Genomic DNA, 57,671 nt, shown 5'->3' with positions numbered 1-57,671 from the left:
GCTTAGCGTACAGTCATCTGAATTGTAGGTAACCTGATCATCGATAATGTAAATCATTAAGAAATCACTGAATTTGCGCTCATTTCCGACAGTATAATTCAGCTGTTCTCAAGAAGCACGAATGAGTCCTGAATCAGCAGCGCATAGAGGTGACGTTTAACTGGCATTAAAATGCGACAGGCATGATGATCTGCAGCCTGACGCATCGTTCTCGTGATTAATTCCGGCTTTCAGGGCTGATTCTCTGCGGCAAACGCCGGGTAATTAGCCTGCGTGATGGTCTTGTAGGGGATCCAGTTCAACGGGTCGACTTTCTGTTTATCCAGCAACGCCTTAACAACCTTAACCGCTCCCGTCGCCTGCCCCTTAGCATCCTGGAAAATTGTCAGCGTCATCATTCCATTTTTAACAAACTGCTGACCGTCGGGCGTACCATCAATTCCGGCGACCAGAATGTGACTGTTTTTCGCCTGACTCAGCGCCATGATCGCGCCGATGGCCATTTCATCATTATTTGCGGCAATCGCATCAATGGGCCGCTGATTAAGCAGCCATCCCGACACCACGTCTACCGCTTCATTGCGCTGCCAGCGTGCGGTCTGTTTTTCAATCACCGCCATCTGTTTATATTTAGCGATCACGGCTTCAACAGCGCGTGTCCGTTCACGCGCTTCTTCGTTCGATAATGCCCCCATTAAAATGGCGACATTGCCACGGTAGTTCATCTGTTTTGCCAGCGCCTCCATCTGCATCTCACCTCCCAGAGCAGAATCCGAACCGACATAGGCCATATTGGCCGGCAGTTTCACTTCCGGCTTGCGGTTAACAAACACCAGCGGAATGCCTGCGGCTTCTGCCGCTTTCACCATCGGCAGTACGCCCTGCGTATCGACCGGATTAAGAATAATTGCATCCACGCCCTGATTGATAAAATCCTCAACCTGCTGAACCTGAAGCGCAACATCACCTTTGGCATCGACAAACTGCCCCTCCATATTCAGCGCCTTTATCTCACCCACCATCTGAGTTCGCAGAATTGAGACGAAGTTAAGGTCGAAATTCGCCAGTGCAATCCCGATCTTCGGTGTTTTCGCCCAGGCAGTAACGCTAATCAGCAGGCTGAGCAACAGTGCTAACATTCTGGTTTTCATCGTGTATTCCTGTAGGGTAATTTTTATTGAGTAACCCGCCGGGCAACAGGCAAATACCCGGTGGAATCGCTTATAACGTAAAATGATCGCGGAACTGCGCCAGCGCGGTTTCGCTGTCACCTGCGGCCCAGCCCTCCAGCGCAATAACGCCGCTGTAGCCCATGTGATTCAGCGCACGGGCGATGGCACGATAGTTAATTTCTCCGGTGCCCGGCTGCATCCGGCCCGGCACATCGGCTACCTGAATCTCCCCGATGGCGTCACCACAGCGGCGGATAAGCGCGATCAGATTTCCCTCTCCAATCTGCGCATGATAGAGGTCAAGGTTCATCTTCAGAGCCGGGCTGCTGACCGCTTCGACCAGAGCCAGCGTATCGGCAGCTCGCGCAAAGGGCGTACCCGGATGATCCACCGCCAGATTGAGGTTTTCGAGGGTAAAAACCCGTCCGGCCTGTTCGCCCAGTGCAGCCACACGGCGCAGGGTGTCGGCCGCTTTAAGCCACATCTCGCCGGTCACCACCTCAACCGGACGAACCGCCTGGCCGCTGGCATCCAGTCCGGTGCCGTGCAGATTCAGGCGCGGGCAGTTCAGACGTTCTGCAACCGCCAGTGAGGTTTCTGCGCTTTGCAGTAGCTGCGCAATCTCATCATCATCAGTCAGGTTCCCGCTGAGGTAGCCTGTCATGGAGGTAAAACGCGCGCCTGTTGCCACCAGCGCGTCGATATCTTTATTAGCCCAGTTCCAGATCTCCACCCCAAATCCCAGCGCATGGATCTTTTCCACGCGCGCGATAATGGGCAGATCGAGAAACACCATCTCGGCACAGACTGACAGCTGATAACCGGCCATTAGCGTGCTCCCAGCAGAATGGGTTTACGTTGTCTGACTGATTCAATGCAGGCCAGCGCAATTTCCAGCGCGTTGCGCGCATCGGTGCCGGTCGCACGCGGTTTATCACCGTGCAGAATTGCGCGCGCAAACTCTGTCATTTCAGCGACATATGCCTCGCGCAGCAGATCGGTATCCAGTCGGGAGGTCGCTATTGCAATACCGTCGGCGTGATAGCGTACGCAGTTATCCTGATTAATATTGCCTGTCTGCAGCATGCCTTTACTGCCAAACACTTCACCGCGGACGTCATAGCCGTAAACGGCCTGGAAGCTGGCTTCCGCCGTGGCTATCGCTCCGTTATCAAAGCGAATTGTCACCACCGAGGTATCAAGTAACCCTTTATCTTTAAAATCAGGCCGTACCAGCGCATCAGCCAGCGCATAGACTTCGACAGGTCGCGCCCCCGGATTAAAGTGCAGCAGAGTGTCAAAATCATGGATCAGGGTTTCAAGAAAGATGGTCCATTGCGGGATCGGGGCCGGATCGCGCAGGCCTGGATCGCGGGTCACAGAGCGGCTTAACTGGGTGGTGCCATTGTTGCCCGCCCTGATCGCTTCAATGGCTGCGGCGAAGCCCGTACTGAACCGACGATTGAACCCGACCTGCAACACGACGCCCGCGTCCTCAGCGGCAGCGATAGCCCGAGCGGCTTCCTGCAGCGTCACCGCCATCGGTTTTTCGCAGAAAATATGTTTGCCCGCTTGCGCGGTGGCGATCACCAGTTCAGCATGCGTGCGGGCGGGTGTAGCAATAGCAACCGCATCTATTTCACTATCATTAAGCAACGCCTGGATATCGGTATAGGCTTTCTGCACTCCCAGCCGATCCGCCAGTTGCTGCGCTGCGCCAGGCTGCAGATCGGCAACGGCTGTCAGCCGGGCGCCGGGCACCCGCAGCGCAAGGTTTTCTGCATGAAAACTCCCCATGCGGCCAGCGCCAATCAATCCCACTCGTACCGTTTTAAGTCTCATAACTGCTCCTGTCATTTATTGTCAGCCCGTCAGAGCTGGGTAGGGTTCGGAGTTCGCCTGCACTTCAGCAGCAAAACGACCGGATTCTGAACGCATCATTGGCTCAGCATGTTCCGGCAAAATGCGCCATCCATTTTGCCGGTTCGTCAGTGCCGAATGTTTCGTTCAGGACTCAGTGACGCCGGACAACCTCGGGATGTCAGAGCCGGAGATCACGCCGTTCCGTGAGGCCGTAAGTCAGATAAACAGCAGTAACTTCAGATTTTTTTCACGCATAACCGCTTAACTTTCAGGTTGTTTTTAACCGGTGAGCGTTATCAACAGCGTTGCAAAGCGGATGCCAGTTTTTAAGCAGGTGTTTCTGTGAACGCGCTCGCAGAAGCCTCTTCATAACTGAAAGTAAAATGTACATGTCAACTTAACATGTCATTAAAATGTACATTTCATCGACGTCGGGAGAGTGAGATGCAATCGCTGCATGATTTATTGCCAAATAAAGAAGAGAGCGACGCCATATTCAGCCTGCCGGACGGCAGTGACGCGGCACAGTGGGAAACACAGCTGGTGCGCGGCTGGCAGACGTTTATCCAGGGTGAAAAGCCACACTGGATCCGCCGCAGTATTCTGCAATCCTGGGCACGCTCCCGCGAGCATCACATCGATCCGACGCACTTCTGTTACACCCCGGTCGATCCGTCAGAGCTGGCCGCTATCCTGAGTCATAACAGCGAGCTGATTGCCGTGGCTCATAGCGTGATGGAGAATCTGCTGGCCTATAATCCCGATGGACATATTAATCTGACCGATGCTCAGGGCATTGTGCTGAGCTTCTGCGGCAGCGACCTGACGCCGGTTGGCAGCGTTTTGCGTGAGGAAATCCTGGGCACGAACTGCACCGCGCGCTGCCTGCGCGAGCAGCGGCTGGTATACGTGCTGAGTGGGGAAAACTGGAAAATCGCACTGCGTAAACGTAACCGGCAGTGTGCCGCAGCGCCCATCCGGGATGCCAGCGGTCAGATGACTGGCGTGCTGACGCTGACCGCCACTCCTGATAATTTCAATGCTCATACGCTGGGAACGGTACAGGCCGCCGCAGAGGCGATCGGCCAGCAGCTGACGCTGCGCCGCCTGCTGGCCGAGCAGCAGTCGATACTGGAAAACCTGAATGAAGGCGTGGTGGTCTGTGACCGTGAGGGACGTATCAAAACGCTGAATCGCTATGCTCGTCAGATCTTTGCCGGTCTTGATGCCGGTAACGCTTCGATTGACCAACTTCTGCAACCCCAGTCTGGTTCGCTGCTTACCCTGCCCTGCTGCAATGACCGTGAGATGGTTTTCCGCCCTGATGGCAGGCACAGCGTCTCCTGTCTGGTCTCGCTGATGCCGGCCCCGGACGGCGGGCGTATCCTCTCGCTTCGGGAAAACCAGCGTATTCGCGCCATTACGCGACGGGTTCTCGGCGTCAGCGCCAGTTATACCTTTGATATGATACGCGGTCAGGCCCCCACGCTTCAGCAGGCACTTCAGGATGCCCGCGCCAGCAGTCGCAGTGACAGTACCGTTCTGCTGACCGGTGAAAGCGGAACCGGCAAAGAACTGTTTGCTCAGGCGATCCACAACGCCAGTAGCCGGGCACATGAGTCCTTTGTGGCCGTCAACTGCGGCGCGCTGCCGCGAGATCTGGTACAGAGCGAGCTGTTCGGCTACGTCGATGGTGCCTTTACCGGTTCACGGCGCGGTGGGTCGGCGGGCAAGTTTGAACTGGCCGACGCGGGCACACTGTTTCTGGACGAGATTGGCGAGATGCCGCTGGAGGCGCAGACCAGCCTGCTACGCGTGCTGCAGGAGAGTGAAGTACTGCGCATCGGGGCGGCGCATCCGGTAAAAGTGGATGTCCGTATTATCGCGGCGACCCACTGCGATCTGCAAAGTGCAGTCGAACAGGGTGCCTTCCGGCGTGACCTGTTCTATCGCCTGAATGTCATTTCGCTGACCATCCCCGCCCTGCGTGAACGCCAAAGCGATATTCCCGATCTGGTGAATACCTTTATCCGCACGCTGTGTCAGCGGCTGAATAAATTGCCTCCGCAGGTCAGTCCTGAAGCAATGAACGCTCTTGAGGCCTGGCACTGGCCTGGCAACGTGCGTGAGCTGGAAAATCTGGTGGAGCGAATCGTCAATCTTTGCCAGAGCCACATTATCGACCTCGCCGATTTGCCGCCTGCGATGGTGACCCGCAGTGATGCTGAAAACCATACGCCTGCCAGCAGTCTGCTGCAGGATAATGAGCGAGCCTGCATCCTGCAGACACTGCGCGCTCAGGGCGGAAATATGCGCCAGTCCGCTAAGCTACTGGGTATTTCACGTACGGCGCTCTATAACAAGCTTAATCAATGGAACATCGCCATCGACACGCTGCGTCAGTAAATTAATCTTAAAACGCAGTAACTGGCCTGGCGGCCTGCAAAAATAATTCTTACGCGGCAATTCATAGCTTTTCGCCGCAGCAGGACTTAAAATGTGACCACCCATAACAGTGGTCACTGAATTTATCACCCACCTTCAATTTGTCAGGCTATCACAATGACCCAATCCGTAACGGACAGTGGAACGCGCGGCCCTGCTGATCACAATGTGCGTGACCAGATTGTCGAGGCTGCCATGCAGCACTTTGCGCATTACGGCTACGAAAAAACCACCGTCTCCGATCTCGCCCGGGCTATCGGCTTTTCCAAAGCCTATATCTACAAGTTTTTTGAATCGAAACAGGCGATTGGCGAAGTCATTTGTTCAAACCGGCTGGCGATGATCATGGCGCGTGCTGAAACCGCGATCGCCGATGCTCCAGGTGCATCAGAACAACTGCGGCGGCTGTTTCAGACGCTTTCCGCCACCAGTACTGAGCTATTTTTTCACGAACGTAAACTCTATGACATTGCCGCTGTCGCGTCGCGCGACCGCTGGCCCTCTGCCATGGCTTACGAAAAGCGGATTCTGAATCTGATTCAGCAAATCCTTCGCAGGGGTCGTGAAATGGGTGAGTTTGAGCGTAAAACTCCGGCTGACGACGCGGCAGAAGCTATCTATCGGGTAATCAGACCCTATGTCAGCCCTGTGCTACTGCAGTACAGCCTCGATGAGGCTGAGGCCGCTTCCACGCAACTGGCCGCACTGGTATTACGCAGTCTTGCCCCCTGAATGAAGTGACTATTGACTTAATTAGTCACAAAGGCAAAGATAACGGCCTGTCTGATTCTCGCTCAGGATCCTGATGCTGCTAAGCTTATCTTTGTCTGTTCACTTTCATACCTGCATTCGCACATCGCACCCTTCTACTAAGGGTCTCGCTAATCGCGCTTCAGGCGCGCATCAACTTTCTGTGGCAGTACTGTATTCGCTGTCCGGACTGACTACGGGAGCAACCGCATGAGTCATTTAACCTCATCACAACGCATCGTCATCACCGGCGCGGGTATCGTCTCGCCGCTGGGTTGTGGCGTTGAAACTGTCTGGCAGCGATTAACGGCGGGTGAATCGGGTATTCGCGTTCTGCCCGATACGCTCACCTCAGGAACCGGTATTTCAGTGGGGGGCAGCGTGCCTGGTATTGAAGACGACCCGCTGGCCGGATATGACCCGGAGTCGTTCATTGCGCCAAAAGAGCGAAAAAAGATGTCGCGGTTTATTGAGTTTGCGCTGCTGGCAGCGGAAGAAGCGCTGAAGCAGGCAGGCTGGCATCCTGAAGATGCGTCTGCGCGTGAACGCACGGCTACGATCATTGCTTCTGGCGTTGGCGGCTTTGGTGCGATTGCCGACGCAGTGCGCACGACCGACGCGCGTGGTCCGCGCAGGCTCTCACCTTTTACTGCTCCCTCGTTTCTGGCGAACATGGCAGCCGGTCATATCTCAATTAAACACGGTTTCACCGGCCCGCTCGGCGCGCCTGTTACTGCCTGTGCAGCAGGCGTACAGGCTATTGGTGACGCCGCAAGATTAATCAGAAGTGGTGAAGCGGATATTGCGATTTGTGGCGGCACCGAAGCGGCGCTGGATCGCGTGACGCTGGGCTGTTTCGCAGCCGCGCGCGCACTATGCGCAGGATATGAAGATGAGCCGCACCATGCCTCACGTCCGTTTGATCGGGACAGAAGCGGCTTTGTCATGGCCGAAGGTGCCGGCCTGCTGGTCATTGAGTCGCTGGCCCATGCAGAGGCACGCGGAGCGACGCCGCTGGCGGAGATTGTCGGCTACGGCACCAGCGCCGATGCTTACCATCTTACGGCGGGTCCGGAGGATGGCAGTGGCGCTGCGCGGGCGATGAGGTTAGCTCTGCGACAGGCGGGTATCAGCCCGGATGACGTTCAGCATATCAATGCTCATGCAACCTCGACTCAGGTCGGCGATCACGGTGAGCTGTCCGCTATTCGCGCCGTTTTTGGCGATGATTCGCCGGTCGCGATCTCATCAACCAAATCCGCCACCGGCCATCTGCTGGGTGCGGCGGGTGGCGTTGAGGCGATATTCACACTGCTGGCCCTGCGCCATCAGCTTATTCCGCCAACACTGAACCTTTATCATCCCGATGAAGCAGCAGGCAGTATTGACCTGGTGGCGCTTAAAGCCCGACCTGCCGCGCTGAACTATGCCATGTCGAACGGATTTGGTTTTGGCGGCGTCAATGCCAGTATTCTGCTACGTAAGTGGTAATGTCGGCATTTTGACGACTCAATCGGCGCTGCCGGATATACTGGCAGCGTCGCTGATCACATCACCATCCAGCCTATACAGCGCATTCTGTTATTTCCTGTGTGCCACCAGTCTTCAGCCCTTCAGCATCAGCTTTATAAATCTGTACCTTTCCTGACAAAATTGCCGGCGCCTGGCCGTCTGCCCTTTTTTTTCAGCACTACAATTAGTTGGATGAAAACAACTTCAGAGAACGTTGATGAAAATTGCAGCTTTTGATATTGGTGGTACCTCTTTAAAAATGGGTGTGATTGACGATCAGGGAAAGATTCTGACCAGCGATAGCGCTGATATTTCCCATAACGCACGCGATAAAATACTTGATGAAATCCTGGCCTGGCTGGAGAAAAATCCCGGTTGTGCTGGTATTGCCGTCAGCACACCTGGTTATATTGATGCAGACGCCGGTTACATTGCCATGGGCGGCACCATACGTGACTTTGACCAGTTTCATCTGAGCCAGTGGCTGACAGAAAAAACGTCCCTGCCTGCTACCGTCGAAAACGATGCACACTGTGCGCTACTGGCGGAAAAGTGGCTGGGAAAAGCAAAAAAGCTCAACGATTTCCTGATGCTGACGATAGGCACCGGGTTAGGCGGAGCGGCCTTTTGCAATGGCGCACTGATTCGGGGTGGACGCAACCGGGCGGGCGAGTTTGGTTGCCTGCTGACGTCGCGTCCCACCAGCGGCAATATAGAACGCCACACCATGAGCCAGAGCTGTACCATGACGGCGCTGCGGGAGAATTACAGCCAGCTTATTGAAAAGCCTGCCGACGATGTCAGTGGTAAAGATGTTTTTGACGCATACGATCGTAATGAAGACGCCGCGCAGCAGGTGGTAAATAAATTTTATGCGGATCTTGCGGCCTGCTTATATAACCTGTTCAGCGTGTTCGACCCGCAGAGGGTATTTATTGGTGGAGGAATTACTGAGCGCGAACCCTTCCTCAAGGAACTGGGAGAGCAGCTGGCAAAATATGATCCTGATATCCGCATAGATGCCGCAACCTACGGTAACGACTCCGGCATGCTGGGCGCAACCTGGAATTACCTGCAGCGCCAGCCTGCGGGCAATAAGACCTGAGAGCTTTACTTTCCCTGAAGTGAAAAGTTGTCATCAGGTCTTATCCGCAGAGGCTTAATGCTGGATGTTAGCCAGATCGTCTGAGGAAAGACCTGTCATTTCCATAATGGTTTTACGTTCAAGGCCGCGCTGTAACATAACGCGAGCGATTTCCAGCGTGGCTTCGCGCTTACCTTCACTGCGGCCTTTCTCCATTCCCCGCTGTTCGCCCAGCTCAATACCTTCAGCGCGACCTATTTCAATACCTTTTTGCTCAAGCTGCTGTGCGATAGTCATCAGTGCATCTCCGTGTTGCGGCACCCTCTGTGCCAGTTCGCGAACAAAAGCTTCGTGATCAGCTGATTCAGCTGCCTGCATTAAATAGTGTATCAGCGCCAATACCTGGGGTGAAGAAAGATAATCGGCCATCAGTAAGGTACTCAGACGGTCAATGATCGACGCCATATCACGTTGATGAATATGCTTCTGCATCAGTGCGGCCATGCTACGGTGCTTCATGATTTCGTCATCAGGAATAACCGTGACGTCCACCAGCGGAAAAGCACTTCCATAGAATTGTTCTGCCACAGCCGGAACATCAAATTCGTCGAACCAGCGGGTCGAATAAGGATAGGGCGAGCGCTTACCTGTGTAGAACAATACAGGTATCACCAGAGGCAGCTTTTTATGACCCGCTGCAAGATGCTGTTGCATAGCCGCAATCGCGTAACGCATCAGGCGAAACGCCATATGTCTGTCAGGTGTAGATTGATGTTCAATCAGAACGTGTATATAGCCGTCCCCGGCTGAGGTTTTAAGACTGTACAGAACGTCACTAAAATATTGCCGCAAATCGTCTTCGACAAAGGAGCCGGATTCAAGCTTAAGTGTGCCGAGATCGCAGATTTTACGCAGTTCTTCAGGAAGATGCAGCTGCATAAAATCTCTGGCAACATCCGGATTTGCCAGAAACTGTCGGAATGTCGCATCATGAGGTACAGGGCTCTTTTTCTTTCTCATCGGTTTACTTTCTATAAGGTTCACATACTGATAGGTGAGGGAAAAATAGTTTATCCAGGCCGGATGCCAATATTATCGCTGTGTTATCTGTGAATTAAAATGCACTACATTCATACTGCGTTAACTGTAATATTTAAAAGTAAAATTAATGCATTCAAAATAAGTTACCTCTTGATAAAAACAAGTTAAATACTTATAAAACAGCAATATATATGCAGACAAACTGACAGAATTATGATCTTTCCATATCCACCAACAATATTTAAACAGGAGCAAATAAGAGGTAATAAATTATAAAAAACAATTATTATCTAATTTAACTGTTTTTTCAGCATAACTCACCGATAATAAATCAGCTCAGTTAATATTTATAAACCACGCCTGTTAATTAGCAGCATCACTTTCACTAGCAATGTATTCTTATTTCCTGCCAGCCGCTATATCAGCATTGCTTTATTCGGTAACCGGGTTAATTAATGACTTAAGCCCTGCTGTGGATATTAATGATGTCCCTATCCCCGTACTGGCGCATCAAACAGACTCAGCACCACGACGAGAAGGGTATAAACCAGCAGATAGAACAGAATCAGCGCAGCCAGCAACCGTCGATGGCTACGCATCTCACTTTTCTTCATGGTGCCATTCAGAAGGTGTAGCTCAATGCCAGCGTGGCCGAGGTGCCATTGTGCCGGGCGACGATGGGGCTATCTGAAGCATGCTGATCCAGCCAGGTGTAATCGCCGATCACGCTGGCAGCCCAGGCGGACGTGAACTGATGACTCCATGTCAGGCTGGTGTCTGTGCCATAAAATCCCCCCGCGGCGTTATAGCGTTCAAACCTGCTATGTGCACTCTGTCCGCTGCTCACGCCATACCAGGTATTCATATAACGCGCATCGCCAGCCAGACCTGCCACCTGCAATGCCACCGTATCGTCCTGGGTCTGCCAGGGGATCAGGGTTATAGACGTCCGGTATTGCACGCCCTGACTATTACTTAATGGCAGCGTCGCTTTACCCTCAACCACAAACCACGGGGTAACCGACCAGCCTGCTGCCAGCGCGGTGTTAACCGTTGCGTCTATATTCCCCATGCCTCTGAGCCGGTCATCACCATCGCGCCACGATGAGTTACGGTCAGAGCGACCCAGCCCATAACCCAGTGTATGTTCCAGATACAGCCCGTTATCCGCCTGCAGGTCATAACCAATGCCTTTTTGCGAGTCGAAAAAGAATGCTCCGTCACGCGCCTGAATAACCGGCATCAGCTGCCAGTGCTGCTTATCTGCGCCGCTATAACGCGGTGCATTAATGCCCGCAATGCCCAGCGTCAGGCTGGGCGGTGGCGTGGCACTCTCATCAGCCATAGCAGTAGCGGCACTCAACCCCAGCGAAAAACAGACCATGTGAAGCGTTATTTTTCCGGTTATCATCACGTTTCCTCATTATCACATCAGGTGCGGAGCTGAGGGATTCAGTGCCGCGTCACTGGCCGGAGTATGCGAGGCGAGTGTCAATGAACGACCAGGGATTTATGAAGAAACAGTCAAGGTGATCCGAAAATGCAGTCAAAACGTGTACTGATTATTGAAGATGACGCGGATGCGGCGGGTGTACTTGAGGCCTACCTGAAACGTGAAAACTATGAGGTCATGATTGCCGGTGACGGACCCGGCGGGCTGGAAACTGCAGGACGCTGGCAGCCCGATCTGATCCTGCTGGATATCATGCTGCCAGGCATGAACGGCACCGAAGTGCTGGCTGCGCTGCGGCGGCGTGACGATACCCCGGTAATCATGGTGACGGCGATGGGTGACGCGCCGGACCGCATTGGCGCACTGCGCTATGGCGCTGATGACTACGTGGTCAAACCCTACCATCCGGGCGAAGTCGTGGCGCGCGTTCAGGCCGTGCTGCGCCGCAGCCAGAGTCACGCGCCCGCCGCAGAATCGCTGCGCTGGGCGGGTCTGGTGGTTGATCCATTGGCACTTACCGCAGTGGTTGATAGTGACAGTGATGCACCGCGCCGTCTGGATCTGACGCCTACCGAATTTTCTCTGCTGGTCACGCTGATGCGTGCCCCGACGCGGCCTTTTACCCGCCTGTTTTTGCTGGAGCACTGCCTGCCGGAAAGCGATGCTCTGGAGCGTGTCGTCGATACCCACGTCTATAACCTGCGCCGTAAACTGGAGGCTGCAGGCATCTCTGACGTCTTACCGGCAGTACGCAGCGTCGGTTACCGGTTCAGACAGCCATGAAGAACGATACGCACACTTCACTGTGGCGCTGGATCTGCATCCGGGTGCTGTTTCTGGCCATCGGCAGCGTGATCCTGATCGCCGCCTGTATGTGGCTACGCTTTGCGGTGCAGGCGTTCTGGGTCTACTACCGGATGCCGCCCGCGCTGCTTGATGAGTTCACACAGCTGCGCCATCATCCTGCCAGCGATCCAGCGCGCTTTCATCAGATTGTCGATCAGTGGTGGGGGATCAAATTTTCCGATCCTTCGCTGGCATCATCTGACTGGCTGACCGTGCTGGTTCTGGTGGTGGTCACCATCCCGTTTATGGTGATGATGGCGCTGCGTTTCGCCCGTCCGCTGTCGGCGCAGTTCAGCCAGCTGGCGACGGCGGCGCGTGCGGTGTCGAAAGGCGAATTTGGCCGGACGGCGACGGTAGTAAAAGAAGCGCCGCAGGAGCTGGTGCGCTTTACCGAAGATTTTAACCAGATGACGCAGCAACTGGCGCGTTACGATCGCGAGTTGCGCACCTCGCATGTGGCGATGGCACACGAACTTCGCTCGCCACTGACGGCGGCAATGGGCCGCCTGCAGGGCATTCTGGATGGCGTCTTCCCTGCGGAGCCGCAGCAGCTGGCGATGATCATGAAGCAACTGACACAGCTGAGTCGCCTGACCGATGAACTGCACCTGCTGTCACTGGCAGATGCCGGGCAGCTAACCCTCAACCGCGAGCGATTTAATCTCTCTGAATTACTGCGCGAGCGTTCAGGCTGGCTGCTGCCACAGGCAGAACAGTTGGGTGTCGTCATCAGCATAATGGCACCCGGCGATCTGCTGCTCTGCGCCGATACCTTTCGCCTGGGTCAGGTCATAACCATCCTCTGTGAAAATGCGCTGCGCTACGCCGCCGACGGTGGTGCGATGTTGATCACCGCCAGCCAGAACGATAAGGCGACCACGCTGACTTTCCGTGATTACGGTCAGGGCGTAGAGCCAGACTTCCTGCCGCAGCTGTTTGACCGCTTTACCCGGGCTGACTCCTCACGCGCCCGCCACTCCGGCGGCAGCGGGCTGGGGCTGTCGATCGCCAAAGCGATTATCGAGGCGCACGGCGGGTCACTTAATGCCACGTTGCCTGCCGAGGGTGGTCTGCTGATTGGGATAACGCTACCGGCGGGATAAATTGTTCTGGCTTGACCATTTCTTGATGGTTCATGGAACGTTTCTGGACACATGCCGGGTTCAATGAGCACAACTCATTACAGGAACCCGGTTATGACAGACTTCTTATCGGATGCTGCCCGCCAGGTGTGGCGTCATCTCTTCAGTGTACATATCTTCGCGCCGTTCGTGTTCGTGCTGCTCGGCGTATTCATCATGACCGGCTGCCGGGACAACAATGCAGCCCCGCCAGCCGCCCCACTCCGCCCGGTCAAAACGGTGATTGCCCCGCCGCTCAGCAGCGACGCGTCACGCGTGCTGACCGGTGAAATTCGCGCCCATGAAGAGGTTGCGCTGGCCTTCAGGCTGGATGGCCGGGTGGTGAGCCGCGCGGTTGAGCTGGGCGATCGCGTCACCGCCGGGCAACCCCTGGCCGCGCTGGAAAACGATCAGTCACGTAATCAGCTGAGCAGCGCGCAAGCCGATCTCGACAGCGCCCGCGCCGCCGAACGGGTCGCAGCGCTTAACCTGCATCGGATGCGGCTGCTGATGCCCGGTGGGGCCATCGCCCGCAGCCAGCTGGACAGTGCACAGGCGGACTGGCAGAGCGCACAGTCCCGCCGTCTCAGCAGCGAAGCGGCACTGAAAAATACCCAGGATAATCTCAGCTGGACCCAGCTGACTGCGCCCGCAGCAGGCCGGATCACCGCCCTCCCGGTTCAGCCCGGCCAGGTGGTCAGCGCCGGACAGACTGTGATGACGCTGGCAGCCGGTGATGCACGCGATGCGGTGTTTGACCTGACCACGCCTGCGCTGCTGCGTCCTGATGACCGGACTCCGCTGAAGGTGACGCTGCTCGCCGACCCGGACATCCAGGCCAGTGGCACGATACGTGACATCAGCCCACAGGCCGATTCACAGACCCGTACCTGGCGGCTGCGCATCTCAATGAATCAGCCACCCGAGGCGATGGCACTGGGTGCCACCGTCACCGTCACGCTTCCGGATGCGCAACCGCCGGTTATCGCCCTGCCCGCCAGCGCCCTGACCCGGTTTGCAGACAAGCCCGCGCTGCTGGTGGTTGATGCGGCATCACGCCTGCAGCTTCGTCCGGTGGTGCTGGCCCGCTTCAGCGCACAGCAAATCTTTGTCTCTGCCGGGATCCGGCCAGGCGAGCGCGTGGTTACCGCCGGTGTCGGCACCCTGCAGCCCGGTGAAAAAGTGTCGCTGGCACAGGAGGGCTCATGAAAAAAATTACTGGCTTTAATCTTTCCGGCTGGGCGCTGGCGCATCAGCAGCTGGTCATCTTTTTCATGCTGCTGGTGATGGCGGCGGGTGTGCTGAGTTATGAACGTCTGTCACGTAATGAAGACCCGGCGTTCACCATCAAAACCGCCGTGATCTCTGCCCGGTGGCCCGGCGCTGACGTAAACACCACCGTACAACTGCTGACGGACGTGCTGGAACAGAAGGTGCAGGAGATCCCGTCGCTGGATGCGGTTGAGAGCGAGACCCGCGCCGGAGAGACGGTCATTTATGTCAACCTGCGCGATGACACGCCGCCCTCTCAGGTAGCCGGTATCTGGTATCAGCTGCGGAAAAAAATGCATGATGTGACGTCTTCCCTGCCGCAGGGCGTGCAGGGTCCGGCGGTTAACGACGAGTTTGATGACACATTCGGCACAATTTACGGCTTCACGGCGGATGGCTTTACCGCCAGAGAGCTGCGCGATCGGGTTGATAACCTGCGCCGCAGCCTGGCCAGTCTGCCTGACATTGGCAAAACCAGTCTGCTGGGTGTGCAGGAGCAGCAGGTGGTTATTGCCTTTTCCCCACGCAAGCTGAACGGCATGGGGCTCGATTTACAGCAGGTCAGCGACGCCATCAAAGCGCAGAACGATGTGGTGCCCGCTGGCAGCCTGCGTACCGACCGCGAAAATATCGCGCTTCGGGTCAGCGGCACCCTGACCTCGGTCGAAAGCCTGCAGGCGATTACCCTGCATATCGGTGAGCGTTTCATCCCACTGACCGATCTGGCGACCATCAGCCTGCAATCTGCTGAACCGCCGGCACCCACCTTTCGGGTTAACGGCGTGCCGGCTATCGGGCTGGCAATCTCCATGGCTGCCAGCGGCAACATGCTCGATTTCGGTAAACAGCTTAACCAGCGCATGCAGATACTGGCCGGTCAGCTACCGCACGGCATCACCATGACCCGCGTGGCCGACCAGTCTTCCGTGGTAAAACAAGCGGTCAGCGGCTTTGTGCGGATACTGGGCGAAGCGGTTGTCATCGTGTTAGCCGTCTCCTTTGTTTCGCTGGGACTGCGTGCCGGTCTGGTGGTGGCGGCGGCTATTCCGCTGGTACTGGCGATGACCTTTACCGGCATGTTGCTGGCGGGCATCGGACTGCAGCGCATCTCACTGGGCGCGCTGATTATTGCGCTCGGGCTGCTGGTGGATGACGCCATGATCACCGTCGAGGCGATGGTCGCACGGCTCGAAGCGGGCGACAGTAAGTGGCAGGCCGCGACGTATGCATTCAGAACCACCGCCTTTCCGATGCTGACCGGTACGCTGGTGATGATCGCCGGGTTCATCCCAGTCGGATTCGCCGCCTCCAGTGCAGGGGAGTATTGCTACTCACTGTTTGTGGTGATTACGCTGGCGCTGCTCTGCTCATGGGTGGTTGCGGTCATCTTCTCGCCGCTCACCGGCTGCTGGCTGCTGTCAGCGAAGCGCATCAAAGCCCACCAGCCGCCGGGCTTACTGACGCGCGGCTATCATGGGCTGCTGGAGGTCATTCTGCGCCACCGGCTGATGACGATTGGCGCAGCGCTGACGGTGCTGCTGGTCAGCCTGTACGCCACCACCTTTATGCAGGGTGAATTTTTCCCGGCGTCAGACCGCCCTGAACTGCTGGTCAGCCTGACGCTGCCCGCCAGCGCATCCCAGGCGGAAACCACGCGCCGTACCGCACAGCTGGAACAGATGCTGCGCAACGATCGGGATGTGGCGAACTTCACCAGTTACGTCGGCTCTGGCGCAATACGCTTCTATCTGCCGATGGATGTGTTGCTGGATAATGAAAATATCGCACAGCTGGTGGTGGTGGCGAAGAATCTGGCGGTACGCGATCGGCTGCGCAGAAGGCTGGAGAAAAAACTGGCCGCAGATTTCAGTGATATCACGACGCGGGTCTCGCCGCTGGAGCTGGGTCCGCCGGTGGGCTGGCCGCTGAAATATCGTATCACCGGCCCGGACAATGGCCGGGTGCGGCAGGCTGCCGGTGAGCTGGCAGCGCTGCTCGCCCGTTCTCCGCTGACCCGCGAGGTCAATCTCACCGCCGGGGAGCCGGAGCGGGTTATGACGCTGGCCGTAAACCAGACCGCTGCCCGCGCCGCCGGACTGTCGTCCGACACCATCGCCTCTGCGCTGAACACCCTGATGACCGGCAGCGTGGTGACTACTCTGCGCGATCGCAACCGGATGATTGACGTGGTGCTACGCAGCAATGACGCCGAGCGTCAAAACACGGAGACGCTGGAAGGATTGATGATCACCAACGCCAGCGGACAGAAAATTCCGCTGCGCCAGGTAGCGACCCTGAACTGGGGTGTGGATGATCCGGTGATCTGGCGCCGTCAGCGGCTATCTTACATCACCGTACAGACCGACATTGCCCCCGGTCAGCGCGCTGAGCAGGTCTCGCAACAGCTCGCGCCGGATGTCGCCGCCCTGCGCGCCTCACTGCCAGCCGGGTACGGTATTGAAGAAGGTGGCGTAGCGGCGGAATCGGACAAAGGCAACGGTTCGGTATTTGCCCTGCTGCCAGTGACGCTCTGCGCCATGCTGGTCCTGCTGATGATTCAGCTGCAACGCTTCTCCGGCATGCTGCTGGCGCTGAGCATGGCGCCGTTTGGCCTGCCCGGCATCGTATCCGCGATGCTGCCGGCGGGCACACCGCTGGGGTTTGTGGCGCTGCTGGGGATTATTGCGCTGGCGGGGATCATCATCCGCAACGCGGTGATTATGATCAGTGAAGTGGATGCGAACAGTCGCGCCGGACTGCCTGCCGGTGACGCTATCCGGCAGGCCGCCCATCATCGTGCGCGTCCCATCCTGCTGACCGCCTGTGCCGCGATACTTGGCATGACCCCTATCGCTCATCAGGTCTTCTGGGGGCCGATGGCGCTGGCGATTATTGGCGGTCTGGTGAGCGGCACGCTGGTGACGCTCACGGTGCTGCCCGCCGCGTTAAGTCTGCTGATGCAGCGACGTTCAGGTTAAAGCAGTTCGTATTAAAACGCCCGGTGATCCCGTGCTGAGAACAGCGGGATCGCCGGATGCGTTCAGTTCATCACCTCGACCAGAATCAACGGGCACTTTCTGACTTTGCAGGCCTGACTGTAGGCCAGCGAGCAGACCGAACAGAGGTCGCGCACGTCAGACTGGTACTCATACTCCATGAAATAGCGGAACTGGCCGCCCGCCGAATCTGTTCTCCAGAATCGCTGCGGCTCCAGAATTTCATCCAGTTGCCTGAATGTCAGGGCTGACGGGTTGTGATACCCGACTCTTACGCGGTATGTAGTCATGCAGTGATTATTGGCATCCCGGCCCCGCCGCCGCCAGTTGGTTGTTGTTTTCAGTTCAATAGCTGGCGCTTATCAACCCGCTTCGCCTGGCGTCGCAGGTGGTTCGGCCAGCAGCGCCAGCAGATGCAGCACCGCTTTTGATGGATGATGCCGACGCCAGGCAAACGCCACATCAGTAAACAGGGTGTTGTTTTCGATATCGCAGAAGCTGACCTCCGGGTTATCGACGCAGCGCAGCGACTCGGGCACCAGCGCAATCCCGCAGCCCGCCGCGACCATACCCAGTGATGTGGTGATCTGTGGCGCCTGCTGGAAGGTGTGGCGTGAAAAGCCCGCCCGCAGACAGGCCGTAACAATCAGCTCATAGAGACTGGGCGAAACGTCGCGCGGGAAGATTATCAGGGTTTCATCCGCCAGCGCGGACAACGCGACTGTCGGCGTGCCGCTGAGGGGATGGCAGCGCGGCAGCGCAATCAGCATCTTTTCGGTGGAGATCACGCGCAGATTAAACGCCTTGCTGCTTTCGCACGGCAGCCGGATAAAGGCTGCATCCAGTAACCCCTCCTGCAGATCCTGCATCAGTAACGACATGTTCTCTTCACGCGTCAGCAGCTCCATCGCCGGATAGCGTTCTGTAAACTGACGGATCAGGGTGAAGATGCGTGGATTAAACGCCACCGAGCTGGCAAACCCCAGCGACAGCTGGCCACTGATCCCGCGGGCAATACCGCGCGCGTTCTCCAGTGCCTGATCGGCCAGTTGGACAATTTGCCGGGCATCGGCCAGAAACGCTTCCCCCGCTTCAGTAAGTTCCACGCCGCGCGTCAGCCGCTTCAGCAGCGGTGTGCCAATCTCCTGCTCCAGCCGCAGTATCTGCTGGCTCAGCGGCGGCTGAGAAATCCCAAGAATTTCAGCGGCCCGGGTGAAGTGAAGCGTCTCGGCTACGGCAACAAAATAACGCAGGTGGCGCAGTTCCATATCAAAAACGTCTCAAAGTTAACAGGTTTCGCTATTGGACCCACCGACTGAATCGGTTCACCATTAGGTTAACACGGCTTAACGGTTAATCGATGAGGCATGAAATGAGCAATTGTGTAACTGATTGTTCCTGTGAGGATCAACTAAAACATACTGTCTTAACGCTTTCCCAGGATGCACCAGAAAGCGTTATCTATCAGACCTCTTTAATGAGTGCGCTGCTGAGCGGCGTCTACGACGGCAACGTCCGCATTGCCGACCTGCTGCGCAAAGGGGATTTCGGCCTGGGCACATTTAACCGGCTGGATGGCGAGATGATTGCGTTCGACAGCAAGGTCTATCAGCTGCACTCAGATGGCAGCGCGCATCCGGCTGATCCGGCACAGAAAACCCCGTTTGCGGTGATGACCTTTTTCAGGCCGCAGCACCTGTTTGCGTTTGACCGGCCCATGTCGCGCGAGGATATCCATCGGGTGATCGACAGCGAAATCACCTCCGATAACCAGTTCTGCGCGCTGCGCATCAGCGGTCGTTTCAGCCGCGTCGATACCCGCACCGTGCCATGTCAGTGCCGTCCCTACCGCTCCATGCCGGAAGTGCTGGGCGATCAGCCGACCTTTTCCTTCAGCCAGCGCGCGGGCGAGCTGATTGGCTTCCGCACGCCGCAGTATATGCAGGGCATTAACGTAGCGGGCTATCACGAACACTTTATTACCGACGACCGCGAAGGCGGCGGCCACATTCTCGATTATGCGCTGGAACAGGGCACCCTGACCTTTGGTGCCATCAGCAAGCTGGTCGTGGATTTACCGCAGGACAGTGACTTTCTCAATGCCGACCTGAACCCCGCCAATCTTGACGCCGCGATCCGTGCGGTAGAAAGCTAATCAGAGGAATGACGATGAAAACTCCAACCGATACCACACTCTGGACCTGCGGCGCTGACCTGGTGGTCGCACAGCTTGAGGCGCAGGGCGTGCAACATGTTTTTGGCATCCCTGGCGCAAAGATCGACAAGGTTTTTGACTCCCTGTTGGATTCCTCCATTCAGACCATCCCGGTTCGTCATGAAGCCAACGCCGCCTTTATGGCCGCCGCAGTGGGCCGGCTGACCGGCAATGCCGGTGTGGCACTGGTTACGTCCGGGCCGGGCTGCTCTAACCTGATCACCGGCATGGCCACCGCCACCAGCGAAGGCGATCCGGTGGTCGCCATCGGCGGCCAGGTGAAACGCTCGGACAGCGCCAAACAGGTTCACCAGAGCATGGATACCGTGTCCATGTTTCGCCCGGTCACCAAATATGCGGTTGAAGTGACCGATCCTTCTGCGCTCTCTGAATGCCTGTCGAATGCGTTTCGTCACGCCGAGCATGGCCGCGGCGGCGGCGCCTTTATCAGCCTGCCGCAGGATATTGTCGATCAGCCGGTGACCGGCAAGGCACTGAGCAGCAAGGGCCGTCCGGTGCTGGGTGCCGCGCCAGACGCGATGATCGACACGGTCAGCCAGGCAATTGCCGGGGCGAAAAATCCGGTCATCCTGCTGGGATTAATGGCGAGCCAGCCGGAAAACAGCGAAGCGATTCACGATCTGCTGAGCCGCAGTCATATTCCGGTCACCAGCACCTATCAGGCGGCGGGCGCGATCAGGCAGGATCACTTCTCACGCTTCGCCGGTCGCGTCGGACTGTTTAACAACCAGGCAGGTGACCGGCTGCTGCAACAGGCTGACCTTATCATCACCATCGGTTACAGCCCGGTAGAATATGAACCGGCGATGTGGAACAGCGGTAACGCCACCCTGATTCACATCGACGTGATTCCGGCAGAGACCGACAACCGCTACCTGCCGGACGCCGAGCTGGTGGGCGATATCGCCGCCACGGTGCGAAAACTGGCAGCACGCATTACCGCGCCGCTGCAGCTGACAGCGGAAGCCGCCTGCATTCTTGAAGATCGTCAGCAGCAGCGCAAACTGCTGGCGATGCAGGGTGCCAGCCTCAATCAGTTTGCCCTGCATCCGCTGCGCATCGTGCGCGCCATGCAGGACATCATTAACAGCGACGTCAGCCTCACCGTCGATATGGGCAGCTTTCACATCTGGATCGCCCGTTATCTTTACAGCTTCCGTGCCCGCCAGATCATGATCTCCAACGGTCAGCAGACCATGGGCGTGGCGCTGCCGTGGGCGATTGGTGCCTGGCTGGTCGATCCGCAGCGCAAAGTGGTATCGGTTTCAGGAGATGGTGGCTTCCTGCAGTCCAGCATGGAGCTGGAAACGGCCGTCCGGTTAAAAGCCAATATCCTGCACATCGTCTGGGTCGATAACGCCTACAACATGGTGGCAATGCAGGAAGAGAAAAAATATCACCGCGTCTCAGGTGTCAATTTTGGCCCGGTCGATTTCAAAGCCTACGCCGAAGCATTTGGCGCTGCGGGCTTTGCGGTGACCAGCGCGGCAGAGCTGGAGCCGACGCTGCGTAAAGCGATGGATGTTCAGGGTCCTGCCGTGGTGGCTGTGCCGGTCGATTACGCCGACAACCCGCTGCTGATGGGTCAGCTGCATCTGAGCCAGCTTCTTTAATTTCGTAAAAAGGAAATCAGGATGAAAAACAGAGTGGCATTGGTAACCGGCGCAGGCCAGGGCATTGGTGAAGCGATCGCCCTGCGTCTGGCAAAAGATGGACTGGCGGTGGCCGTCGCCGATTTCAATCAGGAGACCGCCCGTCAGGTCGCGGAGAAGATTAACCAGCAGGGTGGCAAAGCGATTGCCCTGAAAGTCGATGTCTCACAGCGCGATCAGGTGATGGATGCCGTAGAAGAGGCGCGTCGCACGCTGGGTGGTTTTGACGTCATCGTCAACAACGCCGGTATTGCACCCTCCACGCCGATTGCTGAGATCACCGAAGCGGTGGTCGACAAGGTCTATAACGTTAATGTCAAAGGGGTCATCTGGGGCATGCAGGCCGCAATTAAAGCGTTCGCTGCAGAAGGCCACGGCGGAAAAATCATCAACGCCTGTTCACAGGCGGGTCACGTCGGCAATCCGGAGCTGGCGGTCTACAGCTCCAGTAAGTTTGCCGTGCGCGGCCTGACGCAGACCGCCGCGCGCGATCTGGCACCCGCCGGTATCACGGTCAACGCCTTCTGCCCGGGCATTGTCAGAACCCCTATGTGGGAAGAGATCGATCGGCAAATCTCTGAAGCCGCCGGAAAACCCGCCGGTTACGGCACCGAAGAGTTTGCAAAACGTATTACGCTGGGACGGCTTTCCGAGCCGGAGGATGTGGCCGCCTGCGTCGCTTACCTCGCCAGTCCAGACTCCGATTATATGACCGGTCAGTCGCTGTTGATTGACGGCGGCATGGTGTTTAACTGATCTACCCTCGCCTGCTGCATCTCTGCGCAGCAGGTTTCTTTCCTGACCTGGCCAACCGTTAATTTATTTTATCTGAAAAGCGGTTACCCATCAGCCGGTTGCCCTTCTGACCCCGTCTTTGCTCAGTTTTTGTCGCCGCAGAGATTAAAGCTGCTTATCACCCTGCCGATAAAACAGAGACTCCTCTCCCTGTTCGAAGCGACCATGTTAACGATCAACCATAACGAAACCGCCGCCATTACGAACAAATTGCGGTACGGTACTGACTCCGTTCTGGGACGAACGGTTGAACGGCTATCATCAGGGATGCGGATTAACAGTGCCAAAGACGATGCGGCAGGTCAGGCGATTGCCAACCGTATGACGGCCAATGTCAACGCCGACGCGGTAGTGGCACGCGGCCTTAATGACGCCATCAGCTATTCCCAGACCGCCAGTGGCGGCCTGGGCACCATCGTCGATCTGCTGATCCAGGCGCGTACGCTGTCGGTGCAGGCCGCTAACGGCACGCTGTCAGACGCGGATCGGCAGAGCGTCAATGGTGCATATCAGCAGATACTGGCCGGCATCAATGAAGTCGCGGATCACACCGAGATTTTCGGGCGTTATCCGCTGGCAACGGATAATCCCGATCTGCCGCCGGCGAAACTGGGTAACGTTGACCCTATCAACGTTAAGTTCCCGGTGCCGGGCAAGAGTTACTCGTTTACCTCGGGTGTGATCCCGCTGGCCTATATCCCGGCAGGCTCAACATCGATAAGCATTACCATCGACTCACTGGGTCAGGATGACGATCTCCAGTTGTTTACCCGCGACGGTAAACATCTGGCGGGAACACCGCTGGACGGCAGTGCACCTGATTACACCTGGACCAGCAAAGGCATTACGGATGCAGCGACCGCAGATTCGCGCCTGCTGACCAGTAAAAACGGTTTTGCTACTGGCGCAACTTATGACAGCTCTCAGCTGCTGGAAGGCGGCACGAGCTGGGCGCTGGCGGGCAGTAACAGCAGCAGCTACAACGGGATGACCATCACCTACAGCGGTGACGGCGACCGTTATGAAGATGCCGCCAGCGGCGATTTCAACAACGGCACCAATACCGGCACCCGGCTGGAGCGCATCTCGCTGGACACCGTTAGCGAAGATTTGATTGTCGTAGTGGTGGGCAACGGCTCCTTCACCGGTAGTCTGACCTGGGGAAACCTGCCGGAACCCAAAGGCGTGCCTGCAACGCCGCCACATGAGAGTCGTCCTCTCGAAGTGATCACCAGCGCCGATTATGGCCAGCCGATCCAGTCGGATAGCATCCCCGCTACGCCGTCAGATACTAAAACGCTGGGACTGAACAACACCACTCTGCTGACCAGTGATGACATCTCCACCACCATGAAGGCGCTGGATAAAGCGCTGGAGAAGATCAGCGGCTATCAGTCGCTCTATGGCGCAAAGATAAATCGTTACGAGTCAAACCGTAATGTGTTGTCGCAGCAGGGCGTGGATACCTCTGCGGCTCGCAGCCGTATTCAGGATGCAGACTATGCTGAAGAAGCGAGTCAGCTGGCGCGTAGCCAGATTATCCAGCAGGGACAGACAGCCGTGAGCAAGATGGCCAATAAAACCCCTGAGATGATCATCCAGCTGCTCGGCAGCTAATACCTTACCGGCTAAGCCGCCTGGCTTAGCCCTTACTCCTTTTGTCCTGCTCACCAATCTCTTTGTGCCTGAGGCCTGCTGTGGTCCGAAATGCCGGGTTAGGCTTTCGCGCCTGTTGATCTCAGTCACACAAACTCGTTTAAGATTCGTTTAAAGATGATCGCGATCACCCTTTTTTGTTAAAGAAATGCTAAATCCTGACAACTATTTACTATCATCCTGCAGGGCAGAGTTAAATAAAACAACAGGTTAATCGTTACCACGCTAACTAATACCTGAATTTTCCTGGCTTCATGTAACTTTTTCATTACTTTTACGCCAATGTGAGGGCTGCTATTTTGCTGACGATACTGGGTTTTTCCATGGTTGTTTGCTTCATGTATCTGATCATGACCAAACGCATGTCAGCCTTAATTGCGCTGATCCTGATACCAACTATATTTGCGCTGATTGGCGGATTTTACGCCGGACTGGGTGCCATGATGCTGGATGGCGTCAAAAAGCTGGCTCCGACCGGTGTGATGCTGACCTTCTCCATTCTCTATTTTGGTCTGATGATCGATGCCGGGCTGTTTGACCCGCTGGTACGCTTTATTCTGCGGCTGGTGCGTGGCGATCCCCTGAAAGTGCTGGTCGGCACCGCGGTGCTGACGCTGCTGGTTTCGCTGGATGGTGACAGCTCTACCACTTACATGATCGCTATCGCCGCGTTCCTGCCGCTCTACCATCGGCTGGGCATGAACGTGCTGATGATGACCTGTCTGGTCAACCTCGCCAGCGGCATCATGAACCTCTCACCCTGGGGTGGCCCGACGGCACGAGCCGCCGCAGCACTGCGCATTGATGCGCTCGACATCTTTATTCCGATGCTGCCCGCGATGCTGCTCGCCTGCATCAGCCTGGTCGCGATGGCGGTGCTGTTTGGCCTGCGAGAGCGTAAACGGTTAGGTGTGATGACCATGAAAGATCACCATCTCGACAACATCGAGCTGGGTCTGGGCGATGCCGAAGAGTGCGCTGCCAACCGCCGTCCGAAGATGTTCTGGCCTAACTTTATCCTGACCACCGTGCTGCTGGTGCTGCTGGTAATTGGTTTAATGCCGATTCAGATCCTGTTTATGCTGGCGTTTGCCATTGCGGTGATGCTCAACTACCCCACGCTGGAAGAGCAGAAAGCGCGTATCAGCTCGCATGCCGGTAACGTGCTGGCGGTGACCGCGCTGATTTTTGCCGCCGGTATTTTCACCGGTATTCTCTCCGGCACCGGCATGGTGGATGCCATGGCGAAGAGTCTGCTGGCCGTGATCCCAACCAGCTTCGGACCTTACCTGGCGGTGTTTACCGCGCTGGTCAGCCTGCCGTTCACCTTCTTTATGTCGAATGATGCGTTTTACTTCGGCATTCTGCCGGTTATCGCGCAGACGGCGGCCAGCTACGGCATTACCGCAGAAGAGATTGCCCGTGCTTCCATCGTCGGTCAGCCGTTCCACCTGCTGAGCCCGCTGGTGCCGTCAGTCTACCTGCTGGTGGGCCTGGCGAAAGTCGATATCGGCGACCACCAGCGCTTTGCCATCAAGTGGGGCATTCTGGTCAGTCTGGTATTAATGGCGGGCGGTCTGCTGACCGGTGCTTTCCCGCTGTTCCACAGTTAATTCTCTGCTTTCTGGCGGATAACCGGCTTTTTTGCCCGGTTATCCGCTTCACCGCTCCGCCTGTTGTTGCAACCCACTCTACACTCTATAGCCAGGCTGATGTGCTGCGCGCCAGACAGGCCGTAGTCTCTCAGAGATTTTGCCGATGACCCTATGGAGGCCCGATGAAAATTCACCACCTTAACTGTGGCTGTATGTGCCCGCTGGGCGGCGCGTTCTATGATGGATTCAGTAAAGGCCTGAAGGCGCACCTGGTCTGTCACTGCCTGCTGATTGAGACAGACCACGACGGGCTGGTGCTGGTCGATACCGGCTTTGGTCGTCAGGATATCCATACGCCCGGCAGTCGTCTCTCGGGCTTTTTCCGCGCCTTAAACAATATTCAGCGGCGTGACGATCTCACCGCCTTGTCACAGGTGAAGGCGCTGGGCTTTCGGGCTGACGATGTGCGGCATATTATTCTGACCCATCTCGATTTTGATCATGCTGGCGGACTGACCGATTTTCCGCAGGCGCGCATCCATCTGTTGCAGCAGGAGGTCGATACCGCCCACCAGCGTCATAGCTGGCTGTCGCGTGAGCGCTATCGTCCTGGACAATGGGGCGGGATCGGCAGCTGGGAAACCTATCAGCCGCAGGGGGAAACATGGTTTGGTTTTGAGGCGGTAAATCGCCTGCGGGATTTACCACCGGAGATTCTGCTGGTGCCGCTGGCGGGCCATACGCCGGGGCACGCGGGCATTGCGATTCAGCAACCTGAGGGCTGGCTGCTGCACGGCGGTGACGCCTGGTTCTACCGCGGCGAAATGCGGCAGCCGACGCGCCACTGCACGCCGGGACTGCGCTTTTACCAGTGGATGATGGGCATGGATAATGTGGCCAGGCGGAACAACCAGCAGCGACTGCGTGAGCTTTCCTGCCAGCGCGGCGGCGAAATCACCTTTTTCTGCAGTCACGATGCGCGCGAGCTGGATGCGTTGCAGGTTAATGCGCCGCTGCGCTGATGGGATAAACTCCGTAATAGTGATGAGGACAGTCACCTCAGGGCGAGGACTATGCCGTCCCGTCGCGCCACAGGGACGTTCCGAGCCCCGGATGCAGAGGCACGCCGGAAACGTCTGTCGTTTCTCGTGCCTTATGCAGGTCGCATGCGGCCTGCATGGATAACCAGAGCCGCGCCGCAATACCCAGGCCTGCTTCCAGCCGTACAGCCATTTCCGGGCTGACGGAGGCTTTTCCGCCTGCCACTTTGCTCAGCGATGCCGCCGAAACGCCCAGCTGTTTAGCCAGACTGCGCAGACTGATGTCATTATCTTCCAGATATTCCGCTATCAGGCTGCCTGGGTGTGGCGGTTTAAACATTACCATCAATGATAATCCTCGCGGTTGAGAATGAATGCGTCGACGTCCGTGAATCCGAATGTGATGCGCCAGTTTGCTCTGACCGGAACTGAATAGACGTTCTTCCTTACGCCCTGGCTGGGTGAAACCGAAAGCCCGGCTTTTCATTGTACAATCGTTTGTTTTATTCACTACGGAGGTCTTTATGAAAGCCATCATTTTCGGCGAAGCCCGACGGAATCTTTCTGCCACGATGATTCAGACGGCAGAAGATAAAGCGCCAGTAATGATCATCCGCCGGAACGGTGAGTCCTTCGTGCTGATGTCGACTGAAGAATATAACTCACTGAAAGAGACGGCCTGGCTACTGCGATCGCCCAGGAATGCCCGCAGGTTGATGGATGCCATCGAAAGCCTGCGAAGCGGTGACGGGACTGACAGGAATGTGATTGCGTAAAACTGTCCTGGTCCGCAGAAGCCCGGCTGGTCTGTGCCGTCAGTGGGATGCTCTGTCAATCGCCTCATGCCGCTATCATTATTGACGGGCTCAGGAGTTTACCCCTGAGCCCGCCCTTATCGTGCGCCTGTTTCAGCGGCGTCGTCATCCACCGCAATCCAGTTACGCCGGATCGCCTGCCCTCTTTTTCAGCTGTGCGGAAAGCCAGGGCGCAGTCAGACTCTCAGCAGATGTGCTGACCGCTTCCGGCGTACCGGACGAGACAATCCTTCCGCCCTTCAGCCCCGAACCGGGCCCCAGATCAATCACCCAGTCCGCCTCTGCCACAATACGCATTGTGTGTTCCGCCATCACGACGGTATGACCGCGCGTTACCAGTTCATTCAGCACAATCAGCAGTTTGTCCATGTCGGATGGGTGCAACCCGGTTGACGGTTCATCAAGCAGATAGAGCGTGGCTGTGCGCTGGACGCGTTGCAGCTCCCAGGCGAGCTTGATGCGCTGACACTCACCGCCAGAGAGCTCCGTGGCGGGCTGACCCAGCGTCAGGTATCCCAGCCCCAGAGATCGCAGTGCCGACAGGGAACGCTGGATCCCGTCGTACCCGTCAAACACCCTGGTGGCATCGTCTACGGTAAGATCAAGCACATCCGCTATGGTCAGGTCGTTCCACTTCACCTCCAGCGTTTCGGGGTTGTAACGGCTTCCTGCACAGACCGAGCAGGTTGCGGTGGCGCTGGGCATAAAGAGCAGCTCAATCGAAATCTGTCCCTGACCCTCGCACGCAGGACAGCGACCCGCGGGCAGATTGAAGGAAAACCGGCTGGCGCTGAAACCTCGAGCTTTCGCCTCGGGGGTCTCTGCAAACAGCCGGCGGACGATATCGAAAAAGCCGGTATAGGTGGCCAGATTGGAGCGTGGCGTCCGCCCGATAGGACGCTGATCGATTCTGACCAGACGGCCAATGGCGTCATTGCCGCTGACAACCTGACCCTTAACGTCCGGCACCAGGTCCTCTTCCTCACCCTCTTCACTGTCAGATGTTTTGTCAAAACGTCCGAGCATTTCCGGAAGTACGCGATTCAGCAGCGTCGATTTGCCGGAGCCGGAAACACCGGTAACCGCCGTCATTCTCGCCAGCGGGATGGCGATATCCACGCCGGTAATATTGTTGCAATGGACCTGTTCAAGCCTGAGCCAGCTCTCCGCGGGCTGGCGCTGGCGCAGCCCGGTATAGCTGCGGGAGAAGAGATAGCCTGATGTCGGTGAGGCACTGACGTCTTTAAGGCCTGCCGGTTCTCCGTTATAGACGATCTCACCACCATGCGTTCCCGGACCGGGGCCGACCTCGATGAGCCAGTCCGCCTCAGCGATGAGGTCGAGGTTATGTTCGACGACCACCAGCGAATTACCTGCACGCACCAGGTTTTTCAGAGACGCGAGCAGCGCTTTGACATCCTCAGGATGCAGGCCAGCTGAAGGCTCATCCAGCACGTAAAGCACGCCAAACAGCCGCGATATCAGCTGCGTGGCCAGACGTACGCGCTGCAACTCGCCGGATGAGAGCAGCGTGGTGCGACGTCCCGGTGCCAGATGCCCCAGGCCTAGCGTCTCAAGCTGTTCAAGCCGCATGCAGATATCTGACGCCATCCGGATGACAGCTTCCCGCAGCGCCGCCTCGGCAGGCAGATCTGATGATGAACCGTCTGCATAAGGCCTCAGCCGTTCAGCAAGTTCAGATACCGACAGCTCACTCAGACTGGCAATGTCATAACCGGCAAAGGTCACGGACAGCGCGTTCCGGTTTAACCTTTTGCCGTGACACGCTGAACAGGGGGTGACCGTGACAAAGCGCGCCAGCCGTTTTTTTGTCGTCTCGCTGCCACCGGAATAGCTCTGCAATACGATTTTTGCTGCGCTGGTGTAGGTGCCGGTATAAGCGGGCTCTTCGCCAGCCGCCAGGGCTTTTTCACGCTGTTCAGCGTTCAGACCCATAAAAATCGGCACTGATGGCTGCTCGTCAGTCAGCAGTATCCACTGCTGGTCGCGGGCTGAAAGCGTATCCCAGGGGGCATCGACATCGTAGCCGAGCGTCTCAAGGATGCTGCGCAGATTTTTGTTATGCCAGCCCCGCGGCCATGAAGCTATGGCACCCTGCCGGATACTCAGTGACCTGTCCGGCACCATCGCCTCGGTTCTGACGGTATGAACCCGTCCCAGCCCCTGGCAATGCGGACAGGCACCTTCAGGATTGTTAGGCGAAAAATAATCGGCGGTCATAAACGGCACACCGTCAGGCCTTGTGCCCGCACGGGAAAACAGCAGGCGCAGTGTGACAGAAATTTGGGTCAGGCTGCCCACTGTTGAACGCTCCTGCGCGCCAGCCCGGCTCTGCTGAAGCGCCACCGCAGGCGGGAGTCCGTCAATGTTATCCACATCCGGCGCAGCGGCCTGTTCGATCAGGCGACGGGCATGGGGTGAAACCGATTCGATAAACCGGCGCTGGGCTTCTGCATAGAGCGTATCAAAGGCGAGTGAGGATTTCCCGGAGCCTGAAACCCCGGTGAACACCACCATGGCATTACGGGGAAACCGCAGCGAAACATCTTTGAGATTATGTGTTCTTGCACCCTGCACCGAGACATAAGGATCAATGTGCTCATCAGCACGATAAGTATGGGCGTTATCTTGTTCTGTCATGATGTCCCTGTTTTATGATGCACGGCAGATTAACAATCCCCTGCCGTTAATAACTGAAAGTTGCAGAGGCTGACCCGGCTTTCGGGCTATCCGGCCCATTACGGGACAGAAACACCAGCAAGGGTAGTCAGGGATTTCAGTCTGCACAACGCGGGGTCGGCTGATTCAGGGATGTGCAAAGAACAGCACATAAAAAAGCCTACACAGGGCGGGCTTTAGTTACCGGACGCTTATCCTTTCGGATTGAGCTGCGCCTAAGAGTGACGCGAGCGGAATATTGAACATTTTGTGCAGGTTCCGGATCATGGGCAGCGTCAGCGCACGCTTATGATTCAGTACCTCATAGACGCGGTTCGGGCGTCCAATTGCCGGCACCAGGTCTTTCGCTGTCAGCCCCATCTGTTCCATGCGGAATTTAATCGCCTCCACCGGTTCAGGAGCCTCAATCGGATAATGTTTCTGCTCATATTTTTCAATAAGCAGGATCATAACTTCCAGAAAGTCACCGGCTTCACTTCCCGGTTCTGGCTGATTGTCGAACAGGGGAGATACGGCGGCCAGAGCGGCTTCATAATCTGCTTCACTGTGAATCGGTTTGATTTTATAAGTCATCACATTTCCACCGTATTTGCATTTACCCTGTCGTACGTCGTTTTATCTCAAGATGATGGCTATGTCATTGCGCGCTGAGCAGAAACAAAGCACATGAGCATAAAAATGGCGTACATGTGTTCAGATCCAGTCATGAACGTTACGCTGGCAGGTCGGCACACATAATGGCCATTTCGGGCGAAAAACCTGAAAGGCGATCCCGCACCGGAGATTTAATGCAAAACGTACTCTGCACGCAAAAAAACCCGTCAGCGACGGGTTTTTTCAGGCCTGAAAGATGAAAGTCGCCGTGACAGCGTTACGGCTTTTTAAACTTGTCTTCGACCTTATCTTTTGCCTCAGCAATTTTATCCCCGGCTTTTTCCACGAAACCCTCTTTATGCGCGGGTTCGCTGCCTGGCGTTACCGGACGGCTGTCGTGGTCAGCGCGCGCCTGACGCGTGCTTTCCAGCAGCGGATCGGTCGCGGCAGGATTACCGGTCACCGGATCTGCATTGAGATGGTCGGCACGGGCATGATCAATATCCACTTCCTGACGACGCACCGAGTCATTGATGGTTTCGACCCGATCGCTGGCCTCTTTACGCAGCACCACTTCTTCGATGATCTGCGCAGTCTTATTGACGACCGGCTGCTCATGCGTCTCTTCCACTTCAACCGTTTTCTCGGACCAGTCAACCTGATCTGGTGAGCCCGCTTCGTTCACCGGACGACGGAAGATTTCCGCATGCTGCTCATGCAGAGAAACATTTTCAGACACCCGATCCGTGACAGTGTAGCGGCGCACGCGGGTTGATCCTTCGCTGACCAGTCGTTTACCTACTTCCAGTCGCTCTTCGGCCAGACGCAGCACATCCTCGTCACTCTCATCACCGGTCAGAGCTGTACGCGCCGTGCCGCGATGGACAGGATCGGTATGGAGCGGATCGATGGCACCGTTTTCCTGAAGCGTTCCGCTGGCGGGCGCTGTCAGGCCATCATCGGGCGCATAGTCATCAGATAGCGCGGCACTGCGCTCAGTCAGCTCTTCATGTGCATCCAGAATGCCCAGTGCGCGCGGCAATTCATCCTCATCGGCCCGCAGCGACAGCACCACACCGCCGGTACGCATCGCATCTTCATAGACTTCGGCCTGATCCTCTTCCAGCGTGTTGCCAAACAGGCGCTGCCAGAATCCCGGATGACGGGCTTCATGACCTTCAGTACGCAGCCGTTCACCGGAGATGATATCAATGTCATCATCCAGGAACCCGGCCTTAATCAGGTTACGCTTTGCACCTTCTGCCAGTGAGATATTGCTAAACATTGTTACGATTGTTTCACGCGCCATGTTGTGTTCCTCGGTGATGGATTCGGACGGCTCTGAATAGGGTATTCGGGTCAGATGAGCCTGCTGCCGGCGCAGGGAGACAATCTGTTCGGTCTCCACCTCGCTGACGACTTTGCGAATGTGCCACTCCTCTTTCAGCACCAGATGACGGACAATCTCGACCTCTTCTTCGACAATCGGGATAATCAGGACACCATTTTCTTCACGGATCGCTGGCATCTCAGTCAGCCGATCCGATTTAGGAATGCGTTGAATGTCCGCCGTCTGCTGCCGGAGCATCAGCGCAATTTTCTGCTGATGTTCAGTGACCTGGCGGGTAACCCTAACATGACCGTCGACGACCCGCTGTTTCGAGACCTGAACGGTTTCCTCCGCCAGATTTAAGACCTGTTCGCTACCCTCTGACCCTGGTTTTTCAGGAGGTTGATTGTTCATGGTTAACCTGCCTGTGATACAGAACGATCATTGGTGCTTTCCGTGACCTTGAGCATAAGTGACTGCTTTCCGGTTAGTTAAAGCCTGGCACAAAAATTGACAAAGGGAAGAAAAAAGCAGAAATATGCCGCGATATGAAGATAACATGGCGCTAAAATCGGATAAGCGATGCGGCAGATAAAAAGAGCATCACAGGGTGAATAGCAGTGAAATCTCTTTTTTCAGGTGAGCCAAAAAGAAGGAATCGGGCAGTGAGCACGTCTGACATGCTTCACCTCACGGGTTGATCCATCCGCTTTCCTGCCGTTCGCCATGGGCGGAATAGTAAAACAGCGCGCGCTGATTATCATTGCGCTGAAGCTGATACGCATCCAGCACGCTGACCTGCACAATTACTACGCCAAAACGTGATTCGCCCGTTTCTGCTGTCGACGCGTCCGGTGTCTCGTGAGCGGGAGCCAGCGCTTCTCCCGCCGGCCCGCCGATGTACGTCTGGCGCGTGTGCTGGGGTAACGTGCGCCAGGCGTCACGGGCAACAGTACTTCCCGCTGCATAACATTCAGCCTGTCCCTCCAGCCGTAGCTGCAGGCGACGCTCATGGCAATATCCCAGCACGGTAACCTGGGGGTTCGCTGCCATCTCCAGCCACTTCGGACTACGCACATCGGTATGAAAGGTCAGCATCCGGCGAACGTCATGGCACTCGCGCAGCACCACAGTGCGCGCCTGAGGCCGTTGTGCAGCATCCACGGTAGCGAGCGTCAGATAACGAAATCCGGCCTGCGGATCGGCGGCAGCCTCTGTCAGTGCTGCCCAGCAGGCTGTTTCAAAGGTTTTCAGATCCATTGGAAATTACTCTCATCAGGGACAATGTCAGCCATCTGGCTAAAAGCGTAGCAATGATGTGAGCAGATGGCCTGTCGGCCCCGCTCTGGCAGGAAAATATGATCCGCAACTCGCCGGGTAATACCGCGGAAGAGCGAGACAGCCGCGGGATTGCAGAACACCTCGCAAAGTCGCGAACACGCGTCCCGCCAGTCTGCCGCTCTGTGCTATTTTTGCGCCATCACTTTACCGTCTTGCCCGCAGGGAATAGCACTATGTCTGATGAAAAGCCCGCTGAAGTTCGGCCAGAAATGCCCGTTAACGTCACCTCGCCGCGCCTGACCTATCGGCCACTGAGTCAGGAAGACTGGCCTTTTTATCTTGCAGTCAGTCAGGATAGATCGGTGATGAAGTACATCAGCGATCCGCGCAGCGCTGAAGAGATCCGAACCCGGTCATTCGACGTGCGCCTGCCAGCCTGGTACAAAGGCTGCACACACTGGCTGTGCCTGGTCATTGAGGAAAAAGCGACGGGTCTTCCGGCGGGCTTCTGCGGGTTTATCGATCGTGGAGAAGGCATTGCGGAATTTGGTTTTATTCTGGCTACCCACGCGCAGGGCAAAGGCTACGGCAGCGAGTCGCTGCATGCCATTATCGCCTTCTGCTTTGAGCAACAGGGTTACCGCAAAATGACTGCAACGGTGACGGCAGGCAATGTCGCCTCGCGCCGCACGCTGATCTCCGCGGGCTTTATTCAGGAAGGCACTCTGCGGCAGAATTTCTTCCTCGATGGTCAGTGGCAGGATGACTGGATTTTCGGATTGCTGAAACAGGATTACCGACCCGGACAGCCAGACTGACGGGCATCAATCGTCCCCTCTCTTCGGCTGCCAGGGTCATAGTATTCACGGGGATGTGACATCGTAACCGCTGGCAACAGCGGGCGCAGAATGCTGCTCGCCGCACAGCATTGCTTCAAAGTCCGCCGGTGTCAGTGGCCGGCACAGGCCATTGCCTTGCATAATGTGACATCCGGCTGACGTGACAAAGGCAATCTGCTCTTTGTCTTCAACCCCTTCAGCAGCCACCCGAATACCCAGACTTTTGCCGAGTGCCGTGATAGATCGGAACATCATACGCACCCGCATGCTGGCGTTCAGCTCGTGCGTCAGCGACTTGTCGATTTTGAAACCCGCCACAAAGCTGTGACGCAGCAGGTTAATCGCCCCCAGCGTGCGTCCGTAATGATCGATGACAAATGTGGCACCGGTCCGGCGCACCGCTTCAACCTGAACCGGCATATCCTGCACCAGCACAGCCAGCAGAGGCTCATCCACTTCCAGCTCAACAAAACCCGCATCGCCGCCGGCACTTTCGCGTATAACGGTTTCCAGACTGTTCCCTGTCAGCTGACGCGGAAACAGATTGATGCTGACACGAAGCTCAGGCGATCGCACCTGCCACTGCCGGACCTGTGCCAGAGCACTGCGGATGATCCATTCCCCCAGCGTTACGGAAAGCGGGCTTTTAACCAGCATGCCGATGAAGTCGGCAGGCAACAGCAACCCGCGTGTCGGGTGCTGCCAGCGTACCAGCGTCTCGCAGCCAGTCAGTTTTCCGCTTTCCACGTCGAAGCGGGGCTGATAGTAAAGCGTGAACTGCTGCTGCCGCACCGCCGTTTCCAGTTCGCGTTCAAAACGGCGACGCTGCTGCTCCGCTTCACGAAACGCGGGCATAAACAGGATACTGCAGCCTTTGCCTGAGGCTTTGGCACGGTAGAGTGCCAGATCAGCGGCGGACATCACCGCAGAGGGATCGCGACCGTGTTCCGGGTAGGAAGCGATGCCGGTACTGGCACCGACCACAACCGGCGAGTCGTGATAGCGGAACGGCGTCTGTACGGCCACAATCAGTTTTTCCGCCGTAATCGCTGCCTCAGCGCTGCCGCCCGCAAGCAGGATCACAAATTCATCGCCGCCCAGCCGCGCAGCCGTCACGGCACCGGCGCACACCGCACGAATCTGCTCGGCCACGTGACACAGCAGCGCATCGCCAGCTGCATGTCCCAGCGTATCGTTCACCTCTTTAAAACCATCAAGATCGGTCATCAGTAACGTATAGGGAACGCCCGCTTTGGTCAGCTGCCCGACCTGATCCATGAACGCGCTACGGCTGGCGAGTCGCGTCAGCATATCCAGAGAAGCCAGCTCACAGAGCCGCGCCTCACTTTCATAGCGGGCCGTGACGTCGCGGATGATCATGCCCACCAGCCGCTCACCCTCTTCACGCCAGCCCGAAAATGAGACTTCTGCCGGGAATTCACGGCCATCGCGCGTCACACCCCATATCTGCAACGAACGAGGGTGAGAGATAGCCGCTTCGTCTGAGGTAATCCGGGCCAGCTCGTTACGGTAGTCAGTCTGGCAGCGCGCCGGGATCAGCTCGCTGACATACTGACCTCTCATCTCCTCTGCGCTGTAGCCGAAGAGAGCAGTGGCGGCCGGATTCCAGAAGGTGATGCCGCGCCGCAGGTCGGTACAGACAATGGCGTCGGGTGAGGTGGATGAGATTGCCTGAAGACGCTGCTGACTGGTGTAGCGCAGTAACTCCAGACGATGCATCTCCATGCGATCCATCACCAGCGCAGCAATATCGGTCAAATGCTTCCGATCCTCTTCAGTCAGCGGCTCGCGCGGATGACTGTCGGTCAGGCAGACGGTGCCAATGTGATGACCATCCGGCGTCGAGAGCGGGATCCCGGCATAAAAGCGGATAAAGGGGTAGCCATGAACCAGCGGACTGTCGCGGAAGCGGGGATCTTTCAGCGTATCGGGCACGCAGAGGATATCGCCCTGCGCCAGCGTATGGTGGCAGAAGGCGACATTGCGCGACGTACCGGAAATATTCAGACCGTAACGGGAAGCGAAAAACTGTCGCTTCTCATCGATAAGCGATACAAACGCCACCGGTACGCGAAACAGTCGCGCGGCAAGCGTGGTAAGGCGATCCAGCGCATCGGTCGGCGGTGAATCCATCAGATGATACTGCTTAAGTGCATCAAGGCGAGCCGCCTCGGCATCATGATAAACTGGACGTTTCAGCGTAAATCCCCTCTGATGTTATCTGCTGTGGCCGGCATGACGCAGCAAGAAGAGGACACGTTCAATCAGACAGGACGCGCAGAACTGGCTGCCGACCCGCTGCCGGAAGAAAGGCCCGTCAGTGAACTCTGCAGCAAAAACCAGCCGCAACGAGCCCGATAATGCCGGCATCGCAGACAGCGAAATGCCGGTTAATACGTTATGCCGGGCAGTGCGGTCGTGACGGTTCGGCGGTTAATAGCGGACCGTGCCAGGACAATCCTGCCAGAGCAGATAAGACGCGCGAATTAATGCGCCTCGCTTAGCTCTTTATATCGGCCTGAAATACGTTAACTTCAGGAAAAATAGTGGCAGAACGCCTTACTTTTTAGGCTTTGGGACCAGTTCGTAGTGCGGATGCTCTCCCGCCAGCAGCATCAGCAGTTCATATTCGCCCTGGCTGAGCAGGGCAGGATTTTTTGATGCTTCTTTGGTCTGCCAGACGCGCTGGCTAAGGTCGAAACGTTCGGCTGCAATCTCCTGCGAAAGACCCGCCGCAAGGCGAAGCTCACGCACGTTATGCTGGACGGCAACAGGCCGTTGTAAAATCTGATTTCCCATATGAAACGCTCCGCATACGGTGCCCCGGTGAGATGGTCAGGCAACCGAATCCGCCTGTAGCCAACACATAAATTTGAGTTAAGTTTTAAATGCGCGGCGATCCCTGGTCGTCAGGAAAGCGTAAAGCTCAGGTAAAACCATAGAAATAAACTGTAATTATCTTTAATTCGCGAACCGGATAATTATTGCACTGCTGAAAACAACCATCGTTCTTCTGAATAGTGATAATGATCAGGTAATGATTAACATTCATCAACATCTGAAAAAGATGACCTTTTTCATTCAGAAATAAAAGAGAGTGATTATTAGCCATTATTTTACTTTGCAGAGCCGTTATCTGCAGATGAATAAAATATCCGGTCAGGCTATGCCTGACCGGGGAATCCACACGGCCACCTATGTTTAATCGATGCAAATGTCAGTTCACTATCCCGACAACCTGCGGTGGCAGGGTGAAGCGGGTAATGACGCTGCCCAGCGTTTCAGTCTGTCCGCTAAGGCTGCCTGCCGTTGCCGAAACCTGCTGGACCAGCGTCGCGTTCTGCTGCGTCACGCGGTCAAGTTCAGCCACCGCCACGGTGACCTGGGCAATCCCTTTGCTCTGCTCATCCGAGGCCAGCGCAATCTGTCCAATCAGTTCATTGACGCCGCCGACACCGCGCAGCACGGCTTCCATAGTCGTACCGGCACTCTCTGCCGCCCGTCGGCCATCATCCACGCGTGCCACGGTATCGGCTATCAGCTCTTCGATCTCTCTGGAGGCCGCAGCACTTCGCTGGGCCAGTGAACGTACCTCACTGGCAACCACCGCGAAACCGCGGCCCTGCTCGCCCGCTCGCGCGGCCTCTACGGCGGCGTTGAGCGCCAGAATATTGGTCTGAAATGCGATGCCATTGATGGTAGCGGTGAACTGCCGGATTTTCTCTGATCCCTGCGCGATGCTGGTGATGGCTGCCGATACCCGCTGAACCAGCTCCACGCCCTGATGGGTCGTATCCGTGGTGCTGGCGGCCAGTTCACGCGCTTCACGGGCATTCTGTGCATTATGACGCACGGCAACCGTGATCTCTTCCATGCTGGCGGCGGTCTGCTCCAGCGCAGCGGCCTGAGTGGAGGTCCGGTCAGAGAGATCGGCGTTACCCGCTGCGATGTCGCCAGCCTCACGATGAAGAATGGCTGCGTTGTCGTGAATAGCGCTAACCGTCTGCAACAGACTGTGCTGCATCTCTTTAACCAGCGGCACCAGCTGCCCGACGCAATTGCGACCCAGATCTTCCGGCTCGCGCGTCAGGTCACCTCCGGCAATAATTTTTAAATGACCGCGGATTTTACCCACCGGACGCACCAGATGGACGACCAGATAGCGGTCGCAAAACAGCAGCAACGCGAATGCTGCCAGCAGTGCCGCCAGCAGTACGTGCCCGAGCTGGCGCCGGTCAGCGTTAAGAGCGGCCTGACTTTGCGCCAGCTGCTGCGTCACGCTATCCAGCTTTGCACGGGTAACCGTTGCATACTCTGAGGGTGAGGTCGTAAGTGCTGCGCGAAAGCTATCCCAGTCAGCACTGGCCGGCGTTAAGGCGACCAGGGCGTTTTTGTCTGCGGCTGTTCCGCCCTGCATAACAAGAGCGCTGTGCGTAAGAAAACTCAGCTGCTGGGTCAGAACAGCTGAGCGATTGGTCTGACGATAAATATCCCGCACAATCTGACTGCTGTAGCCACCTGCCAGCGCGACCACGCCCAGTGAGACGATCATTATCCACAGCACAACGCGGCGAATAGTGAAATGCCTGAGTGAGTTCATGAGGTTTTCCCCGATGTTGTCATTGGTGTAGTTAAAATTAAACAAAAATAAGTTATGTCATCTACTTTAATGCGTTATTATATAGCACGCTATGTTTGTACTTACTATCCTGGCAGGATATTTCAGAAATTAAAAGTTTTTAACGACAAAATAATAGAATCGTCATTCATAAAATATTTCGTTAAAGAAAAGGGATTTGCTATTCTGTTCAGGTCTGGCAGGCGGTGTAATAAAAAATAAATCGTCATGGCTCTTTCTTTTTACAGAAATAGCCTGTAGTCATGACGCTATAAACTTCAATTTTTCTGTTTAATTTCGCTCCGTAACCAGCCGGTGCGGAGGAATTCATGCTCATGAGCCTTAGCGGCGGCGACGATTGCCGTACGCGAACCCTGCACGCGCTGCGCAGTAACGACGAGAGTCGTGACGATGTGTTGCGACAGTTCGTCCGGCTGGCCAGCCAGGCCATTGGTATTCCCGGCAGCTTTATCTCCGTCCTGGATGATGAGATGCAACACGTTAAAGCGGCACACAATTTCACACTCACTCATTCCACGCGACAGGACTCGCTCTGTCGGCACGCCGTGGACAGTGACAGCACCGTGGTGGTGCCTGATACCCTGCTTGATAGCCGCTTTGCTGACCATAAGCTGATTACCGGCGCGCCTTTTATCCGTTTCTATGCTGGCGTGCCGCTTAAAAGCAGTACCGGTCTGATTCTGGGTACGCTCTGCGTGACCGACACGGCACCTCATCGCTTCAGTGACGATCAGATAACCATGCTGAAAATGCTCGCAGCGCTGGTGATGTCCTTTCTTGACGCCTGGTACTCGGCTGGCTTTGCCGACCCGGTAACTGGCCTGCCCAATCGTCAGCGTCTGATCCGCGACCTGCAGTTTCTTGCCACCTCCGGAGACACCACCCCACGGCGGCTGGTGCTGATTGACTGTATCGATATGCCGCGTGCCTACGAACTGGCACGCTCAATGGGCATGGGGCCGGTTGAGAGCCTGCTGAAGGATGTGGCGACACTGCTGCCGCTGCGTCTGCGCCCTGCCCCAGGAGAAATGCTTTACACCGTAGCAACCGGACGCTTTGCCCTGCTGACACGGCAGGAAAGCAGGCTCACTGCCAGTTGGGTGGCCAATAAGCTGGCCGGGATCAGCGCCGATCTGGGTGATGGGCTGTCGGTTGCGCTGACGACCCACACCGGTGAGGCAAGTTTCAACACGGGTGAGATGCCTGCTCAGGAGATTCTGCGGCGGGCAGTCAGCGCGCTGCACGAAGCCATTACCCGCGACGTTGCCTCAATGCCGTTCAGTGAAGCCACTGATACGCGCCATACCCAGGATTTCGCCCTGATGCATGACCTGGCCACTGCAATACGCCAGGATAAAGGGTTATGGCTCGCCTGGCAGCCGAAAATCTGCCTTCACAGCGGTAAGCCGATAGGACTGGAAGCGCTGATCCGCTGGCAGCATCCGCAGCGCGGCGAGCTTTCACCTGCGCAGTTTTTGCCCGTTGCCGGGCAAACCCAACTGCTTACCGAGCTAACCGCCTGGGTCACAGAGCACGTCATCGCCCGTCTCTCCCGTCTTCGCGACAGCTATATTCAGCTGCCCATCACCATCAACGTCAGCAGCAGCGATTTTTCCCGTGACGGTTTTGCTGATGAACTGGAAGAACAGATGCTAAGAGCGAAGCTGCCGGTTTCGCTGCTGGGCATTGAGTGTCTGGAAACAGAACGGATTCTGGAAAGCCCGACCGCGATGCAGGGGCTTGAGATGCTGAAGCTACGGGGATTTGGTATTTCACTGGATGACTTCGGTACCGGCTACAGTAATATCAGTTATCTGCGGCGCATGCCGCTGGATGTGATCAAGCTGGACCGCTCACTGATCAGCGAAATTTCGTCTGACACCGCATCGCGCGTCATTGCCCGCAGTATCATTGCGATGCTCAAAGACCTTGATTACATGGTGCTGGCCGAAGGCGTGGAGAATGCGGAAACCGTTACGGCGCTGACCGAGTTCGGCTGCGACCAGGCTCAGGGATTTTTCTACTCCAGGCCGCTGCCGGAAGCGGCGCTGGATGAGTGGCTCGGCTGGCGATTACGCAGTAAGTGCTGATCCTGACTTCCCTGCTGCGCAATCTTATCTGGCAGACTCAGGCGTACGGAATCCGTCCGGCCCGGCAATGATCACCGTATTGCGCCCGGCCGCTTTCGCCTCGTAAAGCGCTTCATCCGCCCGGCGCAGCAGTGCCTCGCGATCGCGACTCTGGTCATCCCGTGAAGCCACGCCAGCGGATATGGTCATCGTTCCGGCAAACGGGAAGGTGGTGGCGCAGACGGTCTCGCGGATGCGTTCTGCGGTGCGGGCGGCATCAGCCAGCGTGGTGTCAGGCAGCAGCAGTATAAACTCCTCGCCACCAAACCGGCTGACGATATCCCCGGTGCGGCAGGCCTGACGCAGTAACGCCGCCAGGCTCACCAGAACCGCATCGCCTGCGTCATGCCCATACCAGTCATTGATCTTCTTGAAATGGTCAATATCAATCGCGATGACACACTGTTCATGCTCACTGTCTGCCTGCGCCGCCAGCGCCGAAAATCCGCGACGGTTGCAGAGCCCGGTCAGCGGGTCGGTCATCGCCTCATCGTTAAGCGCAGCCAGATGGCCTGCCACCGCATGGCGATGCTCCTGCACCGCTTCTTTGAGCCGGTCAGCCTCGTAATACCAGGTTTTGACAGTAGCGAGTGACTCCGCCTGTGCTTCACTGCCGCCATCCCGCACTCTGTCCGCCAGCTTTTCCAGTGGCGAAGCGATCCGACCAGCCATAAACGCGATTACGCTGGCCGTCAGGAGAATAATGCCCAGAACGAACCAGATGGCGCTTTCCGCCGTGCGCAGCAGAATATGCCTGACCGTTTCAGAGGTGCCAGTAATAAATACGTTCCAGCCGGTTTTCTGCAGCGTGCCATAGCCGGTCAGATAGCTTTGCCCCCCATTTTCCAGGGTAAAATGTCCACTTTCCGTGGTGGACAGGCGCTTCTGCAGGGCCAGACTCAGCAGCATCTTCGTTCCGACGAGCGTCGGGTCATGGCTGAAAATAATCAGCCCCTCATTGCTGACCACGCTGACCGTCGATCCTTTGGTATAAAAATGCTGGCTCAGGATTTCGCTCAGCATGCTCTGTTTTTTTAGATAAATGGTGCCGCCGATATAACCCAGATAGCCCCCCTCTTCGCTGAACAGCGGCTGAGATAAAAACACCACATAGTTTCCGGCGGCAGAGGTAAAGGGCGCGGAGATAAAGGGCTTACGCGTTGTAATAGCCTGCAGACTGGCTGCTGAGTGAAGTTTCATGCCTGTCAGATTCAGGCTATCCGGTGAGGTTGCCGCAATGATGGCATTATGGTTAACCACTACCACCGAGTTGAAAAAGCCTGACTGCATGCGCAGGCGCTCGGTTTCTGCTTTTAGCTGCTTCAGATCGCTAAGGCCCTTGATCTGCGATGCACTCCAGGCCAGTTCCCGTTGCGCTGTCGTCAGGTAACGATCGGTGGTATCGGCCAGTTTGCGGGCATAGGCAATGTTTCCTTCAAGCAGGCTGTCTTCAATATTGGCCTTCTGAAACAGCAGCAGCGCACTCAGCAGCAGACCGGAGGTCAGAATGACGCCCCCAATGGAAAGTAAAGTCAGCAGCGAACGAAGGCGCATTTTTTTATGGAGCATTGCAGTCGGGATCCGGATCAAGTATCACATGAGTGTAACAGTTGATGCTTAACGTCAAGGGAAGAAAAGAAGAGGATTTACAGCGGATCACGATGCATTGCCGGGCGCAGGACAAATCCGTACGGACTTGCATAAGGCCTTGTTGAGCATTTCTCAGGCACTGATAAACAGCAGCCTAAAATAATTAAGCAGTAATAATGAAACTGTTTAACCTGCGACTGTCTCAGTTGAGGCGCCTTATTATCGCTGAGCACCAGCTTGAGGTGCTGCAGGCACGAAAAATAACGGGGCAGAATCTGCCCCGTTTATCAGCATGAATGAAATGCCCGTAAAATAGTTAAATTAAATCCGCGTTATGAATACGCAGTCAGGCACAGGCTTAATCATTGTGGTCGGATTAACGCCAGAACGACTTAATATAAGAACGGCTGCTGAGTCTTTTAATAAACTGATGCGGGCAGGTAAAACGACATCCTTCCCACTCCAGATTAAACCACTGAAATTCATCATCTTTAATTTTATCCAGCAGGCTCATTGCCTGCATGGGCGTCTGGAAAGCATAAGCCTTCATCACGCCCTCTTTGGTACATAGATCAATATGGACCATGTGACCCCCGGGAGTTAAAAATATCGTGCATTTTATAATTATTGAACAGCCTGTTTAGCATAATACATTTACCGGCCGCCGATTATCTGATTCCGTCATATTTACGTAAAAAAGGAATATTTTATTTTTCATTTAATTTTCGGGCAACTTAGCCCTGTTGCATCAATTAATTTGACCATGTTTACGTAACGTGCCAAAAGCCGGGAAAATGCTCTTTGTTTTTATAATCAGCAAGCCGGCGGCGATAATAAGCGCACAGGAGGATGCCGTTTATCTGACTGGATTTCAGGCATGAGAACGTGTGTGCGGCAGGACCGGAACCTTTATGAAACACCAAAATATTCGTGCTGACCGATGCGATGGTGATGGTCATAAAGCGAACGCATCGTTTACACTCTCAGCAGCCTTATCGGCACGGTTCTGTCGTGTACGCAGAGAGGCAGGAGATTACTGACGGCGGGCAATAAGGAATCTTATGCTGAATTATATGGTATCGCTCTACCGTAATGTGCCTGTCTCATCTGAATGTCTCAGCGACTGGCTTGCCAGCTGGCTGGCGCAGCAGCAGGCCCGGTGCCACGATCATCACTTCTCTGCCGCCTTTCCCTGGCGTGAAACCGGCCTGCCCCAGCACACGCTTTTGCAGCGCGAACTGACGATTAACGGCCAGCGTTTTCTCACCGGCCCGCGCTATCTGGGGGGCGATCCCGCTCAGCCTTTTATTGAGATCGTGGCCCGTGATGGCGTACTGGATTACGCAGCCGCAGCCGCCATCATGCATGAGTGGCAAACGATCAGGCCGCTGAAGATGCGTATTCTGCTGCCGGCCACCGCTCCTGATATTGGTATAACCGATCAGCTGATTTACCTCAGCGTTCCAGGCTCACACTCCGCGTCTGACGATGACGAGATTTCGCTGATTACGGCCTGCCGGAAAGATTATCCCCTCTGTAGCTCCGCCATTAACCGCGCTTATCGTGCCAGCTGGCACACGCTGCCGCATCTGCGGGATCAGCTGATGGCCACCAGCAGGCAGGAATTACGGGACGATATTGCCGGGGGACATGTGTTTCTGATCCTCTGGCAGGGCATGATGGCGGGGCTGATGATTTGTGTGCCGCGACGACTGGCCTTTATTGAGGGAGTTCAGATCATGGATGAGGTGATTTTGCCGGCGTATCAGGGCCGTGGACTCGCTGCACGCGCTCAGCAGCGTTTGCTGCAGCAGCTTCACCATTACTGCGGTCATGATGCGATGCTGACCGGCACCATTCTGCCCGGCAATACGCCGTCTCTGCGAAGCGCGCAAAATGCCGGACGGCGCTGCATGCTGAAATATCACTTTTTTACCCCCGCTGATTTGCGGGTGGAGCGCCGGGCCATTTAAATCACCACAGCGCCAGCTCTATCAATTCATCCTGAATGCTGTAAACGCGCTGCTTCAGGTTCAGACCCTCTTCTGCGCCGATCCACTTTGCCTCAACCGCATGATTAATTTTTTCCAGTGCGATTCTGGTGCTGCTTTTCAGACCATTGTGCCAGTTGGCATCCGCACGGTTTGACGCCTGTTTTTCCAGGATCCCGACGAGTTCCGCGACATTTTTACCACTGGCTGACGTTTCAGTTACAGACATATCTGACTCTTTTTGCTGCTAAAAATGATGAAACCGGCGGCACGTATTATACCGATTATCCGGCAGGCATGACGTCTTACTACGCGCATAACCCGGCATGCATCGCAGAAGCTTTATAGCCTTGCAGAGATGACCTGCAGGGCGCGGCTTCGCTCGCAAAATTCCGCCAGTTGTCCTTAACTCAAACTCAGTAATTTTGTTCCACTGAGAAAACTATCGGAGGACATTTTGACATCAACATCCCTGACTACCGCCAGTGATAATACCCTCACGCTACGGCGCTGGATTACTGTGGGCCTGCCCGCTACCGAGCTTTTTAACCTGTGGCTTGAGCCAGATACCCTGCCCCGCATTATGAGCCACTTTGCCAGCGTGACGCCGGTCAATAAAAGCGATGCACACTGGCAGATTGAGGGTCCACTGGGTAAGCACTACCGCTGGGATACCCGCATTGTTGAAGCGCAGCCAGGCGAAGTTATTGCCTGGCGCTCGCTTGAGGATGCAGATATTCCTAACGAAGGTGAACTGCGCCTGCGCCCGGCGCCGGGAGAATGGGGCACCGAGCTGGCTCTGACTCTGCAGTTCACGCCGCCGGGTGGCGCACTGGGAAAAAAAGTAACGACGTTATTTGATCTGCTGCCAAAAGAGGTGGCCAGCAAAGCGTTACATCGCTTTAAGAGTCTGGCTGAAACCGGTGAGATTCCTACCCTGCACGGGCAGCCTGCGGGTCGTCATGGCGGACGTCAGGATAAGGAGAAATAAATGCGCGCACTCTGCTGGAATGGCGTCAACGATTTAAGCGTTGAAACCGTGGCCGACCCCGGCCTGCTCAATCCTCATGATGCGATTATTCGCGTCAGGCTCACGACCACCTGCGGCTCCGATCTGCACGTCATTGACGGCCTGATCCCGAGTATGCGGGAGGGCGATATCCTGGGTCATGAATTCATGGGCGAGGTCGTTGAAGTTGGCCATGCGGTAAAAAATATCCGGCGCGGCGATCGGGTAGTGGTGCCCTCTTTTATCTCCTGTGGCTCCTGCTGGTATTGCCAGCATCAGTTGCCCTCCTGCTGTGACAATACGCATCCGCAGTGGGAGAAAGGCGAAACGGTGCTCGGTCATGCCACGGGCGGCATTTACGCTTACAGCCACGCGTTTGGCGGTTATGCCGGCTCACATGCAGAGTATGTTCGCGTGCCCTTTGCCGACAATGATTGCTTCGTCGTGCCCGAAGGCGTAACCGATGAGCAGGCGCTGTTCCTCTCCGATGCGACGCCGACCGGTTATATGGGTGCCGACTTCTGTAATATTCATCCCGGTGACACCGTGGTGGTCTGGGGCTGTGGCGGTGTCGGACTGATGGCACAGCAAAGCGCCTGGCTGATGGGCGCGCATCAGGTCATCGGTATCGATCGCTATCCTGAACGGCTGGCCATGGCACGCGACTTCGCAGGCAGCATAACGCTGGATTACACAGAGGTGGATATCAACGAAGCGCTGCTGGAATTAACCGGCGGGCGCGGCCCGGACAGCTGTATTGATGCTGTCGGCATGGAAGCCCGTGGTGAAGGATTAAGTCAGGTCTATGACAAGACCAAACAGATGCTGCATCTGGAAACGGATGTCGGTGCAGCCTTGCGCCAGGCGTTATATGCCTGCCGTAAAGGCGGCAACATCGCGATTCTGGGGGTGTATGGCGTGATGGATAAGTTTCCGCTGGGGCTGATGATCAATAAAAGCCTGACCATTCGTACCGCCCAGCAGCACGGGCAACGCTACATGCATCGCCTGCTGGAGCATGTTGCCAGAAATGAGCTTAATCCGGCTTTTATGGCGACACATCGTTTTCCACTGGAAGAGGCCCCGCGAGGCTATGAGATGTTCAAACACAAAGAAGATGGCTGCGTCCGTGCCGTGTTCGTGCCCTGAAAACACATAAACCGATTCGGGCGGCGCTGCCGCCCGGCGGGATCTTTCCTGAATCCTGACAAAAAACCCACTTATTCCCGGACGCTCAAAAACAGATGAGAAGAGCCTGTCACGGCCAGGCTGAGCCTGAATTAACCCACCATCATTCCATTCTGATATGAATTTTTTATGAACGCAAAGTAAAAAAAACACATCGGAATCAGACGCCTGTAAACGCTAAGCAGCCCCCCTGCCTGTTCACATTTTGAAAACAAAATAATCACACTTAGTTATTTTTTCATGCATAAATTAGTTCCAGTTTTCATTTATGGAGCAGGCCAATGACGCAATATGTGGCAGTTTTTCTCTCTTCACTGTTCATGTGCAGCAACGTTTTCGCAGGTTCGGTTTCTTCCGTATCACTCGACGCGCTTTCCGCCGCATTAAATGAACGCATGCAGGTCATGAAGGCTGTGGCGGGTTATAAAGCGCAGCATCATTTACCCGTTGAGGATCTGCCTCGTGAGCAGGTTGTTCTGGAAAAGATGCTGCAAAACGCGCAGCAGGCAGGACTTGAACCTCAATCGGTTGAGCCTTTTGTCCATGCTCTGATGAACGCCAGCAAAGCGATTCAGTATCGCTATCGGGCTGACTGGCTTTCAGCACCGGAAAGTGACGTACCCGTCACCGATCTGGCCGGGACCCGGCAGCAGATTGAACGGCTGGATACTGAGCTCCTGTCTGCGATCAGCCAGCGCCTGATGACCGGCAGCTTCTCGCAGGAGGACAAAGCGTTTCTGATGTCACAGCTCACGGCGTCCCACCTCAGCGAAAGTGATAAAAACAACCTTTTCGCTTCTCTCGCCCGCATTCAGCGCTCGCATTAATCCTTAAGCCGTGGAGTGAGCTATGCAGCTTCATGAACTGATGAACCCCGACTACGCAGACAATCCGTTTCTCCTTTATCGAAAACTGCATCGGCAGGGCCCCCTTATTCCTGCCGGGGATAAGATCATCATCAGCGGGAGTCACGCAGTGGTGGAAGCACTGCTGAACGATCGGCGGGTCGGCAAGAATTATATGGAAAGTGTCAGGCTAAGGTTTGGTGATGCTGCCGCCGACATGCCGCTGTTTCAGGGCATCAGCAGAATGTTTCTGGTGCTGAATCCGCCGGATCACAACCGGTTAAGAGGACTGGTTATGAAGGCATTCAGCGCCCGGGAAATTAAACCACTCCGGGAGATGGCGCTGAGTGTCGCTCATGACCTGGTTGATGCGCTGGCAGGTCGTCGCGACTGCGATCTGGCCCAGGCATTCGCCTTTCCGTTACCGGTACGCATTATCTGCAGGATGCTGGATCTCGCCCAGTCTGACGCGCCTGAACTGGGTCGCCTCACGTCAGTTCTGGTCAAAGTTTTCGACCCGCAAATCAGCCAGTCGGATCTGCTGGAAGCCGCCGATGCGTTTGCCGTACTGGAGCGTTACTTCAGCGCTCTGATCGTCGCCCGCCGTGACAGCACGGCCAGCGATCTGGTGTCCCTTTTTCTGCGCAGCAGTAGCGATGGCGACCGGCTAAGTCATGATGAGATCATCGCCAATGTGATACTGCTATTTATTGCCGGTCATGAGACCACGTCAAATATGCTCTGCAATACTCTCCTGGCCCTGCATGACCATCCGCAGGAACTGGCTTGCCTGAAACAGCATCATGCGCTGATACCTGATGCCATAGCGGAGTGTCTGCGTTACGACAGTTCTGTCCAGATGCTGTACCGCACGACGCTGGAAGAAATTGAGGTAGCAGGCCAGCTCATTCCGCCAGGAACGCGCTTCTTTCTGAGTCTGGGGGCAGCCAATCACGACCCGCTTGTCTTTACCTCGCCGGAGCGGGTCAATATCCGGCGACATGAGGGACGCTGCCTGGCATTTGGTGGCGGGATACATCACTGTATGGGCTACCGGCTGGCACTGGCGGAAATAGAGGTGGCGCTGGAAGTATTACTGACCCGACTGCCAGCAATGCGGCCGGTAACCGCCGGGGTTCGCCGCAACCACAGAGCCAACCTGCGCGGCGTCAGCGCCCTGCCGGTCGAGTGGTGAGGCCGCCGGGCCAGAAGCGCCCGGCGATTAGCCGCGCAGGCGCAGCGTGGCGGGCAGCACCAGCTGGCTGTCTGCTGGATCATTTCCGGCGATCATCGTGGTCAGCATAGAAAAACAGGCCTGCGCGAGCGCCGGAACGTTCTGCTCTACGGTGTCGACAGGAATCGACAGTGAATCATAGAGATAGTGGTCATCAAAACTGGCGATGCGGATATCGCTGGTCAGCAGATTGTGCTCACTCATGTAACGCAGTACCCCTTCCAGCAGGCCGCAGGCGGCAGTGAACATTGCTTTAGGAGGACGCCCCAGCCGCTGACATAGTGCGGCAAACATTTCGTAACCGCTGCCGGGATGGTAGTTCCCCTGGATTACCCACTCCGGCTGCAGCGTTACACCGGCCCGCGCCAGCCCCTCTCTGAATCCCGCCAGACGATCCTGAGTCGGAGAGAGATCGGACTGTCCGCCCATAAAGTAGATCTCCTCCGGACAGGCGTGCGCCAGCTTTTCAACCAGCTCAGCGGTGGGCGTTACGGAGTCGGTGATGACCCACGGCAGCGTCGTGTTGTTCATGTGCCGGTCAAACAGCAGCACCGGCAGCTGTTCGCTGAGGCTGACATAGTCGCTGTCGGTCAGCATACTGGAGGCAACAATCAGGCCGTCGACCTGACGCGCCACCAGATTGTTGACCACGACCCGTTCCTGACCGGCATTTTCGTCGGTACAGGCAATCAGCAGCTGCAGACCCGCCGCACGGCAGAGATTTTCAAGCGCATGAGAGAAAGCTGCAAAACCGTGGTTCGTGATCTCCGGTACCACCAGCCCCAGCGTATGACTGCGGGCATCGTGCAACATCCGCGCATGGATACTGGGCTGATAATGGTGTTCGCGGGCCAGCGTCAGAACCCGCTCACGCGTCTCCTTCGCGACCCGTAGCTCTTCGCCACGGCCGTTGAGCACCAGGCTGGCAGTGGCTTTTGAAACCCCGGCCAGCCCGGCGATATCACTGATGGTAACGCGCTTTGTTTTTCTCACGGCAAGACATCGGTTAGTGAAACAAGAGCTTATTCTACCATGCAGCGACGTAACGACCAGTAGCGGGCCTGCAGTTCTGCGCGCCCGCGCAGAGTCAGCAGCGCCGGCTGGTCCGGAAAATAGCGGCTGCTCATCACCCCTTCCCCGTCGTTGATGAAGATCTCAACGCTGGAGTGGTCACACAGGATCTGCAATCGACGCGCTGCACCGGTCCAGTAACGAGTCGTCCATTCACCCGACACCAGGCTGCGACGGGCAAGCCGCAGTTCGTTGTGCTGCCATGTCAGGATCAGGGTATCGGCGAAATTGAGCTCGATGTCGCCCTGACTCTCAAGCTCAAGCTCCAGCCGCTGCGCGGCAATCGGCGGCGCATCATCGGCGCGGCCCTGATAGTGCTGCTCGTTCTCGCGCAACGCCTGCAGTTCCGCGATGGGCTGCTGACAGAGACGCCCGTTACGTGAGCTCAGCTCGCGCAGACAGGTCATCTGATGGATCCAGCCCTGCGCCACAGTTGGCTGGGCCATCTCTTCACCGTCCGGCGTCCCCATCCAGCCCACCAGCAGACGCCGGCCATCCGCGGTCAGCGTGGTTTGTGGAGCATAAAATTCAAAGCCGGCATCCATTTCGTTCAGCGGGCCGTGCTGGTATGCAGGCTGCTGATAATCCAGATCGCCACTCAGCCAGGCACAGGCGTGACTGTTCAGAAAGCGCTTCTCTTCGGGCGCAACACCCTGAGGACAGCAGATCAGATAGGTGCTATCGCCGAGCGTGAACATGTCCGGGCACTCCCACATATAACCCGCGGCATCCAGGCCGCCCAGTTCACTGCCCGCGATCTCGCCGAGATTCTGCCACGCCCGCAGATTGTCAGAACGCAGCAGCAGCACCCTGCCCTGCCGCTGTATATTCTGTGCCGCCAGCACCATGTACCAGTAATCGTCATGACGCCACACTTTAGGATCGCGAACGTGGCCTGTATAACCCTCCGGCACGGCGATGACCGGGCCGAGTTTGTCAAAACCGCCCGCACTGTTCTGCTGCGCCAGGCACTGCCACGCCGTGCGCGAGCCATCGTCGAATTTTACGTTGCCGGTGTAGACCAGTGTCAGTATGCCGTTATCGTCGACTGCGCTGCCGGAATAGCAGCCACTGCGGTCATACTCCTCATCCGGCATCAGCGCGATGGGCTGATGCTCCCAGTTCAGCAGATCGGCTGAGCGCCAGTGCCCCCAGCATTTATGCTGATGCGCACAGCCCAGCGCGTTCCACTGGTAGAAGAGATGATAGTGACCGTCGAAATGAATGAAGCCGTTGGGATCGTTTAGTAGTCCGGTAACTGGGGCCAGATGCCAGCCGGGATAGTGGCTGTCGCTGAGCGCCTTTGGCATACCCTGCATCACCGCCTGCAGAATGGCGGCAAGACGTGTTGATGAGGCCATTATTCAGAGTCCGTTTTGTATTTGAGCAGATAAGAGATCACAAACGCGGTGGTGAACGCGATGGCGACGCCGATGACATAATTGAGCAGAGAACCCGCCTTAACAATCGCCATGCCCGGCAGACCGGTCAGTCCGACCGCCGTCATATAAACATGGACCGACACCACCCAGGCACCGCCCAGCGCGCCGCCCACCAGACCCGCGATAAAGGGTTTCACAAACCGCAGGTTGATACCAAAGATAGCCGCCTCGGTGATCCCCAGCAGTGCTGAAAAGGCGGAGGGCAGCGAAATTGCTTTGATCTTCGCATCGCGGGTTTTAAACCACACCGCCAGACAGGCCCCGCCCTGAGCCACATTCGCCATTGCCCAGATAGGCAGCAGAAAGTTAACCCCGATAGACGGGTTACCCAGCAGTCCCGCCTCAATCGCATGGAAACTGTGATGCACGCCGGTAATAACAATCACCGAATAGAGTCCGCCAAATACCAGGCCTGCCAGCCAGCCGGCATGCGCAATCAGGGTACTGAGCACAAAGGAGATCCCATCACCCAGCATACGGCCTGCCGGACCGATAATCAGCAGCGCGATAAAGCCGGAGATAATCACCGTCAGGAACGGGGTCAGGATCAGATCGAGCGCATCCGGGATCATCCGACGCAGCTGCTTTTCCAGCATGCTCATAAACCACACCGCCAGCAGTACAGGGAATACCGTACCCTGATAGCCAATCATCGCCACTTCAATGCCGAAGAAGTTCATGGTGTGGAAACCGGCGGCGACGCCCCAGGCGTTGGTCAGCGCCGGGTGCGTCAGAATGCCGCCCAGCGTCGCGCCCAGAAACGGGTTACCGCCAAACTCGCGGGCCGCTGTAAAGCCAATCAGGATCGGCAGGATAATAAAGGCCGCTGAGCTGCACATATCCAGCATGATGTAGAGCGCATTTTCCGGATTGACCCAGCCGTAGGTTTTAACCATCCCCAGCAGGCCCATCAACAGACCAGACGCCACAATAGCCGGAATGATCGGCACAAAAATGTTCGACAGCAGACGAGCGATACGCTGGAAAGGATTGAGCTTGCGGGCGGCAATATCAGCAGCCTCAGACTTGCTCGATTCGCTAATGCCAGCTTCGGCGATAAAAGCGGCGTAGACCTTATTCACCACGCCGGTGCCGAAGATAACCTGAAGCTGTCCCGCGTTGCGGAAGCAGCCTTTAACGCCTTCAATCTGGCCAATCGCTTTCGTGTCCGCTTTCTCATCATCTGCCAGCACCAGCCGCAGTCGGGTGGCGCAGTGAGCCGCGCTGGCAATGTTCTCTTTGCCACCCAGCAGGGGCAGCAGGGCCCGCGATATTTTTACATAGTCCATACATACCTCACTCTTGTTATGTTTTTATCCGCGTGACGTTCAGGCCCCGGCAGCCGGAGCCGCTCGCTCAGAACCAGGTTTCCATCTGTACGCCGAAATTCCATTCGCCACCGGCATCGAAGCCTTTGCTGCCGAATGCGTCGTCACTGGCATAGTTATCCAGCCGGTGATCCCAGTTCATCCAGGTGGCAAACAGACGAATTTCCGGTCGTTTAAGGAAGTCGCCGACATCACCGGCTTTCAGGGTTGGCGCAACGGTGAGTTTGGTGAAGCTGCCGCTGACCGCGTTACGGTTGTTGTAGCCTTCCGGACGCAGATCCATGTACTGATAAGAACCTTCATACTGCATCTCGAAGTTCTGCGTGATTTCCTGAATCAGCCGCAGGTTGACTGTCGCCCAGTCGTAGCTGTCACCTTTGACGTAGCGATCGTCACTGCGCTGTGCGAGTAAAGCGGGCGCAATGTGCCAGCCACCGCCGAGGGGAGTTGTACCGTAACTCGCCAGCCGCCAGGTATCCGCTTCCGGTAGCAGTGCGCCGTCAGATCCAATCGACTTCACCTCAGCGCCAAGGCCATGACCATAGAGCAGGGCTGTTTTCGACGTGCCTTCTGTCAGCCCATAAAAACTGTCGTTATGCAGGCCCAGCAGCGCATGGACGCCGGTTTCTGCCGCATCGCTTTTGACACGGAGGCCGTCGATATCCCGGCGATTGTCATTATCTTTCGCCCGCATACCGCTGACCATCATCTGCACCGGGCCGACAAAATTATTCAGCGACAGGATGTAGTTCTGTGCGGTGTTTTCATTGTTTTCGATGTCACCAAAGGTACGACCATACAGTGAGATGTTGCTGCGCGCCTGCTCGCCCCATTTCATGTCGTAAATACCGGCGCCGGTTCCGGCAAGGAAAACCACATCGGAGTCGATCCAGTGAATATCGAAGTTATCACGATCAAAACGCTTACCGGCCCATATGGTTGCGTTATCGAACGCGCCGGTGAAGGTCGGAAGCTGGCCGAGTTCGACAAACGCCTGACGCAGGTTGAGATCGCTGCTGGCGGCCGTCCAGTCGTTGTAGGTGCGCTGTCCATCGGCCAGCATCGCTTTGAAGCGGGTTGTCGCACCATTGTCCAGCGTCTGCTTATGTTCGAGATTGAGCTCAACATAGGTATCCGGCTCATTACCCAGACGCCCGACGTGACCGCCGGTTTCGCCAGCAGGGGTTACGGTCGGACCGCCCTGCGTTCTGGCGGCGGAGCTGTTCATCAATAATCCCGAGCGGGCATAACCATGGAACTCAAAGCCACCTTCGTCGGCAGATTTTTGTTCCGGTTTCGCGGAGCGCTGCGCGACCTCAGCGGCAGAGGTCTGGGTCTGCTGCTGCACCGCTGCCAGCTGCTGAGCCTGCCTTGCAGCCATCTGAGCCTGTTTTTCAGCGACCTCTGCGCGGCTTTCAGCGGCATTTGCCCGCTGCTCGGCAGCCTGCAGCCGCTGCTCCATCGCCGCAAGGCGAGCTTCAATGCTGCTCATGCTGGGATCGGCCCAGACGGATGTAGAAAGGAATATTGCAGAGAGGGCGACGGCTAACGTGCTTTTTTTCATTTTTTTATATCCCTGAGGAGAGGCTATCATCACCGGTATTTTTTGCTAAACCGGTTTAGGCGCAAATCATAGCCACGGGTAATTTCCCTCTGCAATGAAAATAGCTAAACCGGTTTAGTGAATGTGAGATAGCTCCCAAAACAGGGGGCATTGAGGGATGATTAGCCGGCCAGATCGTCCAGCTGGTGGCGCCAGGGAAGTGCTGTCATGGCTCCTTTCGCCGTGGTTGCGAGTGCGCCACAGCGCTGCGCGGTCACCAGGTAGCTGGCAAGCTGCGATTCGTTTACAGGCAGACCCGACTTCGCCAGCTCCCAGAGTAGTCCGGCCACAAAGGCATCACCTGCACCGGTAGTATCGACGCTGTCAACGGGCGTGGTGGCATGGTGGCTGATCTGGCCCTGATAACAGGCCATCACCCCTTCCCTGCCCCGTGTCACCAGTAACAGGCGAATACTGAATTTGGCGGCCAGCTGCGGCATGCTGACAGCGGCTTCCTGACCCGGACTGAGAAAATTGAGTTCTTCGTCGGAGAGTTTCACCACGTCCGTATGACTGAGAGCTTCGTTCACCACCGCATGCAGGAGTGCCGTGTCGGGCCAGAGATCTTCCCGCAGATTTAAATCGAAGATGACATAGCCGCCTGCCGCGCGGATTTGTTTCATAGCAGTCAGCGTCGCCGTACGAGAGGGTTCTGCCGCTAAGGCAATGGAACAGCAGTGTAGCCACTCGCCACGATGAAACTCGGGCAGATCTGACGGTTCAAGAAACAGGTCGGCACTGGGCCGCACCATAAAGGTAAAGGAGCGCTCGCCCTGCTCATCCAGTCCAACCACTACGGTTGACGTGCGATGCTGTGAATCGGCAAACATGCAGGCCGTATCCACATTTTCTTCACTGAGCGTCCGCCGCATAAACTCACCAAAAGGATCAGCACCCACCCGTCCGATAAAACCGCTGTTTCCCTGCAGGCGGGCAATGCCAACGGCGACATTAGCGGGTGCTCCGCCCGGACACTGCATGAGGCGGCCCGGCATTTCGGGTAGCAAATCGACCACGGCATCCCCGAGGCACCATACGCGAACAGACATAAAAAACTCCTCTGATTAAACCTGAAAGCTAAACCGTTTTAGCTATAGCGGTAAATGGCGTCCGGTTCAAGCGTTAACATGCTGAAGTGATATGTGATTAACAGAAGACTTTTATGATCAGAGAGCAGGAATAAAAAAACCGGCGCAGCAGCCGGTTCCATTGTCTGTAATGTGTGATGAAGATTATTTAAGCGTAGAGAGTATCTGTCTGATCGACGCATCAATCTGTTCAGCAATCTCTTTTGGCAGACGACTGAATTCATACTGCACGGTGCGCTTCTCGTCATTGGTTTTACGACGCGCATAGGTATTGGCCGTCGTAAACGTTGCCAGCTTTTCCGTCACCGTTTTACTGACGGGTGCAGGTTTTTTTAACTGACGGCGGGCACTTTTAAAGCCATTCAGGATAGCGCTCTTCTTCTCATCTGCGTTAGAGTTTGGCAGTGAATCATCTGCCTCCAGCTTTTGCTGGATTTCGCTGACCAGTCCGGCGACATCAATCGCTTCCGCTTTCGCCTCCTCCCAGACATCAAGCAGCAGCTGATAATCCTGAAGGGTCAGTTCAGAAACGACCGGGAAGAGTTCAATAAACTCAGCGGGCACGGATGCGGCCTGAAATGCACGAGAGACCTTAGCATTTGAGATACCTTCCGCTTTAGCAATGTCTGATTTGCTCATGCCACTTTCATTCATCAGCATAAAGCGCAGCCCTAATTCACGCAGGTTATGCTCTTTAGCCGTCTGTATATCAGCAGCCAGCTGACGCGCATCGCTCAGGCTCAGTTCATCCGCGGTGACCAGCACTTCCAGACTGGCCCCGGAAAGAATGCAGGCAGCACGACGGCGCGAGCCATCCATGATCTCAATTCGGTCACCGTTCACGCGACCTATGGCTGGGAAAAACTGCTGCAGTGTAATCGTACGGGTGATTTCCTGCAGCGATTCCGGCGTCAGCGTGCTCTGATCACGTCCGTTGATTTTCGGGTCAACGCTGGTTCGGCTTTCAATATCGTCATGCAGGATCAGCTGGCGTACAAAGGTCGCCTTCGCACCTGACTTCAGCGTAAAGGTGCGCGACTGGCTGCTGCTGTCGATCATATTCGCAATAGCAGAATCGCCGAACTTGCGGCCAATGCGCTGTATAGGTTTGCTCACAGGGTACTCCTGATATATTCGATGCGATCAAACACAGCCCTTGAGAACTGCTCGGCTTCATATTTGGCTTTACGCAGGGCGTCTGCACTGCCCGGATAGGAAGCGGGGTTGGCACTGATCACCGTATCAAAGGATTCGCCACAACGCTCAAATCCATCAAGACGCGGTAAGCCGCAGTCCAGCATCGATTTGGTAAATACTTCTCGGGCATAACTTTGCGACGTCAGGTGATCATGCTTGGAGGTCATTTTAGACATAAAGCCAATATTAGCTTTAAGCCGCGGTTCGATACCTTCGGCCTCAATACGCTCCAGCATTTCTGGCAGGCGCGTCAGATACTTCATGGTGGAGTGGAAATCGACCTGTGCTGGTGGCGTCGGTGTCAGCAGTACGTCGCTGGCCGCGATAGCATTCAGCATAAAGGAATCAAGATGAGGGCCGGTATCAAGGAAGATAAAATCGTAGTCACCTGCCAGACGGTCAATCACATTACGGCGAAGGACTTCTGAGGGGGCAACGCCGGGCAGATGTTCAGCAACCAGTTCTTCCCAGTCGCTGGCAACGAAGCCATCGTCGATTGAGGCCGGGATAACGTCAACGCCGGGCATGACGGTAGGCTTAATAAACTGCTCGCGAAGCTGGTCTGCATCCAGATCGTTGAGCATGGCCTGCGCTGCTGTTTCCAGTACTGAACCGACACTGTTGGTATGGCTCAGAAACATCGTGCTTGACGCCTGGGGATCCAGGTCAATAACGAGTATACGCAGGTCATTGTGCAGCATAGAAGGATGGGCGCGCATACCGTGAGCCAGCGTCACGGTGCTGACGGTTTTGGAGACGCCGCCTTTAAGGCTGACAACAAATACGACAAAGGGGCCATCATGCCGATTGCGGTATTTTGGTACTTTACGATGCTGATAAATGTCGACGACGTTCTGAATGGTCAGGGCATATTGCGATGTACTGCCGGTTTGCTTTTTACCAAACTGATATCCAGCTGCTTCCATATCACTAATTGCAGCGACGACAGCGTGCTTACTCAGCAGTGGCATATTAGCAACAGCATTGCGGGAGAAAGTCTGGTAAAAACCTGTCTGGTTAAATTCCTGACGCTGCTGCTCAATGTGGTCACTGAGTCCATGTAACATGGAGTTGGCACGCGTTGCCATCTCCAGCACTCCACCATAATCGCGCTTCATAAGCCCCTCTGCGTTAATGTTTTTTGCATACTACACAAAAAGCGCATACCTGCCAATTTTTTAGGAAAATGCCAAAAACCTGGATTTTTT

Annotated in this window: 51 protein-coding genes (1 of these 51 running past the window's edge); 23 read left to right on the top strand and 28 right to left on the bottom strand. The window is 56.1% G+C overall.

The features are described from left to right. The 4 genes from AC6I8C_RS21515 to AC6I8C_RS21500 form a co-directional block, all read right to left on the bottom strand. Window positions 1-57 carry the beginning of a winged helix-turn-helix domain-containing protein gene (locus AC6I8C_RS21515; RefSeq protein ID WP_497823813.1) on the bottom strand. The gene continues 777 nt to the left of window position 1, outside the view, so 57 of the gene's 834 nt are visible here — the first part of the coding sequence; the start codon lies at window positions 55-57; the stop codon falls past the left edge of the window. A gap of 173 nt (window positions 58-230) precedes the next feature. Next, the gene (locus AC6I8C_RS21510) at window positions 231-1,151 is read right to left on the bottom strand and encodes a substrate-binding domain-containing protein (RefSeq protein ID WP_497823812.1); all 921 of its coding nucleotides are present in this window, start codon (window positions 1,149-1,151) and stop codon (window positions 231-233) included. Between the two features lie 70 nt (window positions 1,152-1,221). Then, window positions 1,222-2,001: a TIM barrel protein gene (locus AC6I8C_RS21505; RefSeq protein ID WP_135911088.1), complete on the bottom strand. Its 780-nt coding sequence runs from the start codon at window positions 1,999-2,001 to the stop codon at window positions 1,222-1,224. After that, entirely contained in the window at window positions 2,001-3,014 is a 1,014-nt protein-coding gene (locus tag AC6I8C_RS21500; RefSeq protein WP_497823811.1) for a Gfo/Idh/MocA family oxidoreductase, read from the bottom strand. The genes AC6I8C_RS21505 and AC6I8C_RS21500 overlap by 1 nt, the downstream gene beginning before the upstream one ends. 465 nt (window positions 3,015-3,479) lie before the next feature. On the opposite strand from AC6I8C_RS21500, the gene AC6I8C_RS21495 reads away from it, so the two are divergent. The 4 genes from AC6I8C_RS21495 to AC6I8C_RS21480 all read left to right on the top strand — a co-directional run bounded on the left by AC6I8C_RS21495 (window position 3,480) and on the right by AC6I8C_RS21480 (window position 8,847). Further along, window positions 3,480-5,441, top strand: coding sequence for a sigma-54-dependent Fis family transcriptional regulator (locus AC6I8C_RS21495; RefSeq protein WP_497823810.1), 1,962 nt, complete (start codon window positions 3,480-3,482; stop codon window positions 5,439-5,441). Window positions 5,442-5,597: 156 nt separating this feature from the next. Further along, window positions 5,598-6,212 (top strand): TetR/AcrR family transcriptional regulator, encoded by a 615-nt coding sequence (locus tag AC6I8C_RS21490; protein ID WP_095708285.1) that lies wholly within the window; start codon window positions 5,598-5,600, stop codon window positions 6,210-6,212. Window positions 6,213-6,440: 228 nt separating this feature from the next. After that, window positions 6,441-7,721, top strand: coding sequence for a beta-ketoacyl-ACP synthase II (gene fabF, locus AC6I8C_RS21485; protein WP_497823809.1), 1,281 nt, complete (start codon window positions 6,441-6,443; stop codon window positions 7,719-7,721). Window positions 7,722-7,959: 238 nt separating this feature from the next. After that, window positions 7,960-8,847 carry an ROK family protein gene (locus AC6I8C_RS21480; RefSeq protein ID WP_497823808.1) on the top strand — a complete coding sequence of 296 codons (888 nt, stop codon included), beginning with the start codon at window positions 7,960-7,962 and terminating at the stop codon, window positions 8,845-8,847. A 54-nt stretch (window positions 8,848-8,901) separates the two neighbouring features. Here AC6I8C_RS21480 and AC6I8C_RS21475 read toward each other — a convergent pair whose 3' ends face one another. The 3 genes from AC6I8C_RS21475 to AC6I8C_RS21465 all read right to left on the bottom strand — a co-directional run bounded on the left by AC6I8C_RS21475 (window position 8,902) and on the right by AC6I8C_RS21465 (window position 11,278). Beyond that, window positions 8,902-9,846, bottom strand: a complete 945-nt coding sequence (locus AC6I8C_RS21475; protein WP_497823807.1) for an Rpn family recombination-promoting nuclease/putative transposase — start codon at window positions 9,844-9,846, stop codon at window positions 8,902-8,904. 512 nt (window positions 9,847-10,358) lie between these two features. After that, entirely contained in the window at window positions 10,359-10,481 is a 123-nt protein-coding gene (locus AC6I8C_RS21470; protein ID WP_497823806.1) for a hypothetical protein, read from the bottom strand. Between the two features lie 8 nt (window positions 10,482-10,489). After that, window positions 10,490-11,278: a MipA/OmpV family protein gene (locus AC6I8C_RS21465; protein WP_497823805.1), complete on the bottom strand. Its 789-nt coding sequence runs from the start codon at window positions 11,276-11,278 to the stop codon at window positions 10,490-10,492. Between the two features lie 129 nt (window positions 11,279-11,407). Here AC6I8C_RS21465 and AC6I8C_RS21460 point away from each other — a divergent pair, with 129 nt between their 5' ends. The 4 genes from AC6I8C_RS21460 to AC6I8C_RS21445 all read left to right on the top strand — a co-directional run bounded on the left by AC6I8C_RS21460 (window position 11,408) and on the right by AC6I8C_RS21445 (window position 17,537). Further along, a complete protein-coding gene (locus AC6I8C_RS21460; RefSeq protein WP_033785233.1) occupies window positions 11,408-12,103 on the top strand; it encodes a response regulator in 696 nt (231 codons plus the stop codon). Beyond that, window positions 12,100-13,269, top strand: coding sequence for a sensor histidine kinase (locus AC6I8C_RS21455; protein ID WP_497823804.1), 1,170 nt, complete (start codon window positions 12,100-12,102; stop codon window positions 13,267-13,269). Before AC6I8C_RS21460 ends, AC6I8C_RS21455 begins: the two co-directional genes overlap by 4 nt. A gap of 93 nt (window positions 13,270-13,362) precedes the next feature. Continuing rightward, window positions 13,363-14,496, top strand: a complete 1,134-nt coding sequence (locus AC6I8C_RS21450; protein WP_497823803.1) for an efflux RND transporter periplasmic adaptor subunit — start codon at window positions 13,363-13,365, stop codon at window positions 14,494-14,496. Next, window positions 14,493-17,537 (top strand): efflux RND transporter permease subunit, encoded by a 3,045-nt coding sequence (locus AC6I8C_RS21445; protein ID WP_497823802.1) that lies wholly within the window; start codon window positions 14,493-14,495, stop codon window positions 17,535-17,537. The genes AC6I8C_RS21450 and AC6I8C_RS21445 overlap by 4 nt, the downstream gene beginning before the upstream one ends. A 62-nt stretch (window positions 17,538-17,599) precedes the next feature. Here AC6I8C_RS21445 and AC6I8C_RS21440 read toward each other — a convergent pair whose 3' ends face one another. After that, entirely contained in the window at window positions 17,600-17,845 is a 246-nt protein-coding gene (locus AC6I8C_RS21440) for a hypothetical protein (protein ID WP_013356609.1), read from the bottom strand. Between the two features lie 72 nt (window positions 17,846-17,917). After that, a complete protein-coding gene (locus AC6I8C_RS21435) occupies window positions 17,918-18,823 on the bottom strand; it encodes a LysR family transcriptional regulator (RefSeq protein ID WP_497823801.1) in 906 nt (301 codons plus the stop codon). A 104-nt stretch (window positions 18,824-18,927) separates the two neighbouring features. Between AC6I8C_RS21435 and budA the strand changes: the two genes are divergently transcribed. The 6 genes from budA to AC6I8C_RS21405 all read left to right on the top strand — a co-directional run bounded on the left by budA (window position 18,928) and on the right by AC6I8C_RS21405 (window position 26,511). Then, window positions 18,928-19,710: an acetolactate decarboxylase gene (budA, locus tag AC6I8C_RS21430; protein WP_497823800.1), complete on the top strand. Its 783-nt coding sequence runs from the start codon at window positions 18,928-18,930 to the stop codon at window positions 19,708-19,710. A 14-nt stretch (window positions 19,711-19,724) separates the two neighbouring features. After that, window positions 19,725-21,404, top strand: a complete 1,680-nt coding sequence (gene alsS, locus AC6I8C_RS21425; protein ID WP_497823799.1) for an acetolactate synthase AlsS — start codon at window positions 19,725-19,727, stop codon at window positions 21,402-21,404. A gap of 21 nt (window positions 21,405-21,425) precedes the next feature. Continuing rightward, entirely contained in the window at window positions 21,426-22,199 is a 774-nt protein-coding gene (locus AC6I8C_RS21420; RefSeq protein WP_033734994.1) for a (S)-acetoin forming diacetyl reductase, read from the top strand. 204 nt (window positions 22,200-22,403) lie between these two features. Then, on the top strand, window positions 22,404-23,855 hold the full coding sequence (locus AC6I8C_RS21415) for a flagellin N-terminal helical domain-containing protein (protein ID WP_497823798.1): 1,452 nt from the start codon (window positions 22,404-22,406) through the stop codon (window positions 23,853-23,855). A gap of 338 nt (window positions 23,856-24,193) precedes the next feature. Continuing rightward, a complete protein-coding gene (locus AC6I8C_RS21410) occupies window positions 24,194-25,507 on the top strand; it encodes a CitMHS family transporter (protein WP_497823797.1) in 1,314 nt (437 codons plus the stop codon). A 164-nt stretch (window positions 25,508-25,671) separates the two neighbouring features. Then, window positions 25,672-26,511: an MBL fold metallo-hydrolase gene (locus AC6I8C_RS21405; RefSeq protein WP_497823796.1), complete on the top strand. Its 840-nt coding sequence runs from the start codon at window positions 25,672-25,674 to the stop codon at window positions 26,509-26,511. A gap of 49 nt (window positions 26,512-26,560) precedes the next feature. On the opposite strand, the gene AC6I8C_RS21400 is transcribed toward AC6I8C_RS21405, so the two are convergent. Further along, complete coding sequence (locus tag AC6I8C_RS21400) at window positions 26,561-26,875, bottom strand: HigA family addiction module antitoxin (protein WP_497823795.1); 315 nt, start codon at window positions 26,873-26,875, stop codon at window positions 26,561-26,563. Window positions 26,876-27,053: 178 nt separating this feature from the next. On the opposite strand from AC6I8C_RS21400, the gene yefM reads away from it, so the two are divergent. Then, a complete protein-coding gene (gene yefM, locus AC6I8C_RS21395) occupies window positions 27,054-27,305 on the top strand; it encodes a YoeB-YefM toxin-antitoxin system antitoxin YefM (protein WP_497823794.1) in 252 nt (83 codons plus the stop codon). A 162-nt stretch (window positions 27,306-27,467) separates the two neighbouring features. Here the strand turns inward: yefM and AC6I8C_RS21390 are convergent, their stop codons facing one another. The 4 genes from AC6I8C_RS21390 to AC6I8C_RS21375 all read right to left on the bottom strand — a co-directional run bounded on the left by AC6I8C_RS21390 (window position 27,468) and on the right by AC6I8C_RS21375 (window position 33,228). Next, window positions 27,468-30,005, bottom strand: coding sequence for an excinuclease ABC subunit UvrA (locus AC6I8C_RS21390; RefSeq protein ID WP_497823793.1), 2,538 nt, complete (start codon window positions 30,003-30,005; stop codon window positions 27,468-27,470). A gap of 219 nt (window positions 30,006-30,224) precedes the next feature. After that, window positions 30,225-30,617 (bottom strand): helix-turn-helix domain-containing protein, encoded by a 393-nt coding sequence (locus tag AC6I8C_RS21385; protein WP_497823792.1) that lies wholly within the window; start codon window positions 30,615-30,617, stop codon window positions 30,225-30,227. Between the two features lie 298 nt (window positions 30,618-30,915). After that, a complete protein-coding gene (locus tag AC6I8C_RS21380) occupies window positions 30,916-32,382 on the bottom strand; it encodes a YsnF/AvaK domain-containing protein (RefSeq protein WP_497823791.1) in 1,467 nt (488 codons plus the stop codon). A gap of 276 nt (window positions 32,383-32,658) precedes the next feature. Next, entirely contained in the window at window positions 32,659-33,228 is a 570-nt protein-coding gene (locus tag AC6I8C_RS21375) for a pyridoxamine 5'-phosphate oxidase family protein (protein ID WP_497823790.1), read from the bottom strand. A gap of 254 nt (window positions 33,229-33,482) precedes the next feature. Here AC6I8C_RS21375 and AC6I8C_RS21370 point away from each other — a divergent pair, with 254 nt between their 5' ends. Then, window positions 33,483-34,067, top strand: coding sequence for a GNAT family N-acetyltransferase (locus AC6I8C_RS21370; RefSeq protein WP_497823789.1), 585 nt, complete (start codon window positions 33,483-33,485; stop codon window positions 34,065-34,067). 45 nt (window positions 34,068-34,112) lie between these two features. Here AC6I8C_RS21370 and AC6I8C_RS21365 read toward each other — a convergent pair whose 3' ends face one another. Further along, window positions 34,113-36,242, bottom strand: coding sequence for a putative bifunctional diguanylate cyclase/phosphodiesterase (locus AC6I8C_RS21365; protein ID WP_497823788.1), 2,130 nt, complete (start codon window positions 36,240-36,242; stop codon window positions 34,113-34,115). Between the two features lie 3 nt (window positions 36,243-36,245). On the opposite strand from AC6I8C_RS21365, the gene AC6I8C_RS21360 reads away from it, so the two are divergent. Beyond that, on the top strand, window positions 36,246-36,470 hold the full coding sequence (locus AC6I8C_RS21360) for a hypothetical protein (RefSeq protein ID WP_497823787.1): 225 nt from the start codon (window positions 36,246-36,248) through the stop codon (window positions 36,468-36,470). Between the two features lie 198 nt (window positions 36,471-36,668). On the opposite strand, the gene AC6I8C_RS21355 is transcribed toward AC6I8C_RS21360, so the two are convergent. Together AC6I8C_RS21355 and AC6I8C_RS21350 are read right to left on the bottom strand one after the other, a co-directional pair. Beyond that, the gene (locus AC6I8C_RS21355) at window positions 36,669-36,908 is read right to left on the bottom strand and encodes a transcriptional regulator (RefSeq protein WP_497823786.1); all 240 of its coding nucleotides are present in this window, start codon (window positions 36,906-36,908) and stop codon (window positions 36,669-36,671) included. A gap of 418 nt (window positions 36,909-37,326) precedes the next feature. Next, window positions 37,327-38,709 carry a methyl-accepting chemotaxis protein gene (locus tag AC6I8C_RS21350; RefSeq protein WP_497823785.1) on the bottom strand — a complete coding sequence of 461 codons (1,383 nt, stop codon included), beginning with the start codon at window positions 38,707-38,709 and terminating at the stop codon, window positions 37,327-37,329. Window positions 38,710-39,056: 347 nt separating this feature from the next. Here AC6I8C_RS21350 and AC6I8C_RS21345 point away from each other — a divergent pair, with 347 nt between their 5' ends. Next, a complete protein-coding gene (locus tag AC6I8C_RS21345; protein WP_497823784.1) occupies window positions 39,057-40,838 on the top strand; it encodes an EAL domain-containing protein in 1,782 nt (593 codons plus the stop codon). Window positions 40,839-40,862: 24 nt separating this feature from the next. Here the strand turns inward: AC6I8C_RS21345 and AC6I8C_RS21340 are convergent, their stop codons facing one another. The 3 genes from AC6I8C_RS21340 to AC6I8C_RS21330 all read right to left on the bottom strand — a co-directional run bounded on the left by AC6I8C_RS21340 (window position 40,863) and on the right by AC6I8C_RS21330 (window position 43,426). Beyond that, the gene (locus AC6I8C_RS21340; protein WP_497823783.1) at window positions 40,863-42,446 is read right to left on the bottom strand and encodes a sensor domain-containing diguanylate cyclase; all 1,584 of its coding nucleotides are present in this window, start codon (window positions 42,444-42,446) and stop codon (window positions 40,863-40,865) included. A 397-nt stretch (window positions 42,447-42,843) separates the two neighbouring features. Then, complete coding sequence (locus AC6I8C_RS21335) at window positions 42,844-43,053, bottom strand: hypothetical protein (protein WP_033735123.1); 210 nt, start codon at window positions 43,051-43,053, stop codon at window positions 42,844-42,846. Between the two features lie 181 nt (window positions 43,054-43,234). Next, the gene (locus tag AC6I8C_RS21330; protein WP_497823782.1) at window positions 43,235-43,426 is read right to left on the bottom strand and encodes a hypothetical protein; all 192 of its coding nucleotides are present in this window, start codon (window positions 43,424-43,426) and stop codon (window positions 43,235-43,237) included. A gap of 102 nt (window positions 43,427-43,528) precedes the next feature. Between AC6I8C_RS21330 and AC6I8C_RS21325 the strand changes: the two genes are divergently transcribed. Beyond that, complete coding sequence (locus tag AC6I8C_RS21325) at window positions 43,529-44,440, top strand: N-acetyltransferase (RefSeq protein ID WP_497823781.1); 912 nt, start codon at window positions 43,529-43,531, stop codon at window positions 44,438-44,440. A gap of 1 nt (window position 44,441) precedes the next feature. Here the strand turns inward: AC6I8C_RS21325 and AC6I8C_RS21320 are convergent, their stop codons facing one another. Then, a complete protein-coding gene (locus tag AC6I8C_RS21320) occupies window positions 44,442-44,687 on the bottom strand; it encodes a hypothetical protein (RefSeq protein ID WP_095708309.1) in 246 nt (81 codons plus the stop codon). A 228-nt stretch (window positions 44,688-44,915) separates the two neighbouring features. On the opposite strand from AC6I8C_RS21320, the gene AC6I8C_RS21315 reads away from it, so the two are divergent. The 4 genes from AC6I8C_RS21315 (at window position 44,916) to AC6I8C_RS21300 (ending at window position 48,695) form a co-directional block, all read left to right on the top strand. Further along, the gene (locus AC6I8C_RS21315) at window positions 44,916-45,449 is read left to right on the top strand and encodes an SRPBCC family protein (protein ID WP_150015342.1); all 534 of its coding nucleotides are present in this window, start codon (window positions 44,916-44,918) and stop codon (window positions 45,447-45,449) included. Beyond that, the gene (locus AC6I8C_RS21310) at window positions 45,450-46,616 is read left to right on the top strand and encodes a zinc-dependent alcohol dehydrogenase (RefSeq protein WP_150038085.1); all 1,167 of its coding nucleotides are present in this window, start codon (window positions 45,450-45,452) and stop codon (window positions 46,614-46,616) included. Between the two features lie 320 nt (window positions 46,617-46,936). Then, entirely contained in the window at window positions 46,937-47,482 is a 546-nt protein-coding gene (locus AC6I8C_RS21305; RefSeq protein ID WP_497823780.1) for a chorismate mutase, read from the top strand. Between the two features lie 22 nt (window positions 47,483-47,504). Further along, window positions 47,505-48,695 (top strand): cytochrome P450, encoded by a 1,191-nt coding sequence (locus tag AC6I8C_RS21300; protein WP_497823779.1) that lies wholly within the window; start codon window positions 47,505-47,507, stop codon window positions 48,693-48,695. Window positions 48,696-48,722: 27 nt separating this feature from the next. On the opposite strand, the gene AC6I8C_RS21295 is transcribed toward AC6I8C_RS21300, so the two are convergent. From AC6I8C_RS21295 to AC6I8C_RS21265, 7 genes are all read right to left on the bottom strand, one after another. Beyond that, the gene (locus AC6I8C_RS21295; protein ID WP_497823778.1) at window positions 48,723-49,727 is read right to left on the bottom strand and encodes a substrate-binding domain-containing protein; all 1,005 of its coding nucleotides are present in this window, start codon (window positions 49,725-49,727) and stop codon (window positions 48,723-48,725) included. A 29-nt stretch (window positions 49,728-49,756) separates the two neighbouring features. Continuing rightward, window positions 49,757-51,166, bottom strand: a complete 1,410-nt coding sequence (locus AC6I8C_RS21290) for a sucrose-6-phosphate hydrolase (protein WP_497823777.1) — start codon at window positions 51,164-51,166, stop codon at window positions 49,757-49,759. After that, a complete protein-coding gene (locus AC6I8C_RS21285) occupies window positions 51,166-52,536 on the bottom strand; it encodes a sucrose-specific PTS transporter subunit IIBC (protein WP_497823776.1) in 1,371 nt (456 codons plus the stop codon). The genes AC6I8C_RS21290 and AC6I8C_RS21285 overlap by 1 nt, the downstream gene beginning before the upstream one ends. A 67-nt stretch (window positions 52,537-52,603) precedes the next feature. Beyond that, entirely contained in the window at window positions 52,604-54,139 is a 1,536-nt protein-coding gene (locus tag AC6I8C_RS21280) for a carbohydrate porin (RefSeq protein ID WP_497823775.1), read from the bottom strand. Window positions 54,140-54,300: 161 nt separating this feature from the next. Further along, a complete protein-coding gene (gene cscK / locus AC6I8C_RS21275) occupies window positions 54,301-55,227 on the bottom strand; it encodes a fructokinase (protein WP_497823774.1) in 927 nt (308 codons plus the stop codon). Between the two features lie 183 nt (window positions 55,228-55,410). Next, a complete protein-coding gene (locus AC6I8C_RS21270; RefSeq protein ID WP_497823773.1) occupies window positions 55,411-56,382 on the bottom strand; it encodes a ParB family protein in 972 nt (323 codons plus the stop codon). Then, on the bottom strand, window positions 56,379-57,581 hold the full coding sequence (locus tag AC6I8C_RS21265; protein WP_497823772.1) for an AAA family ATPase: 1,203 nt from the start codon (window positions 57,579-57,581) through the stop codon (window positions 56,379-56,381). Before AC6I8C_RS21265 ends, AC6I8C_RS21270 begins: the two co-directional genes overlap by 4 nt. Window positions 57,582-57,671 lie beyond the last annotated feature (90 nt).

It is taken from the genome of Pantoea sp. X-Soil-YNGN-844, assembly GCF_059730595.1.
Note: the sequence above shows the minus strand (reverse complement) of the source record. Positions and strands in the feature narration are given on the sequence as shown.

Bases quoted from the DNA above. Each gene is read 5' to 3' on its own strand.
- AC6I8C_RS21305 (WP_497823780.1), top strand. From the start codon at position 46,937: ATGACGCAATATGTGGCAGTTTTTCTCTCTTCACTGTTCATGTGCAGC.
- AC6I8C_RS21325 (WP_497823781.1), top strand. From the start codon at position 43,529: ATGCTGAATTATATGGTATCGCTCTACCGTAATGTGCCTGTCTCATCT.
- AC6I8C_RS21265 (WP_497823772.1), bottom strand. From the start codon at position 57,581: ATGAAGCGCGATTATGGTGGAGTGCTGGAGATGGCAACGCGTGCCAAC.
- AC6I8C_RS21290 (WP_497823777.1), bottom strand. From the start codon at position 51,166: ATGGCCTCATCAACACGTCTTGCCGCCATTCTGCAGGCGGTGATGCAG.
- AC6I8C_RS21435 (WP_497823801.1), bottom strand. From the start codon at position 18,823: ATGGAACTGCGCCACCTGCGTTATTTTGTTGCCGTAGCCGAGACGCTT.
- AC6I8C_RS21285 (WP_497823776.1), bottom strand. From the start codon at position 52,536: ATGGACTATGTAAAAATATCGCGGGCCCTGCTGCCCCTGCTGGGTGGC.
- AC6I8C_RS21475 (WP_497823807.1), bottom strand. From the start codon at position 9,846: ATGAGAAAGAAAAAGAGCCCTGTACCTCATGATGCGACATTCCGACAG.
- cscK (WP_497823774.1), bottom strand. From the start codon at position 55,227: ATGTCTGTTCGCGTATGGTGCCTCGGGGATGCCGTGGTCGATTTGCTA.
- yefM (WP_497823794.1), top strand. From the start codon at position 27,054: ATGAAAGCCATCATTTTCGGCGAAGCCCGACGGAATCTTTCTGCCACG.
- AC6I8C_RS21455 (WP_497823804.1), top strand. From the start codon at position 12,100: ATGAAGAACGATACGCACACTTCACTGTGGCGCTGGATCTGCATCCGG.
- AC6I8C_RS21500 (WP_497823811.1), bottom strand. From the start codon at position 3,014: ATGAGACTTAAAACGGTACGAGTGGGATTGATTGGCGCTGGCCGCATG.
- alsS (WP_497823799.1), top strand. From the start codon at position 19,725: ATGAAAACTCCAACCGATACCACACTCTGGACCTGCGGCGCTGACCTG.
- AC6I8C_RS21440 (WP_013356609.1), bottom strand. From the start codon at position 17,845: ATGACTACATACCGCGTAAGAGTCGGGTATCACAACCCGTCAGCCCTG.
- AC6I8C_RS21335 (WP_033735123.1), bottom strand. From the start codon at position 43,053: ATGGTCCATATTGATCTATGTACCAAAGAGGGCGTGATGAAGGCTTAT.
- AC6I8C_RS21360 (WP_497823787.1), top strand. From the start codon at position 36,246: ATGATACTGCTTAAGTGCATCAAGGCGAGCCGCCTCGGCATCATGATA.
- AC6I8C_RS21420 (WP_033734994.1), top strand. From the start codon at position 21,426: ATGAAAAACAGAGTGGCATTGGTAACCGGCGCAGGCCAGGGCATTGGT.
- AC6I8C_RS21380 (WP_497823791.1), bottom strand. From the start codon at position 32,382: ATGAACAATCAACCTCCTGAAAAACCAGGGTCAGAGGGTAGCGAACAG.
- AC6I8C_RS21460 (WP_033785233.1), top strand. From the start codon at position 11,408: ATGCAGTCAAAACGTGTACTGATTATTGAAGATGACGCGGATGCGGCG.
- AC6I8C_RS21365 (WP_497823788.1), bottom strand. From the start codon at position 36,242: ATGGATTCACCGCCGACCGATGCGCTGGATCGCCTTACCACGCTTGCC.
- AC6I8C_RS21415 (WP_497823798.1), top strand. From the start codon at position 22,404: ATGTTAACGATCAACCATAACGAAACCGCCGCCATTACGAACAAATTG.
- AC6I8C_RS21470 (WP_497823806.1), bottom strand. From the start codon at position 10,481: ATGAAGAAAAGTGAGATGCGTAGCCATCGACGGTTGCTGGCTGCGCTG.
- AC6I8C_RS21465 (WP_497823805.1), bottom strand. From the start codon at position 11,278: ATGATAACCGGAAAAATAACGCTTCACATGGTCTGTTTTTCGCTGGGG.
- AC6I8C_RS21445 (WP_497823802.1), top strand. From the start codon at position 14,493: ATGAAAAAAATTACTGGCTTTAATCTTTCCGGCTGGGCGCTGGCGCAT.
- AC6I8C_RS21450 (WP_497823803.1), top strand. From the start codon at position 13,363: ATGACAGACTTCTTATCGGATGCTGCCCGCCAGGTGTGGCGTCATCTC.
- budA (WP_497823800.1), top strand. From the start codon at position 18,928: ATGAGCAATTGTGTAACTGATTGTTCCTGTGAGGATCAACTAAAACAT.
- AC6I8C_RS21390 (WP_497823793.1), bottom strand. From the start codon at position 30,005: ATGACAGAACAAGATAACGCCCATACTTATCGTGCTGATGAGCACATT.
- AC6I8C_RS21350 (WP_497823785.1), bottom strand. From the start codon at position 38,709: ATGAACTCACTCAGGCATTTCACTATTCGCCGCGTTGTGCTGTGGATA.
- AC6I8C_RS21340 (WP_497823783.1), bottom strand. From the start codon at position 42,446: ATGCTCCATAAAAAAATGCGCCTTCGTTCGCTGCTGACTTTACTTTCC.
- AC6I8C_RS21310 (WP_150038085.1), top strand. From the start codon at position 45,450: ATGCGCGCACTCTGCTGGAATGGCGTCAACGATTTAAGCGTTGAAACC.
- fabF (WP_497823809.1), top strand. From the start codon at position 6,441: ATGAGTCATTTAACCTCATCACAACGCATCGTCATCACCGGCGCGGGT.
- AC6I8C_RS21320 (WP_095708309.1), bottom strand. From the start codon at position 44,687: ATGTCTGTAACTGAAACGTCAGCCAGTGGTAAAAATGTCGCGGAACTC.
- AC6I8C_RS21490 (WP_095708285.1), top strand. From the start codon at position 5,598: ATGACCCAATCCGTAACGGACAGTGGAACGCGCGGCCCTGCTGATCAC.
- AC6I8C_RS21345 (WP_497823784.1), top strand. From the start codon at position 39,057: ATGCTCATGAGCCTTAGCGGCGGCGACGATTGCCGTACGCGAACCCTG.
- AC6I8C_RS21405 (WP_497823796.1), top strand. From the start codon at position 25,672: ATGAAAATTCACCACCTTAACTGTGGCTGTATGTGCCCGCTGGGCGGC.
- AC6I8C_RS21480 (WP_497823808.1), top strand. From the start codon at position 7,960: ATGAAAATTGCAGCTTTTGATATTGGTGGTACCTCTTTAAAAATGGGT.
- AC6I8C_RS21385 (WP_497823792.1), bottom strand. From the start codon at position 30,617: ATGACTTATAAAATCAAACCGATTCACAGTGAAGCAGATTATGAAGCC.
- AC6I8C_RS21280 (WP_497823775.1), bottom strand. From the start codon at position 54,139: ATGAAAAAAAGCACGTTAGCCGTCGCCCTCTCTGCAATATTCCTTTCT.
- AC6I8C_RS21300 (WP_497823779.1), top strand. From the start codon at position 47,505: ATGCAGCTTCATGAACTGATGAACCCCGACTACGCAGACAATCCGTTT.
- AC6I8C_RS21355 (WP_497823786.1), bottom strand. From the start codon at position 36,908: ATGGGAAATCAGATTTTACAACGGCCTGTTGCCGTCCAGCATAACGTG.
- AC6I8C_RS21510 (WP_497823812.1), bottom strand. From the start codon at position 1,151: ATGAAAACCAGAATGTTAGCACTGTTGCTCAGCCTGCTGATTAGCGTT.
- AC6I8C_RS21400 (WP_497823795.1), bottom strand. From the start codon at position 26,875: ATGGTAATGTTTAAACCGCCACACCCAGGCAGCCTGATAGCGGAATAT.
- AC6I8C_RS21375 (WP_497823790.1), bottom strand. From the start codon at position 33,228: ATGGATCTGAAAACCTTTGAAACAGCCTGCTGGGCAGCACTGACAGAG.
- AC6I8C_RS21370 (WP_497823789.1), top strand. From the start codon at position 33,483: ATGTCTGATGAAAAGCCCGCTGAAGTTCGGCCAGAAATGCCCGTTAAC.
- AC6I8C_RS21330 (WP_497823782.1), bottom strand. From the start codon at position 43,426: ATGACCATCACCATCGCATCGGTCAGCACGAATATTTTGGTGTTTCAT.
- AC6I8C_RS21495 (WP_497823810.1), top strand. From the start codon at position 3,480: ATGCAATCGCTGCATGATTTATTGCCAAATAAAGAAGAGAGCGACGCC.
- AC6I8C_RS21505 (WP_135911088.1), bottom strand. From the start codon at position 2,001: ATGGCCGGTTATCAGCTGTCAGTCTGTGCCGAGATGGTGTTTCTCGAT.